Origin of the sequence: Pseudoalteromonas sp. S3178 (genome assembly GCF_005886985.1) — a bacterium.
GTDB classification, from domain to species: domain Bacteria; phylum Pseudomonadota; class Gammaproteobacteria; order Enterobacterales; family Alteromonadaceae; genus Pseudoalteromonas; species Pseudoalteromonas carrageenovora.
This window is the reverse complement of record NZ_PNCW01000024.1, coordinates 57,672-114,859: the sequence shown is the minus strand read 5'-3', so window position 1 is coordinate 114,859 and position 57,188 is coordinate 57,672. Positions and strand designations below refer to the sequence as shown.

Annotated in this window: 52 protein-coding genes and 3 pseudogenes (1 of these 55 only partly in view); 20 read left to right on the top strand and 35 right to left on the bottom strand. The window is 39.3% G+C overall.

Annotated features, from left to right (window positions below):
- Window positions 1-78 precede the first annotated feature (78 nt).
- The 4 genes from CWC11_RS06815 to CWC11_RS06800 all read right to left on the bottom strand — a co-directional run bounded on the left by CWC11_RS06815 (window position 79) and on the right by CWC11_RS06800 (window position 2,800).
- The gene (locus CWC11_RS06815; protein WP_138682095.1) at window positions 79-882 is read right to left on the bottom strand and encodes a hypothetical protein; all 804 of its coding nucleotides are present in this window, start codon (window positions 880-882) and stop codon (window positions 79-81) included.
- A 129-nt stretch (window positions 883-1,011) separates the two neighbouring features.
- Window positions 1,012-1,464 carry a hypothetical protein gene (locus CWC11_RS06810; protein ID WP_138682094.1) on the bottom strand — a complete coding sequence of 151 codons (453 nt, stop codon included), beginning with the start codon at window positions 1,462-1,464 and terminating at the stop codon, window positions 1,012-1,014.
- Window positions 1,465-1,478: 14 nt separating this feature from the next.
- Window positions 1,479-1,766 carry a hypothetical protein gene (locus CWC11_RS06805; protein ID WP_249330680.1) on the bottom strand — a complete coding sequence of 96 codons (288 nt, stop codon included), beginning with the start codon at window positions 1,764-1,766 and terminating at the stop codon, window positions 1,479-1,481.
- Between the two features lie 20 nt (window positions 1,767-1,786).
- Entirely contained in the window at window positions 1,787-2,800 is a 1,014-nt protein-coding gene (locus CWC11_RS06800) for a DUF5924 family protein (RefSeq protein ID WP_138682093.1), read from the bottom strand.
- A 442-nt stretch (window positions 2,801-3,242) separates the two neighbouring features.
- Here CWC11_RS06800 and CWC11_RS06795 point away from each other — a divergent pair, with 442 nt between their 5' ends.
- Together CWC11_RS06795 and CWC11_RS06790 are read left to right on the top strand one after the other, a co-directional pair.
- Window positions 3,243-4,217 (top strand): DUF1852 domain-containing protein, encoded by a 975-nt coding sequence (locus tag CWC11_RS06795; protein ID WP_138682092.1) that lies wholly within the window; start codon window positions 3,243-3,245, stop codon window positions 4,215-4,217.
- Between the two features lie 30 nt (window positions 4,218-4,247).
- Window positions 4,248-5,291, top strand: coding sequence for a methionine synthase (locus CWC11_RS06790; protein ID WP_138682091.1), 1,044 nt, complete (start codon window positions 4,248-4,250; stop codon window positions 5,289-5,291).
- Window positions 5,292-5,411: 120 nt separating this feature from the next.
- Here CWC11_RS06790 and CWC11_RS06785 read toward each other — a convergent pair whose 3' ends face one another.
- The 9 genes and pseudogenes from CWC11_RS06785 to CWC11_RS06745 form a co-directional block, all read right to left on the bottom strand.
- Window positions 5,412-6,215, bottom strand: coding sequence for a Stf0 family sulfotransferase (locus CWC11_RS06785; protein WP_138682090.1), 804 nt, complete (start codon window positions 6,213-6,215; stop codon window positions 5,412-5,414).
- Window positions 6,216-6,499: 284 nt separating this feature from the next.
- Entirely contained in the window at window positions 6,500-6,916 is a 417-nt protein-coding gene (locus CWC11_RS06780) for a retropepsin-like aspartic protease (protein WP_138682089.1), read from the bottom strand.
- 131 nt (window positions 6,917-7,047) lie between these two features.
- Window positions 7,048-7,278 carry an EAL domain-containing protein gene (locus CWC11_RS23595; protein ID WP_249330682.1) on the bottom strand — a complete coding sequence of 77 codons (231 nt, stop codon included), beginning with the start codon at window positions 7,276-7,278 and terminating at the stop codon, window positions 7,048-7,050.
- 47 nt (window positions 7,279-7,325) lie between these two features.
- Window positions 7,326-7,590: pseudogene (locus CWC11_RS23590) on the bottom strand (transposase); the annotation flags it as partial.
- A 118-nt stretch (window positions 7,591-7,708) separates the two neighbouring features.
- Window positions 7,709-8,866: a DUF547 domain-containing protein gene (locus CWC11_RS06765; RefSeq protein ID WP_138682088.1), complete on the bottom strand. Its 1,158-nt coding sequence runs from the start codon at window positions 8,864-8,866 to the stop codon at window positions 7,709-7,711.
- Window positions 8,867-9,378: 512 nt separating this feature from the next.
- Window positions 9,379-10,424: pseudogene (locus CWC11_RS06760) on the bottom strand (transposase).
- Between the two features lie 113 nt (window positions 10,425-10,537).
- Window positions 10,538-10,702, bottom strand: a pseudogene (locus CWC11_RS06755) (transposase); the annotation flags it as partial.
- 81 nt (window positions 10,703-10,783) lie between these two features.
- A complete protein-coding gene (locus CWC11_RS06750) occupies window positions 10,784-11,020 on the bottom strand; it encodes a DUF3144 domain-containing protein (RefSeq protein WP_138682087.1) in 237 nt (78 codons plus the stop codon).
- Between the two features lie 113 nt (window positions 11,021-11,133).
- On the bottom strand, window positions 11,134-12,330 hold the full coding sequence (locus tag CWC11_RS06745; protein WP_138682086.1) for a DUF3800 domain-containing protein: 1,197 nt from the start codon (window positions 12,328-12,330) through the stop codon (window positions 11,134-11,136).
- Between the two features lie 246 nt (window positions 12,331-12,576).
- On the opposite strand from CWC11_RS06745, the gene CWC11_RS06740 reads away from it, so the two are divergent.
- The gene (locus tag CWC11_RS06740) at window positions 12,577-13,539 is read left to right on the top strand and encodes an integron integrase (RefSeq protein ID WP_138682085.1); all 963 of its coding nucleotides are present in this window, start codon (window positions 12,577-12,579) and stop codon (window positions 13,537-13,539) included.
- Window positions 13,540-13,613: 74 nt separating this feature from the next.
- Here the strand turns inward: CWC11_RS06740 and CWC11_RS06735 are convergent, their stop codons facing one another.
- From CWC11_RS06735 to CWC11_RS06705, 7 genes are all read right to left on the bottom strand, one after another.
- Window positions 13,614-14,384 (bottom strand): SDR family oxidoreductase, encoded by a 771-nt coding sequence (locus tag CWC11_RS06735; RefSeq protein WP_138682084.1) that lies wholly within the window; start codon window positions 14,382-14,384, stop codon window positions 13,614-13,616.
- Between the two features lie 9 nt (window positions 14,385-14,393).
- The gene (gene mmsB / locus CWC11_RS06730; RefSeq protein WP_138682083.1) at window positions 14,394-15,293 is read right to left on the bottom strand and encodes a 3-hydroxyisobutyrate dehydrogenase; all 900 of its coding nucleotides are present in this window, start codon (window positions 15,291-15,293) and stop codon (window positions 14,394-14,396) included.
- A gap of 10 nt (window positions 15,294-15,303) precedes the next feature.
- Complete coding sequence (locus CWC11_RS06725; protein ID WP_138682082.1) at window positions 15,304-16,455, bottom strand: enoyl-CoA hydratase/isomerase family protein; 1,152 nt, start codon at window positions 16,453-16,455, stop codon at window positions 15,304-15,306.
- Window positions 16,455-17,240, bottom strand: coding sequence for an enoyl-CoA hydratase (locus CWC11_RS06720; RefSeq protein ID WP_138682081.1), 786 nt, complete (start codon window positions 17,238-17,240; stop codon window positions 16,455-16,457). Before CWC11_RS06720 ends, CWC11_RS06725 begins: the two co-directional genes overlap by 1 nt.
- A gap of 10 nt (window positions 17,241-17,250) precedes the next feature.
- Window positions 17,251-18,408, bottom strand: a complete 1,158-nt coding sequence (locus CWC11_RS06715) for an acyl-CoA dehydrogenase family protein (protein WP_138682080.1) — start codon at window positions 18,406-18,408, stop codon at window positions 17,251-17,253.
- A 140-nt stretch (window positions 18,409-18,548) separates the two neighbouring features.
- Window positions 18,549-20,039, bottom strand: a complete 1,491-nt coding sequence (locus CWC11_RS06710; RefSeq protein ID WP_138682079.1) for a CoA-acylating methylmalonate-semialdehyde dehydrogenase — start codon at window positions 20,037-20,039, stop codon at window positions 18,549-18,551.
- A 101-nt stretch (window positions 20,040-20,140) separates the two neighbouring features.
- Window positions 20,141-21,322, bottom strand: coding sequence for a thiolase family protein (locus CWC11_RS06705; RefSeq protein WP_138682078.1), 1,182 nt, complete (start codon window positions 21,320-21,322; stop codon window positions 20,141-20,143).
- 330 nt (window positions 21,323-21,652) lie between these two features.
- Here CWC11_RS06705 and CWC11_RS06700 point away from each other — a divergent pair, with 330 nt between their 5' ends.
- The 9 genes from CWC11_RS06700 to CWC11_RS06660 all read left to right on the top strand — a co-directional run bounded on the left by CWC11_RS06700 (window position 21,653) and on the right by CWC11_RS06660 (window position 31,253).
- A complete protein-coding gene (locus tag CWC11_RS06700) occupies window positions 21,653-22,087 on the top strand; it encodes a MerR family transcriptional regulator (protein ID WP_089347611.1) in 435 nt (144 codons plus the stop codon).
- Window positions 22,088-22,141: 54 nt separating this feature from the next.
- Window positions 22,142-23,317, top strand: a complete 1,176-nt coding sequence (locus tag CWC11_RS06695) for an isovaleryl-CoA dehydrogenase (protein WP_089347610.1) — start codon at window positions 22,142-22,144, stop codon at window positions 23,315-23,317.
- A gap of 10 nt (window positions 23,318-23,327) precedes the next feature.
- Complete coding sequence (locus tag CWC11_RS06690) at window positions 23,328-24,935, top strand: carboxyl transferase domain-containing protein (RefSeq protein ID WP_138682077.1); 1,608 nt, start codon at window positions 23,328-23,330, stop codon at window positions 24,933-24,935.
- Window positions 24,936-24,948: 13 nt separating this feature from the next.
- Window positions 24,949-25,719, top strand: coding sequence for an enoyl-CoA hydratase/isomerase family protein (locus CWC11_RS06685; RefSeq protein WP_138682076.1), 771 nt, complete (start codon window positions 24,949-24,951; stop codon window positions 25,717-25,719).
- Window positions 25,720-25,727: 8 nt separating this feature from the next.
- On the top strand, window positions 25,728-27,719 hold the full coding sequence (locus CWC11_RS06680; RefSeq protein WP_138682075.1) for an acetyl/propionyl/methylcrotonyl-CoA carboxylase subunit alpha: 1,992 nt from the start codon (window positions 25,728-25,730) through the stop codon (window positions 27,717-27,719).
- Window positions 27,719-28,621, top strand: coding sequence for a hydroxymethylglutaryl-CoA lyase (locus CWC11_RS06675; RefSeq protein WP_138682074.1), 903 nt, complete (start codon window positions 27,719-27,721; stop codon window positions 28,619-28,621). The genes CWC11_RS06680 and CWC11_RS06675 overlap by 1 nt, the downstream gene beginning before the upstream one ends.
- A gap of 45 nt (window positions 28,622-28,666) precedes the next feature.
- A complete protein-coding gene (locus CWC11_RS06670; RefSeq protein ID WP_138682073.1) occupies window positions 28,667-29,365 on the top strand; it encodes a CoA transferase subunit A in 699 nt (232 codons plus the stop codon).
- Between the two features lie 14 nt (window positions 29,366-29,379).
- Complete coding sequence (locus tag CWC11_RS06665; RefSeq protein ID WP_138682072.1) at window positions 29,380-30,036, top strand: CoA transferase subunit B; 657 nt, start codon at window positions 29,380-29,382, stop codon at window positions 30,034-30,036.
- Window positions 30,037-30,371: 335 nt separating this feature from the next.
- Entirely contained in the window at window positions 30,372-31,253 is an 882-nt protein-coding gene (locus CWC11_RS06660; RefSeq protein WP_138682071.1) for a LysR family transcriptional regulator, read from the top strand.
- A 565-nt stretch (window positions 31,254-31,818) separates the two neighbouring features.
- Here CWC11_RS06660 and CWC11_RS06655 read toward each other — a convergent pair.
- Complete coding sequence (locus CWC11_RS06655) at window positions 31,819-32,592, bottom strand: transporter substrate-binding domain-containing protein (RefSeq protein ID WP_249330679.1); 774 nt, start codon at window positions 32,590-32,592, stop codon at window positions 31,819-31,821.
- Between the two features lie 104 nt (window positions 32,593-32,696).
- Window positions 32,697-33,986, bottom strand: coding sequence for a peptide-methionine (S)-S-oxide reductase MsrA (msrA, locus tag CWC11_RS06650; protein WP_138682070.1), 1,290 nt, complete (start codon window positions 33,984-33,986; stop codon window positions 32,697-32,699).
- 188 nt (window positions 33,987-34,174) lie between these two features.
- Between msrA and pxpB the strand changes: the two genes are divergently transcribed.
- The 5 genes from pxpB (at window position 34,175) to CWC11_RS06630 (ending at window position 38,721) form a co-directional block, all read left to right on the top strand.
- Window positions 34,175-34,843, top strand: a complete 669-nt coding sequence (gene pxpB / locus CWC11_RS06645) for a 5-oxoprolinase subunit PxpB (protein WP_138682069.1) — start codon at window positions 34,175-34,177, stop codon at window positions 34,841-34,843.
- Window positions 34,836-35,768 (top strand): 5-oxoprolinase subunit C family protein, encoded by a 933-nt coding sequence (locus CWC11_RS06640; protein ID WP_138682068.1) that lies wholly within the window; start codon window positions 34,836-34,838, stop codon window positions 35,766-35,768. The genes pxpB and CWC11_RS06640 overlap by 8 nt, the downstream gene beginning before the upstream one ends.
- A gap of 204 nt (window positions 35,769-35,972) precedes the next feature.
- Complete coding sequence (locus CWC11_RS23510; RefSeq protein WP_283240991.1) at window positions 35,973-36,107, top strand: hypothetical protein; 135 nt, start codon at window positions 35,973-35,975, stop codon at window positions 36,105-36,107.
- Window positions 36,108-36,224: 117 nt separating this feature from the next.
- Window positions 36,225-37,898 (top strand): asparagine synthase B, encoded by a 1,674-nt coding sequence (asnB, locus tag CWC11_RS06635; protein ID WP_138682067.1) that lies wholly within the window; start codon window positions 36,225-36,227, stop codon window positions 37,896-37,898.
- Window positions 37,882-38,721, top strand: a complete 840-nt coding sequence (locus tag CWC11_RS06630; RefSeq protein WP_138682066.1) for a PhzF family phenazine biosynthesis protein — start codon at window positions 37,882-37,884, stop codon at window positions 38,719-38,721. The genes asnB and CWC11_RS06630 overlap by 17 nt, the downstream gene beginning before the upstream one ends.
- Window positions 38,722-38,724: 3 nt before the next feature.
- On the opposite strand, the gene egtD is transcribed toward CWC11_RS06630, so the two are convergent.
- A complete protein-coding gene (gene egtD / locus CWC11_RS06625) occupies window positions 38,725-39,699 on the bottom strand; it encodes an L-histidine N(alpha)-methyltransferase (RefSeq protein WP_138682065.1) in 975 nt (324 codons plus the stop codon).
- Window positions 39,696-40,967 carry an ergothioneine biosynthesis protein EgtB gene (egtB, locus tag CWC11_RS06620; protein ID WP_138682064.1) on the bottom strand — a complete coding sequence of 424 codons (1,272 nt, stop codon included), beginning with the start codon at window positions 40,965-40,967 and terminating at the stop codon, window positions 39,696-39,698. Before egtB ends, egtD begins: the two co-directional genes overlap by 4 nt.
- A 464-nt stretch (window positions 40,968-41,431) precedes the next feature.
- Here egtB and CWC11_RS06615 point away from each other — a divergent pair, with 464 nt between their 5' ends.
- Window positions 41,432-43,012 carry a BCCT family transporter gene (locus tag CWC11_RS06615; RefSeq protein ID WP_138682063.1) on the top strand — a complete coding sequence of 527 codons (1,581 nt, stop codon included), beginning with the start codon at window positions 41,432-41,434 and terminating at the stop codon, window positions 43,010-43,012.
- Between the two features lie 159 nt (window positions 43,013-43,171).
- On the opposite strand, the gene CWC11_RS06610 is transcribed toward CWC11_RS06615, so the two are convergent.
- The 5 genes from CWC11_RS06610 to trhO all read right to left on the bottom strand — a co-directional run bounded on the left by CWC11_RS06610 (window position 43,172) and on the right by trhO (window position 51,238).
- The gene (locus tag CWC11_RS06610; RefSeq protein ID WP_138682062.1) at window positions 43,172-43,882 is read right to left on the bottom strand and encodes a 3'-5' exonuclease; all 711 of its coding nucleotides are present in this window, start codon (window positions 43,880-43,882) and stop codon (window positions 43,172-43,174) included.
- Window positions 43,882-45,780 carry a DUF294 nucleotidyltransferase-like domain-containing protein gene (locus CWC11_RS06605; RefSeq protein WP_138682061.1) on the bottom strand — a complete coding sequence of 633 codons (1,899 nt, stop codon included), beginning with the start codon at window positions 45,778-45,780 and terminating at the stop codon, window positions 43,882-43,884. Before CWC11_RS06605 ends, CWC11_RS06610 begins: the two co-directional genes overlap by 1 nt.
- A gap of 142 nt (window positions 45,781-45,922) precedes the next feature.
- Window positions 45,923-49,003 carry an efflux RND transporter permease subunit gene (locus CWC11_RS06600; protein WP_138682060.1) on the bottom strand — a complete coding sequence of 1,027 codons (3,081 nt, stop codon included), beginning with the start codon at window positions 49,001-49,003 and terminating at the stop codon, window positions 45,923-45,925.
- Between the two features lie 2 nt (window positions 49,004-49,005).
- Entirely contained in the window at window positions 49,006-50,016 is a 1,011-nt protein-coding gene (locus tag CWC11_RS06595; RefSeq protein WP_171038402.1) for an efflux RND transporter periplasmic adaptor subunit, read from the bottom strand.
- A gap of 214 nt (window positions 50,017-50,230) precedes the next feature.
- Entirely contained in the window at window positions 50,231-51,238 is a 1,008-nt protein-coding gene (trhO, locus tag CWC11_RS06590) for an oxygen-dependent tRNA uridine(34) hydroxylase TrhO (protein ID WP_138682059.1), read from the bottom strand.
- Between the two features lie 199 nt (window positions 51,239-51,437).
- Here trhO and CWC11_RS06585 point away from each other — a divergent pair, with 199 nt between their 5' ends.
- Together CWC11_RS06585 and CWC11_RS06580 are read left to right on the top strand one after the other, a co-directional pair.
- Entirely contained in the window at window positions 51,438-52,760 is a 1,323-nt protein-coding gene (locus CWC11_RS06585) for a DEAD/DEAH box helicase (protein WP_138682058.1), read from the top strand.
- A 2-nt stretch (window positions 52,761-52,762) separates the two neighbouring features.
- Window positions 52,763-53,596 carry a CvfB family protein gene (locus CWC11_RS06580; protein WP_058549124.1) on the top strand — a complete coding sequence of 278 codons (834 nt, stop codon included), beginning with the start codon at window positions 52,763-52,765 and terminating at the stop codon, window positions 53,594-53,596.
- 22 nt (window positions 53,597-53,618) lie between these two features.
- Here the strand turns inward: CWC11_RS06580 and CWC11_RS06575 are convergent, their stop codons facing one another.
- The 6 genes from CWC11_RS06575 to rpsA all read right to left on the bottom strand — a co-directional run.
- A complete protein-coding gene (locus tag CWC11_RS06575) occupies window positions 53,619-53,993 on the bottom strand; it encodes a hypothetical protein (RefSeq protein WP_138682057.1) in 375 nt (124 codons plus the stop codon).
- 91 nt (window positions 53,994-54,084) lie between these two features.
- Complete coding sequence (gene pyrF, locus CWC11_RS06570; RefSeq protein WP_138682056.1) at window positions 54,085-54,789, bottom strand: orotidine-5'-phosphate decarboxylase; 705 nt, start codon at window positions 54,787-54,789, stop codon at window positions 54,085-54,087.
- A 46-nt stretch (window positions 54,790-54,835) separates the two neighbouring features.
- A complete protein-coding gene (lapB, locus tag CWC11_RS06565; protein WP_058549121.1) occupies window positions 54,836-55,972 on the bottom strand; it encodes a lipopolysaccharide assembly protein LapB in 1,137 nt (378 codons plus the stop codon).
- 2 nt (window positions 55,973-55,974) lie between these two features.
- Window positions 55,975-56,256 (bottom strand): lipopolysaccharide assembly protein LapA domain-containing protein, encoded by a 282-nt coding sequence (locus tag CWC11_RS06560; protein WP_138682055.1) that lies wholly within the window; start codon window positions 56,254-56,256, stop codon window positions 55,975-55,977.
- A gap of 21 nt (window positions 56,257-56,277) precedes the next feature.
- Window positions 56,278-56,565, bottom strand: coding sequence for an integration host factor subunit beta (gene ihfB / locus CWC11_RS06555; RefSeq protein ID WP_007583054.1), 288 nt, complete (start codon window positions 56,563-56,565; stop codon window positions 56,278-56,280).
- A gap of 66 nt (window positions 56,566-56,631) precedes the next feature.
- Window positions 56,632-57,188: the final stretch of a 30S ribosomal protein S1 gene (rpsA, locus tag CWC11_RS06550; protein ID WP_058549119.1), read on the bottom strand. It continues 1,111 nt past the right edge of the window; only the last 557 of its 1,668 coding nucleotides appear in the window; its start codon lies off the right edge, out of view; it ends in the stop codon at window positions 56,632-56,634.

Here is a 57,188-nt window from a genome sequence, read left to right as displayed (position 1 = left end):
CTTGTCTGAACTAATACACTTAATTTTAAAGGAAGCTTATTTATAAGCAGCACAATCGTTTTATTGTGCTGCTAACTTTCAACGATATTGATAGCTAAGACCAATACCAGCCCACAACAAATTTTTTAATGTTTGATCACCTACAAAGCGCTCAGCGTTTTTATTGATTGCCATGGTGTAACTACTATATGCGTATACTTCAAGCTGCTTAATAACTTGATACGACACATTAGCGGTAAGCTTAAAATTGTTTATACCATTATGGCCGTCACTTACATAACCTGCGTTAAACCCAACCCCCGTTTGAAGATCAATGCTGACAGCTTCATTTATCTCGTAGCCTTTACTAATTGCAAGCTCAATAAATGTACCTTGAGAATCAAACGAATAATATGCGCTGCTAGTGATCTGAATTTTATCATCGTAAAAGTACGAAAAATCTAAGCTAACCTCATTGTCATGATCATTAGAGGCATTTTCACGTGATCTTAAATGGTTATAACCAATAAACATATCAACGGTATTAAATAACTGAGTTGCGTAAATCGCATTTAAGTTAAACTCGGTATAATCGCTATCAACACCCCTTGCAAGCCACGGAATAATAGCTATTGCATTATAATTAAATTCAGATGCGATTGAGACAATGCCTTTGCCCGCTAAATTGTCACGGCCCTCACTGATATATCTACTTTCCCAAAGTGGATGCACGTGAAAATCAACACCGTCATCAATATACGCTGTACTAGCCTCATCGAGCTTAATATTTCCGCCAACACCTAATTCAGGCTCAAGTGCAGGTACGTCTTGGGTCTGCGCTTTAACTAAAAAAGATGCACAAAGCATAGCTGTAAGCAAAGTACTCAATAGCGTTTTATTCATTTATATAACACCTAAAGCGAAAAAATATACGCGTAAAAAATAGTCGCACATAGTATTGCCCATTATAAAAATGAGCAATAAAAATAAGCTATTTGTGGTTAATAATTTGAGTATAAGAGTTAGGGGAAATTAGCGTTGATACATTTGCGTTCGCCATAATTTAAGGGTGCCAAATAAATAAAATAACCCATAAATGCAGCAAATAATCGAGCTTATAATCCAAAATTTAATAGAGTTGTGGTGAATTATTTGGCTTGTAGTTAAAAAAGGAATGATTAATCCCGCAATACCGCGCACTAAATAAATAGTGGTGATTAATACCAAGGCAGTTTTTAATAGTGGCAGTTTTAAGATAACGCCTGCACCAGAGAGCGCATATAAGCCCCAAATAGCAATAATAACTGCAATAGCTAAAGTTACATAAGTTGGATAGGTACTTCCCTGCTCTGCCAGTTGAGCCATTTGTTCACCAGCACCAAAAAAGCGATACCAGTCAGGCCCGCCAAAAATACACGCTACATGTAAAAGCGAGGCTATAAAGCTCAAAGCACTCGCTGCAATCAAAAATCTATTTTGTTTCATGTGGTTTGTATAAGTTAGTGGCTCATGTAAGCAATAAAGCCAATTAACAGAACATAAAAGCTAAACCCGAGTAAACAAATTAAGTAAACATCTTTGGCTTTATTCGCCTTAAACGATACATAATCGGTAATTTCGCTTTTAAACTTACCAAAGGTAACTATTTTCAAAATAGCGCAACCTGTTGAGTAAATTAAAAAACCTAAAATAGTCTCTATCATTAACCAAATAAACACATCAAATGCCAAACTCATAACGTTCATCCATTGAACACTGTAAAAATAGCCTATCAAATATTTATTCATTTACAAATCTATTACTATAATTAAGATGTAACAATAAATTTGGTTAGACCTATTAACTGCCCTGATTCTGTTACTACCTTTACTTGCCACTTACCCGTTGCATCACTTGGGAAGTTTACTTTGTGTGTCCACGCTCTATAACCTTGCTCACGCCCGCCATTAATATTTAGGGTAATTCTATCGACTTCTTTTTTATTATGTATCCACACATGAAGTATTTTTTCGTTTAAACCCCGTGGTGCTTTAACCGCAGTCCAGCTGTATAAACCTTCACGGTGTAAGGTGTGTAAATCAAGCGTTTTAATACTACCTACAGGCTTTTTATGTTGTAAGTCGACTTCGTGCGCTAACGTAATATCGGTTAATCTAAGGGCTGCCGGTGGCACAAAGCTGCGTAACTGCCAAACGCTGGCACTAAAAGCACATAAAATTAAAACTAAAATAGGAAAACGCCACCAGCGTGCATTAGGCATTAAGTTGTTTAAACTTGGCAAGGTAACAATAACACCCGTAATTAGTGCAATTACCAAACTTTGGGTAGTCGTCAGGTTTAATAAAATGGGCAGTGTTACAAGCAATACTACAAATAATGCAAAGTTATGAAACACGCTAAATAGTGTCCGATTTCTAGCTAATTTTTTGTAATAAAGCGGGTCGATAACCGACACTACGGCACACAAAACAATAAGGGATGTAAAAATTGCTTGTGGATGATCCCACTGCGTAACCGCTAAAAAAAAGGGTAACGCAAAAAACAAGCTCTCTTGTTGCACCATTTGCAGTGCAAAACGCATTACGTTAGGCGATACCGCTACACCAAACCTCTCTTCTACTTTTTCGCGCAGCCAATTATCTATAATTAGCCAAAGCCAGCTTATCAATAACACAATAGCAATAACCTGCGAAAACGACTCCTTCCTGTCAACCATGACATAGCTTGCTACACCAGAGCAAAACGCCATCACAGCTAATAACCCAGGGCGCTTTTGCATTGCACTTATAAACTGGGTGATAAGGTTTTTTAATTTGTTCATCTATTTACTTATGCGTACACAATGTACTTTATTATTAAGAAGTTAGTAAACGAGTGTAACTAAGTGTAGATGAACAACAGATAGATAACCTGACTTTTTACACATTACATAGTTTATAAAACAGAGCCCTGAATATTACTCATACCGAACATGAAATTACCGCAACAAAACCATCTAGACATCTAAACCGCTATAAATACTAACCCTATCAGCTAACTTACATACCTGATTTCAGCCTATCTTAGGTGCGAGCGCTAAGCCATATTTTATAAATGAATCAATCTCATGTTTTATGTGAAATTATACCGTTTTTATTTAAGGCACAATTTACGTATAAATTACCCATCGAACAGCGCTTAGCTAGCCTCTACTTTATAGCTAAGCAGCAGCCACTTTTAAAAACAATGGCTTTGCCTTTAAATAAAAATTGGATACCAACATCATGAGTAAAAACTTAACCTTTAATATTAAAAGTCAGCGCCTTGATGAGCACTATACGCCATCAACAAATACTCGTATTACAACTAACTTTGCAAACTTAGCTCGTGGCGAGCACCGTCAATCTAACTTGCGCAAAGCACTTAACATGATCAATAACCGCTTTAATACGCTAGCTAATTGGGATAACCCAACGGCAGATCGTTATTCAATCGAACTCGAAATTATTTCTGTAGATATTGGCTTAGATGAAAATAGCCAAAGCTTTCCATCAATAGAAATTCTTAAAACCAACATAGTAGATAACAAAACAAACAAATGCATAGAAGGCATTGTTGGTAACAACTTTTCGTCTTACGTTCGTGACTACGACTTTAGCGTGCTACTACAGCAACACAATAAAGATAAACCACAGTTTAGTATTCCTGATAATTTTGGTGAGTTGCATGGTAAGTTGTTTCAATCGTTCGTGAACTCAAGTACATACAAGCAAAACTTTAAAAAGCCACCGGTAATATGCCTAAGTGTGTCTGATAACAAAACTTATCACCGAACAGCAAACGAGCACCCTATTTTAGGTATTGAGTACCAACCAAACGAATCTTCGCTAACAGAGCAATACTTTAAGAAAATGGGCTTACAGGTTCGCTACTTTATGCCTGCAAATAGCGCTGCGCCTTTTGCCTTGTTTTTCTTTGGGGATTTACTTAACGACTACACCAACCTTGAGCTAATAAGCACTATTAGCACCATGGAAACGTTTCAAAAAATTTATCGCCCAGAAATTTACAACGCAAATGCTACGGCTGGTAAAGCTTACAAACCTAATTTAAAAAATGCTGACCATTCACTCACACAAATTATTTACGATAGAGATGAGCGCAGTAAATTAGCTGCAGAGCAAGGTAAGTTTGCAGAAGAGCACTTTATAAAACCATACCAATCGGCGCTTGAGCAATTTACAACGGTAAACATCTAAATTTAATTAAATTATACGGTATCACTTATTATGAAAACTTTATTACCTACATCTACAGCAGGCAGTTTACCAAAGCCATTATGGCTTGCAGAGCCAGAAACTCTTTGGTCCCCTTGGAAATTAAAAGCAAATGAATTAATCCAAGGTAAACACGACGCCTTACGCTTATCATTATTCGACCAGCAGCAAGCAGGCATTGATATAGTAAGCGATGGTGAGCAAACACGTCAGCATTTTGTAACTACATTTATAGAGCACCTTAACGGTGTTGATTTTGAAAAACGTAAAACGGTAAAAATACGTGACCGTTACGATGCCAGTGTACCAAGCGTAGTGGGCCCTGTTAGCCGCCAAAAACCCGTGTTTGTAGAAGACGCTAAGTTTTTACGTTCGCAAACTAACCAACCTATTAAATGGGCGTTACCTGGCCCAATGACCATGATAGACACACTGTATGACGACCATTACAAAAGCCGCGAAAAACTAGCGTGGGAATTTGCCAAAATACTAAACCAAGAAGCCAAAGAGCTAGAAGCCGCTGGCGTTGATATTATCCAATTTGATGAGCCCGCGTTTAATGTGTTTTTTGATGAAGTAAACGATTGGGGCATTGCCTGTTTAGAGCGCGCAATTGAAGGGCTAAAATGCGAAACCGCAGTACATATTTGTTACGGCTACGGCATAAAGGCCAACACCGATTGGAAAAAAACACTCGGCAGTGAATGGCGTCAGTACGAAGAAGCTTTTCCTAAATTACAGCAATCGAATATTGATATTATCTCACTAGAGTGTCACAACTCGCATGTACCGATGGATTTACTAGAACTCATTCGCGGTAAAAAAGTAATGGTGGGTGCTATTGATGTTGCCAGCAATGAAATAGAAACACCAGAAGAGGTAGCCGCCACTTTACGCAAAGCCCTACAGTTTGTAGATGCTGATAAACTCTACCCTTGTACAAACTGCGGCATGGCTCCGCTTTCTCATAAAGTCGCAAATGGTAAGCTCAATGCACTAACTAAAGGTGCTGAAATAGTAAGAAAAGAGCTGTTAAAACAAAATAGTAATATTTAAATCAAAATTGATCCATTGTGTTTAAAGCGAGTAATAAACACAATGGATAAACTAATAACTTAGATATGTGGTTACTTTAAAAAGTATTGAATAGCCTAACTAATTAATCAAATTACAAGATTATGAAAACGTTTTCTTAATCTTTTTCTTAATCTTTTTAATTAATTTAGGTTTTTGCTCGGGAATTAACTGGCTTGATAAATTAAATTCAGAGCAAAAACGATCTGCCCACTCTTCATTTAACTTATTACTTTGTTTACTTGTAACCTGATCTTTAGGAATATCTTCGCTGTTAACGCTGATCCCCATAAAGTCAGCAATCTCAGAAATAGTATTATTTAAGTTGTTCTTAACATTATCAAAGTTCATTTCTATATATTTACAATCACTAGCTGCTAAAGCATATCGCCAAGAAGAATTGTTTTTTATAATATTTTTAAGACTTTCATCAATACTTGAATAATCATATTCAGGGTTTTCTGTCACAGGTTGCTGCCCAGAAATCCACACTCCAGTTTGACTGGCAATTGATAAAGAGACTGCTTGGTTTAATACGTTTTCCCTCGTTAATAAAACATAATATGCATCTGGAAAATATTTAACTAAATTCTCAAACCCACCAAACTGTTCAATATGTTGATAGTGGAGTTTAATTCCAAAAACCCCATTTGGTGATGTTCTTCTTTGCTGAAGTTCATCAATGACTTCAAAAAAATCATCTATCTGTAATTTTTCTTTCCATTTATTTAGGTTTGCAGGGTTTGCATATTCCAAAGGAAAACCGAACGAATTGGTATTATGTAATGCATGGCCAAGCATATGACTTCCACAACGCTCTGTAGAAGCGATAATCAAAACCTTAGATGGCTTAGAAACTCTTGGGTAATCATGCTTTTCTAAAAATTGTTCCTTATACAAGTGCATAAACATATCCTTTGTTATTTAGTAAAAATAGTAATAAAGCATTAAAAATTCTACACGTATAAATTATGCTTGTAAATATAGAAAATTTTACTAAACCAACCATGCAAGCTTAAACAATTGATATTTAAGAATATAAAAAGTTCAAAAAACACACAAACAATAGGATATTAACTTTATTTCTGTCTAAGCTCTTTAATTTAAAAGTTATACAACCTTCCACTAAGTTAAAGAATAATTGTGTACGTATTTAAAATTTAATTAATTTATATTTCATTTAAGTATAACTAGCTCTTTAAAAGCTCAAGCGTATGATTCTCAAAATCTATAACGCCTTTGTGCTGAATAAAAAAAGGCGAGCCAAGTAAACCATGTACACCCTCTTCTCCACCTGCAACTTGCACATGGTCAAGATTTAACGATACAAAGCTCGGGTTTTTATATACATCGCCAGCTAATTCAATTTCTGAAACCTCAATATTTCCCATTACATGCTCAGATGTACCTAAACCCGCCGCATTTTCATCACTTAGTGTTTCTATAATGTTTAAATCATTAAGGCAGGCTTTATCTAAAACACACGAGCCTGCGGCTGTATCTAAAATTAAGCGCAAAGGCTTGCCATTAATTTTAGCATTAACAATTTGGTGCCCTGTTTCTGACATTTCAAATTTAATGATTGCTTTTTTATTTACTTGATTCATATACATTCCTTGTTTTCTAATTAGATTTAAAATAGATGCAAATTACTAAAGTACCCACGCTGCACTAACACTAACCAACAATACAACATAACTTGTAACCTATTGTTTAATAATCATATCAGGTTGTTTATTTAAGATTTAAGTAACGCGCAAAAATCATCCCAAGATAGTGGCCGCGATAAATAGTAGCCTTGCGCCCAATCACAACCGAGTTCTTTGAGGTAAGTCATTTGTGATTCGGTTTCAACACCTTCAGCAATCACTCTAAGATCGTAAAGCTTGGCCAAACTTTGGATGATCATCACCATTTTGTTACGTGCCTCGCGCTCTGAAAAAAGATCATTTACGAATGAGCGATCTATTTTTAAGCAATGAGCTGGGTAATGTATTAATTGATTAAATGTCCATTAGCTTTTTTATCATCTACATACAGCACTAAATGGGTGTGATTACTCATTACGGCATAAGCACACACGTCAATACAAAATACCTTAGCTAATTCAAGTAACTTATCTTCAACCCTCTCTCTGCGATGCTCGTAAGATTGACCAGTAAAACTGGTCTTCGCTACATAAAAATGCACGTCACACGCAACGTGAAATACAGTGATAGTATTTTGTATCAACCAAACTTATGTGACGTTTCTTGCAATAGCCATAAGAAACTCTGCTTATTTTTCACACTAAAAAAAGCTAGCCTCTAATTGAGTAAAGTACAAAATTTAAGGTTGGTGCCTTGTTTGTTTTGTTTTTTTTCTCATCATACTGAGCTACTGTTCATACATTGTAAATTTTAGTTTTCACCTTGTAATTCTAGGTCTGTTATCGTTACGGATGTCTCACCGTAATTCTTAGCTCTTACTTTCATTAACTCCTTTAACCTGGTTATTTCTCTAGGTGAAAGTCTGAACTTTCCACCTGTGTTCGCGTCTTTAGTGACTTTATCGGTCAATGCATAATTTCTTGAAATTCCTATTGATGCTGCTGAGTTAGTAGACATGGCCCCACCAAAGACTCTTTTACTTCCAAATAGATCAGTAATTGCCCAATTATTTATAATGGGTTCAATTTTATCCGACTTATTTATTATTTCTTGGGTTGTTTCATCAGCAAATTGCAACAGATGAAGTTTGAGGTCATTGCTAAAATTAGGAAAATAATCAGCATTCCTAGCATAATAACTAGAGACCTCTAAACTATTTAGAGAATCAATGTTTGTACCTCTATTCGAATTGACAAAATCTGTTGCATTATTTTTTAATAATTTATATACATTTTTACCTGAAAAAGCTTTTTTATTGATATTTGGGCTGCCGATATAACCTTGATATAATCCATAAATTATTAAAGGTTCTTTTCTATAGTTTTTATCTAAAATCCCATACTGTATGTCACTGAGACTCAACTGAAGACTACCAATATTTACTAGCTTTTTATCCAATAGTGAGTCAGGACCAGTTAATATTTTTTCTAAATTAACTATTGGATACCGCTTAACAATTTCGTTAATTAAAGTAATATTATAAAGATTAAGCCAATAGGCCAATTGCTCTTGTTTTGAATATAAATTAAGGTTGTTTTTCTCGGGCAATGATTCTAAATATTTTTTAACATCATTGACTAAACTTTTTTGTTTAGGAGATTTTATCAACTCATATGTGAATCTGTTACTTTCATTATGGGTAGCTCTAGGGAAAACATTTCTTAACTTAGTACCTATTGGAGGTACCTCAAGTTTAGCATTTATTCTTCTAGATGGCCCCATATCAAGAACATTCGATTCTAATAATATGTTCACAGGTTCAAAGTTTATTGTTAACTTAGATTTAGGTGAATAACCGCTAAATTGAGGGTAGGCTTTATCTTCAGCGAGAAGATATTTTGGGGCACTTAAAAGCAAGAACAAACAGCTAAACTTGATCAATAAACTAACTAATTTAAATAAACTCATAAAAAATCCTTATTTTGAGTAGAATAGCTCACATTCTTCATGAGCAACATAACGAGTCTGTAGATTAACTCGTTTTTATTTATTTTTATTGATAAACAAACCATAGCTGAGTTCCTATATTCGTTCAATTGATTACTGTAATTTTACGCAGAATATAAAAAAGTGTTTGATATTGTTTTAATTGGCGTTTTGGAAGGGGTTGCGGCTGGTTGAGTAGCTTTAATTTAGGGTAAAAGGGCTTCCCCTCCTTAATGCATCGTGTTTTGCAACTTTTCTATTTTATGAACAAGGCAATACAGTTGCCACACAAAGTAACCAAACTTGACACCCATTTTAATTTAACAAACAAAACTGTGCACTAAGTTTGCCAATCACGTTCAAAATTTATCTTTTATTCTTGGGCCACTTTCATTTCATCTAATAAATAAGTTATTGGCGTTATTAAACCTGAATTACACGCATGAAAATAACTGCAAAATTTCAGTTTTAACTTTTACTGAGTGGTTTTTGATTTATGCGAGTAGCTTTTCGCAGTTGCTAATATTTGAACGCCGTTTGCGCTTTAAATTTTCACAGTAACTTATTTGTGAAGTGGGTCTGCCTACTGCACCATAAAATACGCGTGTAAATTGTGTGGTGAGTTTTAACCAGTTTTCTGGGGATATATTAAGCCTTTCTAGCAAAAGTAGGGGCATGTTATCAATATGCCCGCGTTTATCCTCTCGTATTATTCGTCCTGTTAGCTCAACGAGTTCAAGGTACGATTTAAGCTCAAATGGGAGCCCTTTAGGCATAACTTGACGTGGCATACCTGCAAATCGGAGTAACTGCTTAGGTTGTTTACCAACTGCCGCGCTTGTAATTCGATTTTGCACACTGGTATGGTCTGACTCTTCTGGTATGTTAGCCATTTTAGCTCTTATAGGGTTTAAATCTACATACGCCATACACGCTGCAAGTGCGGCTTCATCTAATAATGTTTGAGATTTGAACCTACCTTCCCACAAAGTTGTATGGAACAACTTTGAACGCCTTAAGCGGCCCGAAGGGTGAGCGCCATGGATGGCAGCGAATAAAATCGTCCTGTGCAGTTATCTTCTTTATTTGCTCTGCGCGCAATGTCTTCATTTAATAGCCGCATAAACCAGCTGATACTCGCTAGGCGTTCGCGGTATTGTATAACCGTTTGATTGAAAAAGATGAGTTCAACTTTACTTAGCTTTTCACCTTGTGCATATTTTTGCGTAAGTACGGTGCCTTTACAGAGTTTATGCCAGCGAATAACAATCGCTTTATCATTCAGCCTATTTGCTTTCTTATCATCTACATACAGTACTAAATGGGTGTGATTACTCATTACGGCATAAGCACATATATCAATACAAAATACTTTAGCTAATTCAAGCAACTTATCTTCAATCCACCCTCGTCGATGCTCGTAAGATTGACCAGTAAAACGGTCTTCCCCACATAAAAATGCACGACGAACACACCGTGAAATACAGTGATAGTATTTTGTATCAACCAAACTTACTTGACGCTTTCTTGCGATTGCCATAAGACACTCTGCTTATTTTTTGCACTAACCAAAACGTAGTCTTTTATTTTGAAAAGAGCAAAATTTAGGGTGGGTGTCTTGTTAATTTCTGGATGGATGTCTTGTTAATTTTCCTCTCTATACTCTTTTCGCCAACGACTAAGCATTAACGGATGAATATCTAGCGCCTCGGCAACGTCCTTTGACATGACATCGTCTCGTAAGCTTAGTTCGACTGCTTTGATTTTGAAATTAACGGGGTAAAACCATATCTTTCTAGGTTGGGTATATCTAGGCATTTTAGCCTCCTCAAAGTGATGAGGAGGTGTCCACTAAAACGGGTGAAGAGCAACGTCCATATTGATGCGTTTGTTATATGTTTATTTACTAGAATAATGCTCAATTGAGTTCCTAAGCATATCCTCATACATTTCAATATACTCAGCAATATTAGCTTCTAGGTTTTTTGCAGAGGATTTATCAAGAATACTCTGGGCATTGTAGCAAGCTGTTGCAAATAACATTGATGAGCTAGCTTGAGGCATTGAAGTTTCAGCTTCAATTTCAATTGCCTTTTCTAAGTACTGATCTACTACTTCTTCAAACTTTTCATCCATGCTCGAAACATTCCTTAAACATATAACGCCTCGTTAAGAGGCAAAAAATTGTTGGCTAAAATTAGCGACGAAGGAGCAAAAGCCAACTGTTTTTTGTCCTTTTAAACGACTTGTTAACTGGTTGCTACTTCAGGGTTAGGAGTGGCTTTTGCAAGATAACTTGGAATATGATTAGCAGCATTTAAACCACCGTCATGAACCGTACCTAAGTCTTTTGGATCAACATCAGGTGTTGGCCAAATTTTATTATGACCGATAAACCTATCAAGATTTAATTTATTAAGCTCAACAAATAAATATTCTTCTGTTTCACCTTTCAATAAGCCTGTAGCCCAATGCGTAAAGGAGCTTATAATGATATCAGCTATTTGTAATTGAAGGTGATCGTGAGAGCTTTCAAACTTTAATGACTTACCTTTCAACGGTAAGCCAAATTTTCGCCTATCATATCCATATTCTATTGTCTCTTGCGTCCAATCCATGAATTGTGCAAACAATAATTTTTGTTGTTCAACAGTATGGGAGTCATCATGGATCAAATGAAATCCTCTAGGGAATGACTGTGCCCATTGCACACATTGTGCGAAAAGAGCTGGTATTGAAGGGTCTAGAGTCGTTTTATCAATATTAGCTAAAGCTCCATCTATATAACCTTCAGTTTCCAGTATTTGATCAATCGAAGATTTAAAACTCTCTTGTGAAGATGACTCTTTTACTTCTGTAACTGAGGAATAAAAGACTGAAATACTTTCTGGTGTTCTTTCCTTAATCATTAGAACAAATTTACGATACATTTCTGTGACTTTAGCTTCGTCACAGAAGGATTCTAAACAATAGAAAAGCATGTTCGAAAGAGCAATATTTTGACCATTAAGATATAAGTCTTCACCACGCATATGGAGCATATGTTCTATTAACGTATCCACAATTTTTGACGTGATCATAAATCGTTTATGAAATATATTAACTTTAATATTGTCTGGGTTGATTAGTGCATGTTTCATAAGACGAATTATTCCGTCTTGTCCGGGCTTTCTTCTTTTTAACCTTTTGAAATGAATTTCATGTTCAGATTGGCTTCCCACTAAATCACTTAGTAGTTGTGCTTCCTTTTCAGTAAAACTACAACTAGCTAGAGAGAATACAGGCTGATTTTCATCTAATAGGTTTGAGCCTGTGTTTCCTGATTCATCAAGGTAAATAGTTGCAATAGTATTCATCTTAACTCTCAGTCTCTCAGCTTTTTGATTAGCAACTTTAACTTTTAAAGCTTTCTTTTTGGCTCTTTTTTGCTGACTATTTCGACTCATACCAATCCTTGTGATAACCAGTTAACAATTTTGTCTACGACATTTGTCGTTTTATAAACCGACAAATGTCCATATATTACAATGCATTTATCTTAACCATCAAATAAACGCCTGTAAACAATTAGTTAACTAAGAGTTATTTTTAGTCTGTGCGAAAATGCACCAAAATGGTGGAGATCAGTAATATTGGACAAAACAACAAGCACTGTCTATATATACAGTTACCTTTCACTAAGGATTCATATCATGAAATCACCTTTTTTAGCTATGATAGCCGAACAAATGTATCTAAAGCGTTATGCTAAAAGTACCATTAAAGCGTATTTATACTGGATAGCTTCGTTTATTCGTTTTAACTCTATGAGGCACCCAACAACGATGGGAGATAATGAGGTCGAAGTTTTTTTAAATCACTTAGTCAACCAACAAAATGTTGCTCCTAACACTCAAACACAAGCCTTAAATGCGTTGAGCTTTTTATTTAAAGAAGTGATTAAAAAGCCACTCTCATTATCATTAGGTTTTATTAAGAGCAAACGAGCAACTAAACTACCGGTAGTTTTAACGCAGCAAGAAATAAATAATTTTTTTAAAGTGTGCTCTGCAAAGCATTATTTACCCTGTGGATTACTTTATGGCAGTGGTATGCGATTAATGGAGGTACTACGTTTACGGGTACACGATATTGACTTTGACTATAACTGCATCCGAATTTGGGATGGCAAAGGAGGCAAAAATCGTGTTGTAACCCTTGCCGTAGAGCTCACACCGCAATTACGTTCTCAGATACAATTAGTTGATAGTTATCTACAATTAGATCTTAAAAACCCTTTGTATAGCGGTGCGTACATGCCGCATTTGTTACGTAAAAAATATCCAAATCATAATAAGCAGCTGGGCTGGCAATATTTATTTTCATCACATAAATTAAGTCTTGATCCCGAGAGTAAACAATTAAGGCGCCATCATATTGATGAAAAGCAATTACAACGCGCTGTTAAAAAAGCCGCTTTTGATGCAAATATAAATAAACATGTTACCCCACATACTTTGCGCCACTCATTTGCTACGCACTTGCTGCAAAGCGGCGCTGATATACGTACAGTACAAACACAACTAGGACACAGCGATGTACGTACTACGCAAATATATACCCATGTACTACAACAAGGTGCTAACGGGGTTGTTAGCCCTTTTTCAAGATTATAAACTTCCCTATTCAAAACAAAAAAGCACAGCCCACAAGCGCCATGCTTTTTAAATCAACCTTAATTCAGTTCGGTTTACAAACGAATACCGCCGTCTATTTCAACCACGCGGCCGGTGAAAAAGTCGTTTTCGATTATGTATTGTGCAGTATGGGCAATTTCGTCGCTTTCGCCTAAGCGCCCTACGGGTGTGACTGCAAGCATACGTTGTTTGGCTTCGGGTTTCATGGCGTCGGTCATGGCGGTGCTTATTACACCTGGTGCAATAGCGCCTACGCGTATACCAAAGCGGCCAAGTTCTTTAGCCCATGTGGTGGTAAGTGCCACTACGCCTGCTTTTGATGCCGCGTAGTTTGTTTGGCCTATGTTACCTGCGCGCGCTACGCTCGACATATTCACAATTACGCCGCCTTTGCCTGATTCAATCATGTGGCTTGCCGCTTCGCGCCCTGATAAAAATACGCCAGTGAGATTTACATCAATCACTGATTGAAATTGCTCAAGGGACATTTTTTTAACCACTTTGCCGTCTTTGGCTTTAATAAACATGCCGTCGCGTAAAATACCGGCGTTGTTTATAAGCACACCAATGTGGCCAAAATCGCTATTAATGGTATTAAATACGTTTTCTACTTCGCTCTCATTTGTTACGTTTGCAGCGTAGCCTTTAATAGTGCCAGATACACCTTCCAGTTGTGTTAGTTTCTCGCACGCTGTGTTTAATAACTCTTGCGCCATATCTATAAGTGCAATGTTAGCGCCCATAAGTGCAAACTTTTGCGCCATTGCAAAGCCTAAGCCTTGTGCGCCACCGGTTATTACTACCGTGTTATTTTTAATTTCCACGCCTTGCTCCTACTTAGAAAACAGTTTAAAAATGGCACTAAAATCATCACTGCCTGCACCTTGGTGCTGAAGCATAGTGTATAAGTTTTTAGCCATTGACCCCATTGGGGTTGATGAATTACTTTGCTGCGCAGCTTCCATGGCAAGGCCTAAATCTTTAGCCATTAAATTGACCATAAAGCCTGGTTTATAATCGTTACTAGCAGGTGCGGTATCCATTACACCTGGACACGGGTTGTATAGCTCAAGCGTCCAGTTACGGCCAGAACTTGCGGTCATTATGTCGCTAAGTACTTTTGCATCTAGGCCGTTATTTATGCCCATTTGTAGTGCTTCGCTGGTGCCTGCCATTAAAATACTTAACAGCATGTTGTTACATATTTTGGCAACTTGCCCTGCGCCAATATCGCCTGCATGGAATATGTTTTTACCCATATCACTGAGTATTGGCTGTGCTGTATTAAACGCGGCTTTACTACCACCAACTATAAACGTAAGCGTGCCAGCCGCTGCGCCTGCAACGCCGCCCGATACTGGTGCATCTACAAAGCTAATGCCCTGCTCGCCAAGTGCGCTACCAACCACTCGGGCCGACTCTGCATCTATTGTTGAGCAATCAATAATTAGGGTATTTTTGCTCAGCACGTTAATTAAGCCGCTGTCGTCGTTATTACCTAAGTAGAGCGATTTAACATGCTTGCTTGCTGGTAACATACTAATAAGTATATCGGCATTGGTTGCACATGCTTTTGCATTTTCAGCTGCGTGTGCACCTTTGCTTACAAGTTCATTTAAGACCGACTGGTTTAAATCGAATGCCGTAACACTGTGGCCGGCTTTAATTAAGTTAGCCGCCATTGGGCCGCCCATATTACCTAAGCCGATAAAACCAATATTGAGTTTAGTCATCGTCTTTCCTTTATGTGTGTGATGGCGTGTGTAAGCCATTTAGTGGGTGGTTTTTGCCAAAACGATTAGCAAAAAAGCTCTCTATTATTGTTTGTGGTACATCGCTCAGTGTTTTGTATTGCCAATTTGGCGCGCCGTCTTTATCTATTAATAACGCTCTTACGCCTTCTTGAAATTCACCAACTTCGCCAGCGCGTACAGACATACCCAGCTCCATTTTAAAACACGCTAATAAGCTTTGGCCTTTACTGGCTTTTAATTGTTCACTAACCAGTGCACAACTTAGTGGGCAGCCATGCTTAAGTGACTTTTGAGCACGTTGCAGCCATTTATCGTCAGTAGTTAGGCCTAAAATATAATCAACCTGTTCTTGTAGTGTATTAAATTCAGCTAATTTTTGAATGGTTGCTAAGTTAGCTTTAATATTACCTTTTGGCATACGGGCAGATTGGTTATCTAAATCGGTTAATAATTTAGTTAAACGCTCATGATTTAAGCTTGCAGTTTTGCCCCACTTAGCAGCTAAAATTTGCGCTAGCATGTCATCATATTTAGTGCTGTCGATAAAGTGATCGGCAAGCGATACAAAGCGCGCATCTTCACAATTAATAGAAGCCGACGTTAACCCTAAAAATAGCCCTACACTGTGTGGCATTTTATGTAAAAAGTAACTGCCCCCTACATCTGGGTATAAGCCTATGGTTTGCTCTGGCATGGCAATGCGCGACGTTTCGGTTACTACGCGGTGGCTAGCACCTGCCATTAGGCCTAAACCGCCCCCCATTACTATGCCGTTACCCCAAACAAGGATTGGTTTATCAAAGGTATGAATAAGGTAATCAAGTTTGTACTCAAGAGTAAAAAACTCTTCAACTAGGCTTGTGGGTTTACCTTGCGCCATTGCATGATGAAGGCTAACTACATCGCCACCAGCACAAAACGCTTTATCGCCTGCGCCTTTTAACAACACCATTGCGATTGCATCATCGTCTTGCCAAGCGCGCAGCTGCGGCTCTAGTAATTTGATCATGTCAAAATTAAGTGCGTTTAATGCTTTTGGTACGTTGAGTGTAATAACCCCAATTAAGCTGCCGTTTGCTGCAGTTGCCGTTTCAAATAGCACGGGGTCGTCTGCATTATTTAATAACGTTAAGTTACTCATTAGCCGTTTACCCAATTAGCACGACGTTTTTCTAAAAAGGCATTTACACCCTCTTGTTGATCTTGTGTATCAAATAAACCAACAAACAATTCACGCTCAAGTGGTAATACGCTTGCCATAGGTTGATGGCGCCCTTTTTGAATTAATGTTTTACATGCAGAAACAGAGCTTGGGCTTTGTTCGCTTACTTGGTTGGCAAGTTTTAACGCCGCTGCAAAACTTTCACCTTGTGGTACTACTTCTTCTACTAAGCCAATTTGCAGGGCTTTATCGGCTTTTAAGCGCTCGCCGCATAAAATCATGCGTTTTGCCCAGCCTTCACCTACAAGCCATGCTAAATTTTGTGTTCCACCAGCACACGGTAACAAACCCACTTTTGCCTCTGGCAGTGCCATTTGTGCTTGCTCTTCTGCTATGCGTATATCACAGGCAAGGGCAACTTCTAGCCCGCCGCCCATGGCATAACCATTAATGGCCGCAACCGACACCCCTGTAAAATTAGTTAGTGCTTCAAATGCTTCACCAAAAACACGCGACATATCAGCGGCAACGCCTTTATCGCCACTGGCAAATACGTTCAAATCGGCACCGGCGCTAAAAAACTTTTCGCCTTCGCCAGTAAGCACTAAGGCATAAATATTTTTGTTATTGTTTAGCTCGTTAACTTTATTTTTTAAATCTATTAGGGTGTCTTTTGTCCAGGTATTAGCTGGCGGGTTAGACATAGTTAAAATTGCAACATGGCCTTCGGTTGTTAGCTCAATACTCGGCTTTGATTGTGACATAACTTGCTCCTTATAAAACGTCGCTTGCAGATTCAGCTAAAATACGGCGCGCTATAATTACGCGCATAATTTCGTTAGTGCCTTCTAAAATTTGATGAACGCGCACATCACGTACATGGCGCTCAAGCGGGTATTCTTTTATGTAACCGTAACCACCATGAATTTGCAGTGCATCGTTACACACGGTAAAGCCAACGTCCGTCGCAAAGCGTTTAGCCATGGCGCAGTAAGTCGTTTTTTCGCAATCACCGGTATCAAGTTTAAATGCCGCAAGCCTTACCATTTGGCGCGCAGCTACAAGTTCGGTATTCATATCTGCAATTTTAAATTGCAAAGCCTGAAACGCAGCCAGTGGCTTACCAAATTGAGTGCGCTCTTTTAAGTACTCTTTTGCCGTGTTTAGCGCGGCTTGTGCTGTACCAATTGAGCACGTTGCAATATTAATGCGCCCGCCATCTAAGCCTTGCATTGCAAATTTAAAGCCTTCACCTTCTTTACCTAATAAGTTATGCGCAGGTATGCGCACATCTTCAAAACTAATTAAGCGTGTTGGTTGTGCGTTCCAACCCATTTTTTCTTCTGCTTTTCCGTACTCAACACCTTGTGCATCGGCCGGTACTACAAATGCCGAAATACCCGCTGCGCCTTCGCCACCAGTGCGAGCCATTACCACTAATACTTCGGTTTCGCCCGCACCCGATATAAACATTTTTGAGCCGTTAATAACGTACTCATCCCCCTCAAGTACGGCTTTTGTTTTTAGTGATGCCGCATCTGAGCCTGAGCCCGGCTCTGTTAAACAATAAGAGGCAAGTAGCTCGCCCATTACTAATTGCTCTACGTATGTGTCTTTAACTGCGTCGGTACCAAAACTTGCCACCATCCACGTCGCCATATTATGAATAGTTAACATGGCCGTTGTAGCAGTACAGCCCATAGCAAGCTGCTCAAATATAATGCTTGAATCTAAACGTGATAACCCAAGGCCGCCGGCTTCCTCTGGCGTGTATAAACCACAAAAACCAAGCTCGCCTGCGGCTTTAATCGTATCTTTAGGAAAAATATGCTCGCGATCCCACTTTGCTGCATGTGGGGCAAGTTCTGATTCGGCAAATTGGCGTGCAGTTCCTGCAAAGGCTTGTTGATCTTCTGATAAGTTAAAGTCCATGTTAGACCTCTTTAATTGTGTGTTGTTAGTGTGCCCTATTGGGATAGGTGTGAAGAGCGGCAAGGCTGATGTGTGTGTTCTAGTTGCTTGTCAGCGAGTTTAGCCTTTGCGCTCTTCTTTATTATTATTTTTGAGTGTGTTTATTTTAAATTAATGCTCATATTTGGACCTGAAGCGATGTCGTCTTCAAACCAGCGTGAGGTAATGGTTTTAGTTTCGGTGTAAAAACGTATGCCTTGCTTACCGTAGGTGTGCGTATCGCCGTAAAACGAGCCTTTCCAACCTGTAAACGAGAAAAACGGCAGCGGCACCGGAATGGGCACATTAATACCCACTTGCCCTACTTCTATTTCGTGTTGGAATTTACGAGCAACAGCACCGCTTGAAGTAAATAGTGATGTACCGTTACCGTATGGGCTGTCGTTAATAAGGGCAATTGCCTCTTCTAGCGTATCTACAAACATACAGGCAAGCACAGGACCAAAAATTTCTTCTTTGTATAAATCCATCTCTTTTGTCACGTCGGTAAATAGCGTTGGGCCAACCCAGTTACCTTGCTCGTAGCCTTCTACAGTAAAGTGTGAACCATCTATTAAACAAGTTGCGCCTTGCTCTTTACCGCTTGCTATAAGCGATAAAATACGCTCTTTTGCGGCTTTTGATGTTTGTGGGCCATAGGCTGCGTTTTTATCATCCCATACGCCTGGGCGTACGTTTTCAAAGCCTGCTTTTATTTCATCTACCCACTCGCTTGCTTGGCCTACAAACACAGCAACCGAAATACCCATACAGCGCTGGCCTGCAGCACCAACCGATGCGCCAACAAGGTTATTTACAACATGCGATTTACTCGCATCTGGCATTATAACCATGTGATTTTTAGCCCCCACACACGCTTGTACGCGTTTAAGGTTTTGTGTGCCTTTAGAATAAATGTACGCACCTACGCCACACGAACCTACAAACGAAATAGCACGTACTGCTTTATCTTCTAGTAGGCGGTCTACTTGTGGTTTTGTGCCGTGTACAACTTGTAATACACCTTTTGGTGCGCCGGCTTCAATAAATAGCTCTGCTAAACGCATAGGTGTAAGTGGGTCTTGCTCAGACGGTTTTAAAATAAAGGTGTTACCACACACAATAGCTAGCGGAAACATCCAAAGTGGGATCATCGCCGGAAAGTTAAACGGAGTAACACCCGCACAAACACCAAGGGGCTGCATGTAAGAGTAGGTATCTATTTTACGGGCAACGTTTTCCATTGTTTCGCCCATCATTAATGATGGTGCATTAGCTGCTTGCTCTACTACTTCAATACCACGCCAAACATCGCCTTTTGCATCTTCAAAAGTTTTACCTAGTTCATGGCAAATAATGGTTGCAAGCTCATCGTGGTGGTCTTTTAATAGCGCCGCGTATTTCATCATAATACGGGCACGCTCAGTAATGGGTACGTCTTTCCACGTTTTAAATGTTTCTGAGGCTGAGGCAATAGCGGCATCCATTTCTGAGTCGGTAGTACATGGAACTTGCGCAAGTACTTCTTGATTTGCGGGGTTAATTACATCAATAAGCTCTTTAGAAGCCGACTGAACAAATTCGCCATTTATAAGTAGTGGAACTTGGTGCATGTGTAAATCCTATTGTGAGTGTGTTCTTTTAAAATGGCACCGTTTTGTTATTAGTATGAGTACGGTGCATTTTAGTTGCTGTTAGTTAATTAACTGCTTTGTTAGTAAGCCTCTACCGCCATGGCTACGGCTTCGCCGCCACCAATACATAAAGACGCAATTCCTTTTTTAAGGCCACGGTTTTTAAGTGCATGAATCAGAGTTACTAAAATTCGCGCGCCGCTGGCACCAATTGGGTGGCCAAGTGCACACGCGCCACCATTTACATTTACTTTGCTCTCATCAAGCTTTAATTCGTTAATGGCAAGCATAGTTACCATGGCAAACGCTTCGTTAATTTCCCAAAGGTCAACATCAGTGGTTGCCCAGCCTGCTTTTTCAAGCACGCTGTTCATTGCGCCTACAGGTGCTACCGTAAATTCACTTGGTTTTTGAGAGTGCGTACTGTGCGCTACAATTTTACAAAGCGGTGTTAAGCCTTGCTCTTTTGCTTTTGATTCGCTCATTAATATAAGTGCTGCACCACCATCAGAAATTGACGATGAATTAGCCGCCGTAATGGTGCCGTCTTTTTTAAAGGCTGCGCGAAGGCTAGGAATTTTTTCTGGGCGGGCATTACCCGGCTGCTCGTCAATCGATACGGTTACATCGCCTTTACGGGTTTTGATGGTGTGCGGGGCAATTTCGTTCTCAAAGCTGCCGTTTTCAATTGCAGTATTAGCTTTACTTAACGAGCCTAGTGCAAATGCATCCATTTGCTCACGGCCAATACCATATTCATCGGCTGTGTCTTGTGCAAAACAGCCCATTGCTTTGTTATCGTAAGCATCTTCTAGGCCGTCGCTCATCATGTGATCTTTAATTTCACCGTGGCCCATACGCATACCACCACGAGCCTTAGGTATAAAGTAAGGTGCATTACTCATGCTTTCCATACCGCCGGCAATTGCACTGCTAATTGAGCCCGCTTTAATTAAGTCGTTTGCTAGCATGGCTGCTTTTAAACCAGAACCACATACTTTATTAATGGTGGTGGCACCGGTACCCAGAGCAAGGCCTGCTTTTAACATGGCTTGGCGAGCTGGCGCTTGGCCAAGACCCGCTGGCAAAACACAGCCCATAATTACTTCATCTATTGCATCATTAGCTAAACCAGTTTGTGCAAGTGCACTTGCAATGGCGGTAGCGCCAAGCTCGGTAGATTGTGCATCGGTTAATGCGCCCATAAAGCCGCCCATAGGCGTGCGCTTAGCTGCTACAATTACCACTGATTCTAAAGTCATAACTAACTCCGTTGTATTTTTATGCAAATAGTTGTTAGAATATTTGCTCTATTAATTTAGTGTTCATTTATTATTTAATACCCATACACAATACTAACGTTTACGCTAACGTCAACTAAAAAACGCTTAATTTTTAGTTTTAAAAGTGTAAGGTTTATTTTCCAGCAGTACGGTTAATCAACATAAATAAAAATAAACCACTGAATATTAATAATTAAATTTAACATTTCACGCCAACACTCCTTTATAAATAGTTTCATACCACACCGAGCTTTACCTTTACGTAAACTTCACTTATATTGGAGTTATTCGAATGAGGTAAACACAACTATGAAACCAGATAACCAAACAAACTTTGCAAGTTCAGCCAACGTACCTGGCAGTAATGAACAAACCTTTAGCATTAGCGATTTAGCTAAAGAGTTTGATATTACTACCCGCTCTATTCGTTTTTACGAAGACCAAGGCTTAGTAAGCCCAGAGCGTAACGGCCAAACCCGTATTTATTCAAAGCGCGACAAAGTTCGCTTAAAACTTATATTACGCGGTAAACGCCTAGGCTTTACGCTTGCTGAAACAGGCCGTTTGTTTGAACTGTACGACGCCGATAAATCAAGCGCTAAACAGCTGGTGACTATGCTCGACTTAATAGCTGAGAAAAAAGCCGACCTTTCTCAACAAATGGACGACATAAAAGTTGTGCTTATGGAATTAGTGACAGCGGAGCGCCGCTGCAGAGACACACTCAATAAAATAGACGAGTAGCCTATTTTAATAATAAAAACACACTGACAACACACACTCACACAGGAATGAATCATGAGCACTATTTCACTTTATAAAGAGATGAACTTTGGCCTAGGCGAAACCGCCGATATGATCCGCGACCATGTAAATAGCTTTGCAAGCCAAGAAATTGCGCCACTGGCTGAGCAAACTGATATTGATAATGCGTTTCCTAATCAGCTTTGGCCGCAAATGGGCGAAATGGGTGTACTTGGTATGACCGTTTCTGAAGACTTTGGCGGTGCAGGCTTAGGTTACTTAGAGCATGTAATTGCAATGGAAGAAATTAGCCGCGCTAGTGCATCAATTGGCTTAAGCTATGGTGCGCATTCAAACTTGTGTGTAAATCAAATTAACCGTAACGGTAATCAAGCACAAAAAGAAAAATACCTACCAAAACTCATTAGTGGCGAACATATTGGTGCCCTTGCCATGAGCGAGCCAAACGCAGGCTCTGACGTGGTATCGATGAAACTTAAAGCCGAGAAAAAAGGCGATAAGTACATTTTAAATGGTAATAAAATGTGGATCACCAATGGCCCCGACGCACACACATTTGTTATTTACGCAAAAACAGATTTAAACGCCGGCGCTAAAGGCATTACTGCTTTTATTGTTGAAAGCAGCTTTGCTGGGTTTTCTACTGCACAAAAGCTCGACAAACTCGGCATGCGTGGCTCTAACACCTGTGAACTGGTGTTTGAAAACTGCGAAGTACCCGAAGAAAACATTTTAGGTAACTTAAACGAAGGCGTTAAAGTACTTATGAGCGGCCTTGATTACGAACGCGTAGTACTTGCTGCTGGCCCGCTTGGCATTATGCAAGCATGTATGGATATAGTTGTGCCTTATATTCATGAGCGTAAACAGTTTGACACCCCTATTGGTCAATTTCAGTTAATTCAAGGCAAAGTGGCCGACATGTATACGCAAATGAACGCAGCGCGCTCATACGTTTATACTGTTGCTAAAGCCTGCGACCGCGGCGAAACCACCCGTAAAGATGCCGCAGGCGCCATTTTATATGCTGCTGAACTTGCCACCAAAATGGCGCTAGATGCCATTCAAATTTTAGGTGGTAACGGCTACATAAACGAATACGCCACAGGCCGCTTATTACGTGATGCTAAATTATACGAAATTGGCGCTGGCACATCAGAAATTCGCCGCATGCTAATTGGCCGCGAACTATTCACCGAAAGCCGTTAAGGATTAAATTATGACGATATTAAAATCGAGCGTTAATCCTCACGACCCTACTTTTGTGCAAAATCACAAAAACATGGCGGCTTTAGTTGATGATTTACAAAGCAAAGTGGCCACCATTAGCTTAGGCGGTGGTGCTGCATTAAAAGAGCGCCATGAAGGGCGTGGTAAATTATTTGTACGCGACCGCATTAGCACTTTATTAGATGAAGGCTCACCGTTTTTAGAAATTTCGCAATTTGCAGCCTTTGGTGTGTACGAACAAGAAATTGCCTGTGCAGGTGTAGTGGCAGGTATTGGCCGAGTTAAAGGCATTGAGTGCATGATCATTGCAAACGATGCCACTGTAAAAGGCGGTACGTACTTTCCGCTTACCGTTAAAAAGCATTTACGCGCACAAGACATAGCCGAGCGCTGCCACTTACCATGTATTTATTTAGTTGATTCGGGCGGTGCTAACCTGCCTGAGCAAGACGATGTATTTCCTGATAAATTGCATTTTGGACGTATCTTTTACAATCAAGCTCGTATGTCGGGTAAAGGCATTCCTCAAATTGCTGTGGTAATGGGGTTATGTACTGCTGGTGGCGCCTACGTACCTGCAATGGCCGATGAAAGCATAATTGTAAAAGAGCAAGGCACTATATTTTTAGCAGGCCCGCCGCTTGTAAAAGCAGCCACAGGTGAAGTAGTAAGCGCTGAAGAACTTGGCGGCGCCGATGTGCATTGTAAAACATCAGGCGTGGCTGATCACTTTGCTGAAAATGACGAGCATGCGCTATCTATTGCGCGTCAATGTATTGAGCGTATTAATTACACGCGCCCTACAGCCCCTCTTTTAGAGGATATTAAACCGCCACGTTACGATATAAACGAGCTTTACGGCATTGTAGGCACCGACCTCAAAAAGCCGTTTGATGTGCGTGAAGTCATTGCCCGCACAGTGGACGACTCATCATTTGATGAATTTAAACGTTACTTTGGTGAAACGCTGGTAACAGGTTTTGCCAGCATTTATGGCAACCCTGTTGGCATAGTGGCTAATAACGGCATTTTATTTAGTGAGTCGGCGCAAAAAGGCGCGCACTTTATTCAACTATGTGCACAGCGCAATATTCCTTTAGTGTTTTTACAAAATATTACCGGCTTTATGGTGGGTAAAAAATACGAAGCTGAAGGCATAGCAAAGCACGGCGCTAAAATGGTGATGGCGGTTTCGTGTGCCGATGTGCCTAAATTTACGGTGCTAATTGGTGGCTCTTACGGCGCGGGTAACTATGGTATGTGTGGCCGCGCATTTGAACCAACCATGATGTGGATGTGGCCCAATGCCCGTATTTCAGTAATGGGCGGTGAGCAAGCCGCAGGTGTAATGGCTCAAGTTAAGCAAGATGGTTTAGCACGTAAAGGCCATAGCATGAGCGAGCAAGAAGTTAGCGATTTTAAAAAGCCAATTATTGATCAATACGAAGAGCAAGGCCACCCGTATTACGCAAGCGCGCGCTTGTGGGACGACGGCATTATTGACCCTGCCGATACTCGTAACGTATTAGGCCTTGCCTTAAGTGCAGCTAAAAATGCACCTGAGCAAGACTCTAAGTTTGGCGTATTTAGAATGTAACCGGAGCGTAAAAATGTCAGTAACACTACAAATAACAAAATCTAATGTGGCTGTACTTGTTTTAAGCCGAGTTGAAAAACGTAACGCATTTAATAGTGAAGTAATACACGAGCTAATTCAGTGCATAGAGCATGCAAATACGCTCGATATTCGCGCTTTGGTTTTAAAAACTGAAGGAAAGCATTTTTCTGCAGGTGCCGATTTAGCCTGGATGAAATCAATGGCTGATAACAATTACGCCGATAACCTTGCCGACTCTATGCAGCTCGCTAAATTAATGCAGGTGTTAGCTACCTCCCCTCATCCAACCATATGTGCTGTACAAGGCGCTGCGTTTGGCGGAGCGTTAGGCTTAATTGCATGTTGCGATATTGCCCTAAGTAAAGATGACGCCCAGTTTTGCTTAAGTGAAGTAAAATTAGGACTTATACCTGCGGTAATTAGCCCCTATGTAATTAAAGCCATTGGTGAGCGCGCTGCGCGCCGCTACTTTTTAACCGCCGAGGTGTTTGATGCCCACACAGCAAAACAACTTGGTTTGGTTCATCAGGTAACCGGTAATTTAGATTGTGCACTTGATAACATGCTGCAAACATTAATCGATAACGGCCCTGTCGCTGTAAAAGCCGCTAAATCATTAATAAATGATGTAGCAAATAAGCCAATTAACGATGAACTTATTGAGCTCACGGCCGAACGTATTGCAAAAATTCGTGTATCTATTGAAGGCCAAGAAGGGCTAAGTGCCTTTTTTGATAAACGCCCTCCCGCTTGGCAACTGTAGGATTAACTATGAACACACACACTTTAAAAAAGATATTAATTGCCAACCGTGGTGAAATTGCATGCCGTGTAATGCGAAGTGCAAAACAAATGGGCCTAACGACAGTGGCTGTTTATTCTGACGCCGACAAACATGCACAACATGTAAAAATGGCTGATGAGGCCTACCACATTGGCCCAGCACCAAGTAAAGACTCATATCTAGTTGCCGACAAAATTTTGCAAGTAGCTAAAAATGCAGGCGCTGACTGTATTCACCCAGGTTATGGATTTTTATCTGAAAACAGTGAATTTGCTAAAGCCTGTGAAGCAAACAACATTGCGTTTATTGGCCCACTTGCCAGCAGCATAGAGGCTATGGGCTCTAAAACCCGCGCTAAAGAAATAATGGCCGCTGCCAATGTGCCATTAGTGCCTGGGTATTATGGTGATAATCAAGACCCTGCTTTTTTACAATCTGAGGCGGAAAAAATTGGCTACCCCGTGCTAATTAAAGCGGCCTTTGGTGGTGGCGGTAAAGGCATGCGCGTAGTTGAGCAAGCCAACGATTTTATAACTGCACTTGAGGGCGCACAGCGAGAAGCAATAGCCGGTTTTGGTAACGACTTAGTACTGCTTGAGCGCTATGTTGACCAGCCTCGCCATGTTGAAGTACAGGTGTTTGCCGATAACCACGGTAACTGTGTTTATTTAGGCGATCGGGATTGTTCCCTGCAGCGCCGTCATCAAAAAGTTATTGAAGAAGCCCCTGCTCCGGGTTTATCTGACGAGCTACGCAAAGAAATGGGTGAAGCCGCAGTACGCTGCGCTCTGGCAATAAATTACAGAGGTGCAGGTACGGTTGAGTTTTTGCTTTGCGGTGATGAGTTTTTCTTTATGGAAATGAACACGCGCCTTCAAGTAGAACACCCAGTAACCGAAATGGTAACCGGTGTAGATTTAGTTAATTGGCAAATTAATATTGCCGCTGGGCAAACACTGCCGTTAACGCAATCAGACATACAACTCCAAGGCCACAGCTTTGAAGCGCGTATTTATGCAGAAGATCCAAGTAACGACTTTATCCCCTGCTCGGGCACAATAGAAGCGTTAAGCACACCACTTAACAGTGAGTTTGTACGTATTGATACTGGTATTGCACAAGGCGATGATATAAGCCCGTTTTACGACCCTATGATTGCAAAACTGATTGTGCATGATGATAACCGAGAGCAAGCATTATCGCGTTTACGCTATGCACTTGAGCAATTTCACTTAGCGGGTTTTAGCACTAACATTGGCTTTTTACATAACTTAGCAAGCCACCCTACGTTTGCTCAAGGTGCGCCAAGTACCCACTTTATTGCTGAGCAAGGTGATGCATTGGTGAGTGTTGATAGTATCGCACTTGAAAAAGCACACATAATTGCAGCCTTTGCTTACCTTGAATCGCTTAGCGCTAAAAACAAAGCTGTTCAAAGTTCAAGCCCTTGGCAACAATTAAGTGGTTTTACGCTTAATGCACCGCAAAAAGTGGATGTTCCATTTACAGATTTACCTATAAACGCCGTTAAAACTAAAACGGGTTATGTCATTAACCATAATGAAAAACCGTTTGAGGTTACCGGTGAAATAAACCAAAACATATGCAGCGTGTTTATTAATGGCGAAAAATTTACAGCCCATGTAAGCCACGTTGATAACAGTATTAGCGTCATGTTTGCTGCGCTGCAAATCAAGCTTGCTCTAAATACTAAACATTACATTAGCAGCCACGAAAGTGACGCACTACCACTTGCGGCCCCACTTAATGGCACAGTAGTTAAGCACTTAGTTGAAGTAGGAAGCACTTTAACCAAAGGCGATGCGGTTGTTATTATTGAAGCTATGAAAATGGAATACACGCTGAACGCTCCACACGATGGTATTTTACAAAGTTATTGTTTTGCCGAGGGCGAGCTTGTAACCCATGGCGCCCTACTTGCAATTGTAGAAGATATCACGGCGCAGGAGGCATCGTAATGACGGCTTTTCCTACAAAAGTGCGTATTGTAGAAATGGGTGCCCGCGATGGTCTGCAAAACGAAAAAGCGGTGTCTAAAAAAGATAAAATCACCTTAATTAATGCACTCAGTGATGCAGGCTTAAAAGATATAGAAGCAGGTGCATTTGTATCACCTAAATGGGTGCCACAAATGGCCGACTCAGCCGACGTGATAAAAGCGCTTGATTTACCCCATGTAAATTTAAGCGCCCTGACGCCTAATTTAAAAGGTGCCCAAGCTGCACTGGATGCAGGTGTTACAGAATTTTCTATTTTTACTGCCGCAAGCGAATCATTTTGCCAAAAAAACATAAACTGCAGCATTGATAAGAGTATTGAGCGCTTTAGTGAAGTAATGGCGTTTGCAAAAGCCAATAACATACGCGTGCGTGGTTATGTAAGCTGCATTGCTGGTTGCCCATACGAAGGTGACATAGCGCCACAAAAAGTGCTTGAAGTAACACAAAAGCTACTTGCACTTGGCTGTTATGAGGTAAGCCTTGGCGATACCGTAGGAGTTGGTACCGCCAATAAAATTACCGAGGTGTTATCTTTATTATTACAACACATAGATAAAACTAAATTAGCGGTTCACTTTCATGATACTTATGGCCAAGCGCTCACAAATATTTACGCAGCACTGAGCTTAGGAATAGCAACGGTTGATGCCGCTGTTGCAGGCCTTGGCGGGTGCCCTTATGCAAAGGGTGCGTCAGGAAATGTTGCCACTGAAGATGTTGTTTACTTACTCAATGGGCTTGGCATTGAACATGGAATTGATTTACAAAGGCTAAATAACGCAGGCTGGCAAATTACGCAAGCACTTGGTAAAGCCCCTGTAAGTAAAGTGGCAATTGCACTGCACAACACACAAAAATAATAGTTTGACTCGCCAAATGGCAGTTAACACAATGAGGAGAGTCTCATGGCCGGTTTTGATAAAGTGGTTTCTAGTTACGAAGCTGCAATGGCAGGTTTAAAAGATGGCGATACCGTAATTGCTGGTGGTTTTGGTTTATGCGGTATTCCTGAGGGCTTAATTAAACACATTAAGCAAATGAAAACTAAAGAGCTAACGGTAGTTTCTAATAACTGCGGTGTAGATGACTTTGGGTTGGGTATTTTACTCAAAGACAAACAAATAAAAAAAGTTATTGCCTCATACGTTGGCGAAAACGCCCTATTCGAGCAACAACTTCTTAGCGGCGAAATTGATGTAGAGCTTACCCCACAAGGCACGCTTGCTGAAAAAATGCGTGCAGGTGGTGCAGGTATCCCGGCTTTTTATACCGCTACAGGTTACGGTACGCCAGTGGCTGAGGGCAAAGAGGTAAAAGAATTTAACGGCCGCCCTCATATTTTAGAAGAGTCTATAACGGGTGAGTTTGCCATTGTAAAAGCGTGGAAGGCCGACCGATACGGTAATTTAGTGTTTAGACACACCGCTATGAACTTTAACCCTATGGCGGCAACAGCAGGTAAAATTACCGTTGCCGAAGTAGAGGAAATTGTAGAACCCGGTGAGCTTGAGCCCAGCCAAATTCATACCCCAGGTATTTTTGTAAATCGCGTTATTAAAGGTAACTTTGAAAAACGCATTGAACGTGTAACAACACGAGATTAAGCAGGAGCACAGTTATGGCATTATCACGTGAACAAGTTGCAATGCGCGTTGCACAAGAACTACAAGACGGCTACTACGTTAATTTAGGCATAGGAATTCCGACACTCGTCGCAAACTATGTACCTGAGGGCATAGAAGTTATGTTACAGTCCGAAAATGGTCTGTTAGGCATGGGACCATACCCTACTAAGGAAGAATTAGACGCCGATATGATCAACGCGGGTAAAGAAACCGTGACAGCTGCAACAGGCGCAGCCATATTTAATAGTGCAGATAGTTTTGCCATGATACGGGGTGGTCATGTAGACTTAACCGTTCTGGGTGCATTTGAAGTTGACCAGAACGGCAACATTGCGTCGTGGATGATCCCAAAAAAGCTGATTAAAGGCATGGGTGGCGCGATGGACTTAGTCGCTGGCGCGAAAAATATTGTTGTTACTATGACCCATGCAAGTAAACATGGTGATTCTAAATTGCTAGAAAACTGCTCTTTACCGCTTACAGGCGTTAATTGCGTTAAAAAAATAGTAACAGATTTAGCCGTATTAGAAGTTAAAGACGGCGCATTTCATTTATTAGAACGTGCTCCTGGCGTATCAGTTGATGAAATAATTAGTAAAACAGCAGGTAAATTACTTGTTGACGGTGAAGTACCAGAAATGGTTTTTTAATTATGTAACTGATCACATAAATTTAAATAGCTTTACCATGTACCGACCTCATTCCCAGTGCCAATGGCGCTGAGTTACCCAAAATCCCTCGCAAGAGGGATTTTTTTTGCCTATTACTGTCTTATTCATACATCTGTAGTAAATTTATATCTATAATAGCGTTATAAATAAAATGTAAGCGCTTAGATTAATTGCACTAATTTGTAGATAGTCTGCACCTTTTTTGTGAACTAGCGTCAATTTTATTTTTAACTAATTGATATTATTATATTAAATAGTTGGTTCGATTTTTGCCTTTGATAGGCGTCTTAATAAATTAAATAATACTGGAAAACATGCAAACTCCTATACGTGGCCTCCGCTCTTTTTGCTTTGCAGCAAGAAGTTTAAGTTTTAAGCATGCAGCCAATGAGCTGTACTTAACGCCGTCTGCGGTAAGCCATCAAATAAAACAACTTGAGGAACAACTTGGAATAGAGCTATTCCAACGTAAAACACGCTCTATTAGTTTAACTACAGCAGGTAAAAACTTTTTTGATGCTATATCTCCCATTATTAGCACCCTGGAGGGCACTATTAATGAGTTTAGTCAGATGCAACAAAATACTAATTTAACAATTACGTTGCCTGAATTTTTTGCCAGCGAATTGCTTATGCCAAAGCTTAGTGAGTGGACGTCAGAGCATCCTAATATAAACTTGCAAATGGATACGCTAAAAACCCGTAAAGAGTTGACGCGTCATAGTGATTTATCGATTGTTTTGTCATCGAGTAAACCCACTGAAGGTTTAGCTACAGAGCTGTTTAATCTTGAGTACATACCTGCATGTAATGAAAAGCTTTTAAAGCAATGGAAAGACGATCATTGCCAAGCGCTTAATCAAGTACCGCTTATTCTACATAAAGCGCGCCCGTGGGCATGGCATCAGTGGGCTGAAAAAGCTGGGATTGATGACTTTTCGCCTACACAAATTATTCAGATAGACAGTATGTTTGGTGTAGCACGGGCAGCACAGCAAGGTATCGGTATTTCACTTATTCCATTACCCATTAGCCAAAGCTGGCTTGATGAACAATGGTTATATAAATTATTTGAACGACCACTTACCACTAAAGATAAATATTACTTAGTACAGCATGAAACTAACACACCCAATCCGGCACTAGATTTATTTGCAAAATGGGTTGTATCTACTTTTCGAAAAATTCAAAGTTAACTTATATAGGGCGACGAGCATCTAAAGCACGCAATACTACTTTTTAATTATTTTAAAATAGTTACTTAATCGCCGCCCTATTATCCCCCTTTGCAACCCTTTAGTTTTACTTATTAATAAACAAGCACTTAAAAACCCACTCTAGACTAAAGTCTATAACTTAATTTTTTTCACTTATTAGTTTTATTTTTATCGTTTGTCGAGTTTGTAGGTTTATTTTAAAGTTAATCCATCGCTAACAAGCAATGAAATATCTTTAGTTATTTAAAGTAATTTATTGTTTTGCACCAAATAAATGCAACCTTTTTAGAGGTGATAGCTCTAACTAGGTAATAAAAGAATCTTATATTGTGTGTGTAAGATGTTGTCAGTGTGAAAAAGCAGTTCAAGTTAGGTGGTGACTTAGTTTGAACTGTTTTTTATTCCACCAGCTCCACGCAGTAATCAAATTAGCTACTTTGTAGCAAACCTAATCTTATATTGTGTGTGTAAGATGTTGTCAGTGTGAAAAGCGGTTCATGTAAGGTGGTGACTTTATATGGGCCGTTTTTATTATCCCCCCTATTTATTCAATGATTATCTTATGCTTCAGCTTAAGTGCATTTATTTTTTGCTTATTGTTTTTTAAAAAAGCATTAAATTTTTCAACTAACTTAGGATAATTTATTGTAGATAATAAAAAGGCTTGCTCATCTACTGGTAAATGGTGCTGAAAATAAACCGGCACTGTGGTGTCAAAAAACGCTCCTAAGTTATATTCAAGTACATCATGAGATATGTATATGCAGTCTATTCGCTCTTTGTATAGTAAGTAGATCATTTCGATTACGTTGTCGGTTTCAACTACTTTTAGTGATGGCTTGGTGGTGAGTTCATTTAATCCTTGCAAAGTAAAACCGCGCACCTTAGCAAGTGATTTACAGTCTTTGAGTGTAATATTTTGTTTTAAACTTGCTATGCCTGTATGAGTAACTAAAGAGGGTTCAGAATAATTAATGGCTGTATTAAACGTCTGTTTGTAACCCACTTGCCAATTAGGGTTATCAGGATATTTAAAGTCTACGTGGTGATGCTCTATAAACTCTTTATACAATCGTGGAATAGGTAGTGAATAAAACTCTAGTTTTATACCCTGCTTATCAGCAAACATTTCTAATAAATCACGGCTAAAACCATAGTAATCAAGTTTATTTGTACCGCTACCATCGTAGTAAGGAAGGTATTCTATATTTTCTACACCGACTACGTACTTCTCAATTGGCTGGGCTACTACAAAGCTCGTAGTTATAGATCCATAAATCAGCGCTATGTAGTTAAGCAATTTAATAATGATGTTCATCCTATTTTAGATTCTTAATTTAATTTATATATCATATTCACAGTTTGTTAAAGTTTAGTTATATAAAAAATAAAGCCCGATTAAATCGGGCTTAGCTAATAATTTTAGCTTTCATCACGTGGGATAAACTCAAGCACCGTTGCATTAATACAGTAACGGTCTGTGCCTCTTGGCCCTTCGCCTGGAAATAAATGCCCTAAATGAATACCTGTGCTTTTAGATTTAAGCTCAATGCGTGTCATACCCCAGCTACTATCATCGTGTTGAGTGACACTATTTTTAACAGGATGCTTGAATGAAAGCCAACCAGTGCCTGAATTAAACCTATCCCGTGTATCAAATAGTGGCTCACCACTTAGCTTATCTACAAACGTGCCATCGGGTGTGTTTTTAAACTCTTTGTACTCTTTACAATAAGGTCTGTCTGTACGGGCATTAAAAGCAACCTTATAGGCATCACTATCGCCTAATTTAAATGCACCTAATGCTTTATAAAACTCCTCTGGGCTTGTATAACCTTGACGACTGTATACTTCTTCACCATTTTCTAAAAAAAGTATGGTAGGCGTAGCCCACGTTGCCGACTTAATTTTTAAACCTTCAAGTTGATCTGCATGACGAAACGACATAGGCACTGTGCCTTTATAATCGTTAGCCACTGCTTTTTTAAACTTTTCACAGTATGGGCAGTACTCGCGTGAATCAAGAACAACAATTTGTTTGCCGGTTAAAAGCATGGCGTTATCAACTTTTTCAGTTGGTTTTTTATTAAAAACAACACCGGTAGAATGATCTGGGCAATAACCATTTGGGTTCTTTTCGAGATAATTTTGGTGATACTCTTCGGCAGATACAAACCCTTCAAGCGGTTTAATTTGTGTGGTTATTTTGCCATAACTAGCATCTGTTAATAGTTGCTGATACTGCGACTTAACTTGGTTTGCAATTTCGGCTTGTTTATCTGAAGTAGTTAAAATAACTGAGCGATACTGAGTACCGACATCGTTACCTTGGCGATTTATTTGCGTTGGATCGTGGCTTTCAAAGTAATTTTTAAGTAAGTCCTCTGAGGAAATAATATTGCTGTTATACATAACTTGTACAACTTCAGCGTAATTATTTTTATCAAACCGGCGTGATTGATCAGTAATGTTATTATAGGTTGCTTTAAAACCGCTTCCATCAGCATAACCCGACTCAGCATTAATCACGCCATTTAGCGCTTCGTAACGTTTTTCAGCTCCCCAAAAACACCCTGAGCCTAATACTATGGTTTCAACGTGTGTTGTAGCTTCTAGATTACTGTGCTCTACTTTTTCCATAGATAATGCAAAACTGCCTGCGCTAAATATAATAGCAGCGCCCGATAAATATAATAAATGCTGGTGTTTCATAAAATACCTCTTAAACATGTGCGTGCTAAGTAAGACCCTCTTAACGCGTATTTAATTTCATCTTTGCGTTTATAAGAAATAGAGATCAGGGTAACTAATTATTTATGCCGCTTCATTCATCGCAACACTATGAACTAATTAATTTATCTGTGTTAGCGTTAGAGCATGTTGTTTTAATCGAGTTATTTATGAGTCAAATCCCTTACGTTTATGCATTAAGTAACAGCTCATTACTCTTTGATGCATCGCATTTAGAGCCAGATAACGTACTCTCCATCCAAAAGAAAATTTGGGCACTTACAGCACATTGTAAACAAAGCGGCGACTTTGCTGATGTAGTACCCGCTATGAACTCTCTTACCTTGTATTTAAAAAACGCCGATAATTTAAATAAATGGCAAAAAACACTATTAGCAATTTGGGGCGACATTAAAAGTGCGTCTTTTAAATCTCAGCATCATAAAATTAATACTGTTTATAACGGCGAAGATATAGCCTACGTTGCAAAATATAATAATTTAACCATTGAAGACGTTATTAGCATCCATAGTAAAACCCACTACCACGTTTTATTTTTAGGTTTTCAACCAGGGTTTGCTTACTTACATGGACTTGATGAACGTTTGCAGACCCCTAGGCGCAGTGAGCCCCGCACAAAGGTACCAAAAGGGTCTGTTGCCATTGGTGCTGACATAACAGCCATTTACCCAGCCGACACTCCTGGTGGTTGGCATATTATTGGACACACTAACACTTTATTATTTGATCACACTCTACAAACCCCATGCTTAATTAACCCAGGTGATACGCTTGAGTTTGTTCCGTGTAGTTTAAGCGAGGGTATTAAACATGATTAAAGTGATAAAACCGGGTGTTCAATTGAGCGTTCAAGATCTTGGTCGTACAGGTTATAGGCACTTAGGGGTAAGTAAAACAGGCAGTTTAGATCCCTACTCACAAATTATTGCTAATCGTTTAATTAATAATAACGACAACGATGCAGTGCTTGAGATCACTGTTGGTTTATGCGAATTGACGTTTTTATGTAGCACAGTAATATCGCTTCATGGTGCCGACTTACAAGCAAGCATTGATGGTGAACCAATTTACCCAGGCTGGAGTTATAACGTTAAAGCCAATCAAACTATGTGCTTTAATACAGGTCGCGCAGGCTTAAGAGCCTATTTAGCGGTTAAAGGTGGTATTAAAACATCGCTTATTATGGAGTCGCGCGCTACTGATTTAAATGCATGTTTTGGCGGGCTTAATGGCAATGCGCTTAGCGCAGGCGATATTTTACCCATAGACGAATACATTAATAATGACTTTAAACAAACAGGTGCGTTAACCCCTGCTAAACGACAAATAATTAGGGTTCACTCAAGTCCACATAGCAACACCCTTGGTCAAGAAATTACAGATACTTTTGTAAACACACGCTTTAAGGTATCCCGCAATAGTAACCGCATGGGAGTCAGGCTTGAAAACGCAGCTAGCTCCCTTACACATACTCACTCACTGCCATCAATAGGCGTTAGCCCAGGGAGCATACAATTACCCCCAAACGGTGAACCTATTGTATTACTAAATGATGCTCAAACTACGGGTGGCTATCCTCTACTTGGGACGGTAATAGAAGCTGATCTTCATCAATTCGCACAATTTAGACCGGGTGATTCAGTAAAGTTTGAATACGTTACTTTTGAAGATGCAGCTAAAGCGCAGCGCAAATTAAATGGCCATTTAGAACAGTTAAAAATTGCACTTAAAAATAAAAGGTAAACCTAAAAGAAATGGGGGCCTTATATTCGAATTAAATAATTTCGAGAATTGGCATTGGTGCTTTACATTACATAGGTATGGCACTTTAGTTAGTGGATAAAGCAGAACACTAGTAATCACTATGGCGACTAAATTTAATATTATCGTTGCTGTAATTATTAGTATTATGTAATTCAGGCAGTGCACCATAATGGGGCTCCAAGCATGAGTAAAGAAACGTTTATAAACGCACTCAAGGTCATAATAGCTCAAGCTTTAAACAACGATGGTGATGTAAAAATAACCGTAGGAACCACGCATTTACCATTTTGGTGCACCCGGCTCAGCCTTGGTGCATAAATTATTCTTAATTAATTGTAAAAGCAGTGTGACTTGAGTAATTATTTCTGATAAAACAAGGTTTCGCAGCATCGCAAAGTTGCCTTGCTGCACACATAATAGGAATGAGGAGTTACTATGTGTTCAATTTTTGGTGTATTAGATATTAAATCTAACGCCGCTCAGTTGCGTACCCAAGCAATTGAAATGTCGAAGCTGCTTAGGCACCGTGGCCCTGATTGGTCTGGTGTTTATTCATCTGAAAAAGCGATTTTAGTGCATGAGCGCTTAGCCATTGTTGGCGTATCAAGCGGCGCACAGCCTTTATACAACCCTGAAAAAACAAATATTTTAGCGGTTAATGGCGAAATTTATAACCACAAAGAACTGGCAGCAGAGCTAAATATTGATTTCGAATTTCAGACTCAGTCAGACTGTGAAGTTATTTTAGCGTTATACAAACAAAAAGGTCCTGAGTTTTTAGATGACCTAAATGGTATTTTTGCATTTTGTTTATACGATGAAGAAAACGATGCTTACCTAATTGGTCGTGATCACATTGGTATTATTCCACTTTACACTGGCCACGATGAGCACGGTAACTTTTATGTTGCCTCTGAACTTAAAGCGCTTTCACCAATATGTAAGCACATTGAAGAGTTTCCTCCGGGTCATTACCTTTATAGTAAAGATGGAGAGCTTAAGCCTTATTACAAACGTGACTGGGAAACTTTCGACGCAGTTAAAGATAACAGCGCAGAAGCTCAAGACGTTAAAAAAGCATTAGAAGCGGCAGTTAAGCGCCAGCTAATGTGTGATGTGCCTTATGGTGTGCTACTTTCTGGTGGTTTAGACTCATCTGTTATTTCGGCTATTACACAACGATTTGCAGCTAAACGTATTGAAGATAATGATGAAAGCGATGCATGGTGGCCTAAGCTTCACTCATTCTCTGTTGGTCTTGAAGGTTCACCTGATTTAGCGGCTGCACAAAAAGTGGCTGAAATGATCGGTACTGTTCACCACCCTATCATTTTTACTATTCAAGAAGGTATTGACGCACTACGTGAAGTTATTTACCACATTGAAACGTACGATGTAACCACTATTCGAGCATCAACCCCTATGTATTTAATGGCTCGTCAAATTAAAGCAATGGGTATTAAAATGGTGCTTTCGGGCGAAGGTGCAGATGAACTATTTGGTGGGTACTTGTACTTCCATAAAGCACCTAATGCACAAGAGTTTCATGAAGAGTTAAACCGTAAAGTATCAAAGCTTCATATGTTTGACTGTTTACGTGCTAATAAATCAATGGCGGCATGGGGTGTTGAAGCACGTGTACCGTTCCTTGATAAAGAATTTGTTGATGTTGCAATGCGCATTAACCCTGAAGCAAAAATGTGTAAAGATGGCAAAATTGAAAAACACATTTTACGTGCAGGCTTTGATGGCTACCTACCAGAGGAAGTGTTATGGCGTCAAAAAGAGCAGTTTTCAGATGGTGTTGGCTACAGCTGGATTGATACATTAAAAGAGTTTGTAAACGAGCAAGTAAGCGATCAAGAGCTTGCTAACGCTAAGTTTAAATACCCTATTAATACACCAGACTCTAAAGAAGCGTACTACTACCGTACAATTTTTGAAGAGCATTTCCCAGGTGATGCATCAGCTAAGTGTGTACCACATGGTAAGTCAGTGGCGTGCTCTACCCCTGAAGCACTTGCTTGGGATGCATCATTTCAAAACAATGCAGATCCTTCTGGGCGTGCTGCGGGCGTTCATAACGACGCATATGCAAGCAAAGGCTAAACGCTCTTGTTTAACGCAGCATAGGCCTTTTTGGCTTATGCTGCGCTTTATTAAACATACCTTTACAGAATCTGTTTTTTATAGCCATAAACTTAACTTATTAGGCTCAAGTGCCTTAATAGTTATTTATAAAAATGGGCTTACCTCTAAAATGATGCAGCATATAGCATCGAAGTCTAAGCACCCTGCTACCGTATTTTTAAATCTTAATGAAATATCCAAAGCCAGATGTAAGATTCGTTGGTTTAATCAAAAAAACGAAATTAAACGTTGTGGACATGGGTCGTTAGCAGCCGCTAAATGCTTAATAAGGCATTTTAATTACTGCCCTAAAGTATTTGTGTCATCCTCTGATGAGCTATTTAATATAAATATTAAAAGGCAAAAAGCACACCTCAAATTACAAGCACTTAGCATGTATAAAACAAACTATACAAAAGAGCTAACTGCTTTATTTTCTCTCCCTATTAAAGCAACATACTGTAGTGCAAATAAAAATGGTTATACAGTTTTGCTATTTGATTCAAAAGAAGATTTAGAAAACTTACAGGTTGATTTTAACGGCTTAGCTAAAGCTCATAACAATGCAGTTATTGCGCTGAGCATTTTAAGTTTTAACAACGAGAAAGCAGTGGCGCATTTTAGGTATTTTGCACCGCAATTTGGTGTAAATGAAGATACTGCCACAGGCTCTGCGGTATCGGTTATCGCGCCAATTTCATTTAGACTAACCGGTTTAAATAAAGTTAAGTTAGAGCAAAAATCAAGTAATGGCGCGTTGTTACAGTTTATATATAACAACGCTCATGTTGAAGTGTGTTAAAGCTTATTGAGGGCGTAATAAGCAAAGTGCAAAGTAGTTGTTATCATCCTGCCATGTTTGCGCTAAGTTTAAGTTAGCTTGCCCTGCAAGTTGTTTAAACGACTCAAGAGTATACTTATGTGAATTTTCAGTATGAATACTTTCACCTTTAATAAAATCTACTCGTTGGTTATTTATCACCACACTTTGGTCGCACTTACTCACCAAGTGCATTTCTATGCGGCTATGCTGTTCGTTAAAGCGCGATTCGTGACTAAAGTTATCTAAATCAAAAGTACCATTAAGCTCGTTATTAATTCTTTGTAGTAGGTTTTTATTAAATGCTGCGGTAATACCCGCTTTATCGTTATAGGCATCAAGTAATACTTGGCGCTCTTTTACTAAATCAATGCCAATTAATACATAACCATTAACACCACATAAGCGGTGAAAGTTATTCATAATTTCAATCGCTTTTACTGGTGCAAAGTTACCAAGTGTAGAACCTGGGAAATAAACTAAGTTTGTTTGGCTATCTAGGGATGTATCTTTTGTTAGCTGCTTTACCATTTGGCTATGAGTAAAGTCGCCAAGTAGCGGCGAAATAGATAACTCAGGAAATAGCGGCGATAAATGCGCTAATGAGTAATTAAGCATTTCTGATGATATTTCAAAAGGAACAAACGTTTTAACATTGCTCATATGAGCAAGCAAATACGCAACCTTTTTACCCGAGCCACAACCAGGTTCTATTATTGATAGATTATCTGGAAGCATATTTGCAATTGCTTTTGAGTAATCCTCTAAAATAGCCAGCTCTGTACGTGTAACGTAATATTCTTTTAGTGACGTTATTTGCTCAAATAATGCAGCGCCTTTGTCATCATAAAAATACTTACATGGCAGTGTTTTTTGTTGCTGTGCGAGCCCGCTGAGTACATCGGTTAAAAACTCAGTGTCGGTTATGTTGCACTGTTTTATTGCTGTTAGTTGGCTCATTGTATGTCCTTTGCTAGTCTAATTCCGCTGCACATCCACGCTTGGTGTGGGTAATAAAAGTTTCTATAGGTTTGTCGCAAATGGTTTTTTGGTGTAAGTACACACCCGCCACGTAACACCATTTGATTGTTCATAAATTTACCATTGTATTCGCCAGCTACTCCTTCAATTGGTTTAAAGCCGGGGTAAGGTAAATATCCGCTATTCGTCCACTGCCAACATGAATCGTTTAACTGCTCTATGTTTGCTTCACCTTTTGCTTGAGCTGGCATTAAGTAGTCATCAACCTTTTTATACACCTCACTATTTTGAGCTGCATACTCCCATTCAAATTCAGTTGGCAAACGCGCTTTTGCAAAATTAGCATAAGCACTGGCCTCAAAATAATTAACATGGCAAATGGGGGCGTCTAAATTTAGTGGCTGTAGCCCATAATGTGTAAATTCGTACCACTGTTCATCAATGCATTGCCAATATAACGGTTGCGTTAACTCATTTGCTTGAATGTTTGCCCAGCCATCACTCAACCAATAATCGGCGGTGGTATACCCGCCTGCATTAATAAACTCTAAATATTCGCCATTAGTAACTAATCTGTTTGCAAAGCTAAATGGATGAATGAGTACTTGGTGCTTTGGCTGCTCGTTATCGTATGCAAATTCGGCTTCTGCATTAGTACCGATATTTATAATTGCTTGGTCAAACTCTATAAACTCAATAGCTTTAACGTTAGCTTGTATGTCTGTTTGGTGCTGTGATTCAGTAAGGTACTTTGGATATAAAGGATTGACAGAAAAATTATATTTTATGTCCATGAGCATTAGTTCTTGATGTTGCTGCTCATGATTTAAGCCCAGTTCAATAATGTTTTTAATATGATCATCAAGTGAGGTGTTTAGTAACTCAGTTACATGCTTATCCACGTAGGCTCTGTAAGCTATTACTTCTTCAAGCATTGGCCTTGATAAACTTGCGCGGTTTGCACGCTTAAATTGCTCTCCTATGCCGTTATAGTAAGAGTTAAATAACATTTTAAAATGTGGATTAAATACACCGTACTGCTCATGATAAACACTTAATAAAAACGTTTCAAAAAACCATGTTGTATGTGCCAAATGCCATTTAATGGGGCTTGCATCTGCCATCGCTTGTAGCTGGCAGTCTTCAGCACTGAGAAAAGCAGTAATATTTAAACTTTCGCTTCTTATATTTATAAAGCGGTTAACCAACTCATTGTTGTGGGAGGTGCTTGCAGCGCGCTGACTCATAATAGTATTAATCCTTTGCCTATTTACTTAAAATATAGCCTAGACCTTGAGTAGTGTTAAATCATATTCATATTACAACTTGATTAAAGTAAAACATCAGCCTATAAAATAATAACAACTCTCATTAGTAAGTATTAAACAATAAAAAATAATATGATCTTTTTTTATTTTATTAAGTACCATAATGCTTTTAATACCAAACTAATTTTTAACGCTCACTGAACTTATCAATTTTTGATTAAACATTACTAAATCATAATTTTGGCTATATAAACAGCGTTTTAAATACAAATTCATTTACATTTAATATTTAACTCATACACTAGTAGCTGTATGATCACTCTTCAAATTAGTTAGTCTTCAAATAATTACAGTATTACTTTTTACTTAATATTTAAAGGCTAATGTAATTCGATATAACGCCGATTTATTTTGGCTTGTTAGGACAACAATAGAGGTATTGCATGAAGGAAAATCATGACAAATATAGTATCGACAATACGGATTACACCGTAGGTCAGGATAATGTACAAAAATGGGGCTTTGATATACACAACCCTGTTTTTGGTATTAGTGCAGGCCTGATTGTCATTTTTTTAATCGCCATTTTGGTTACTGAGCCTCAAACGGCTAAAGCCGCACTTGACGGTGTTAAGCTCGATATTATTAATAATTTTGATGCTTTATTTATGTGGGCAGCAAACTTTTTTGTATTATTTTGCTTAGCATTAATTGTATCTCCTTACGGTAACATTCGCTTAGGTGGAGATGATGCTAAACCATCACATTCTCGTATCTCTTGGCTAGCCATGTTATTTGCTGCTGGTATGGGTATTGGCCTTATGTTTTGGGGCGTAGCAGAACCTGTAGCCTATTTTACTGGCTGGTATGAAACACCACTTAACGTAACAGCAAATACACCTGAGGCTGCAAAACTTGCCATGGGTGCAACTATGTTCCATTGGGGATTACACCCATGGGCAATTTACGCAGTTGTTGCGCTCTCTTTGGCATTCTTTACCTACAATAAAGGGCTACCCCTTTCAATTCGTTCTATTTTTTACCCAATATTGGGCGACAAAGCTTGGGGCTGGCCTGGTCATATAATTGATATTTTAGCCGTGCTTGCGACTTTGTTTGGCCTTGCTACATCGTTAGGTTTAGGTGCTCAACAAGCATCTGCTGGTATTAACCATGTATTTGGAACAGATGGCGGTGTTGGCTCTCAAATATTAGTTATAGTGGGGGTAACACTACTGGCTATTATTTCAGTTGTGCGCGGTATTGATGGCGGCGTAAAACTTTTAAGTAACATTAACATGTTAATTGCTTTTGCATTATTAGTGTTTGTTTGCTTAGTGGGTTTTGCTGTTGCTATGGGTAATGTACCTAATACTATTATGGGTTATGTTGAAAATATAATTCCTCTTAGTAATCCTCATGGTCGTGAAGACGAAACATGGATGCATGGCTGGACTGTATTTTATTGGGCTTGGTGGATTTCGTGGTCACCGTTTGTAGGTATGTTTATAGCACGCGTATCACGTGGTCGAACTATTCGTGAGTTCTTAATTGCGGTATTACTAATCCCTACGCTAGTTACTATTTTATGGATGTCGATTTACGGCGGTATTGCAATTGATCAAGTTGTTCAAGGTGTTGGTAGCTTAGGCACAAACGGTTTAACCGATGTACCGTTAGCCATGTTCCAAATGCTTGATGAACTACCTATGGCTAATATTTTATCGTTTATTGCTATTGTGTTAGTGCTAGTATTTTTTATTACTTCGTCTGACTCAGGCTCGCTTGTAATAGACTCTATTACAGCAGGCGGTAAAATTGATGCACCCGTGCCACAGCGTATCTTTTGGGCATCGGTAGAAGGCGCTATTGCAGCAGCTTTACTTTGGATTGGTGGTACAGAGGCTATTCAAGCGCTTCAAGCAGGTGCGGTATCAACTGGCTTACCATTCACCATTGTATTATTACTTATGTGTGTAAGCTTATTATTAGGTTTACGTACTGAGCCACGCTCAGCTAAGTAAATAAGTAATATATTTTAAACACTAAAACGCCGCATTATTGCGGCGTTTTTTATGTTTACAGTTAAGCCCTAATGGCTCTTGTGAACAATGTAATCACATTATGTAGACTCTTCACTTCAGGGCATAAAGACCTACTAATACCATCACTCAAAGCTGCTGTTAGCTTAAAATCTCACTCAGTGGTGTATCGCTTCTGTAATGATATTGAATTTGCGCCATTAACAGCTCTGCCGTTGCTAATGCGTCAATTAACGCATTGTGATTATGATAAGCAGGCAGTGAATAGCGTTTTCGACAATCATTTAACCTTACTGAGCCTAACTTACTTTTAAATAACCGCCCTAGTAACCCTTGTCGTGCATGTAGTGCTTTGCGCTCTATTTCCATTGTATCTACTAATGCAAACTCAATACCTTCGCTTATACGAGCTAGTAAAGCATTATTTAAAAAGTGACGTTCAATGGCTGCATAATGCACAACAACAATTTTACCACTTAACGCATTTAATAAAGGCCCTAAAATAGAGGCTAAGTCCGGGGCTTCATCTACTTCTGAGTGGGTAATACCATGAATAACTATGGATTCTTCACTTAAGCTCTTTCGAGGTTGTACGACCCAGTGTTTACTTTGCTTGCAAAACACCCGCTCTAAACTAAACGGCACTAAACCAACACTCACAATATCGTCCACTTCGCTATTTAGACCAGTCGTCTCAAAATCTAAAGCCACAAAAGGAACATCTTTTAGAGGAGTTTTAATATCACTGAACGCATGAGTATAAAAATGCCTTAAAAAAATATTTTTAGTTTTAGAGGCATTTTGCTTATATTTTTTTTCCCAATTAGCTTTGTTATACGAGCGGTTACTCATCAGTGTTTTACACCTACATTTGCAGAGTAACTAAATTTTAAATAGCTTTGTGCTTTTTCAAGTATTGCAAACGCCTCTTTTAAATTACGCTGTTCAAACGGTGACAATAAATGCGGGTCTAGGTCATTATCTGGCTCTTCACCTTGCTCTATTTGCCAAGCCTGATGACGTATCCGCATCATGGCGATGTATTCCAGTGAATCTCGTAAATCTTGTGCCTTACCTTCTGGAAGTAACTTGGCCTCTATAATATCCTCTAAGCGCTCAAACGAGTTTTGCTTACGAGAGCCAATGGCTAAAGCATGTACTCTTATTACATCTGACAGAGGTGCTGTGCCTCTACGCTTTAGGTTCATTGAGCGCTTGTGTTGGCCATTATGCTCAAGCACAAAGCCTTTAAAGAACCCCAGAGGGGGTGTTCTATTACGTGCATTTGCCGCCATATTTGCTAAAAACACCCTATTAGTTTTACTTTGCTTAGCAATAAATTTTTTAAGCTCTTCCGCCCACTTTGTTTTTCCCCAAACACCATCTAAATCAAAAAATATAGAGCTATTTAATAATGCTTGCGGCTTAGGTTGTTCAATCCACTGTGCAAATTGATCAAACCACTGCGAGCGTGTTTTACGCCATTTTTTAAATGACGCCATAATTTCGCCATCACAATAGGTATAGCCACATTGCGCTAGGCCATCACAGACAAAATCAGAAATATTTTGAAAGTAATCGTTGTGCTTATCGTCATCGTAACTGTCATCTAAAATAAGCGCGTTATCTTGATCGGTTACAATTAGCTGCTCATCGCGTGCCATGGAGCCAAGGGCTATAAAACAATACGGTACAGGTGGCGGGCCAAACTTTTCTTCAGCTAAGACCAATAAACGTTGCTTAAATGTGCGCCCTATTACAGCCATTGCAGTGCCGACCATATGCGAATTTGCATCTTCGTTTACCATACGTACAAAAACATTGGGTAATTGGCGCGCATAGTGAGCTAAATCTTCGATTGTTTGTTGCGCTAATATTCCACGGACTAACAATAAGCTACTTTGTGACTCATAGCGTAAAATATCAGAAAGAGAAATAACCCCAATTGGGCGGCGTTTTTGAACTACAGGTAAATGGTGTAAGTTGTCGCGAAGCATAGCTAGTACCGCTTCAAACACGTACGCGTTTGCATCTAACAATACCAAATTAGTTGACATAATTTGCTCAGCTTTTACGTTAAGCGCTAAGCCCTGTGCAACCACTTTAGTTCTGAGATCTCTGTCGGTAATAATGCCTGCAATTTGGCCGTCATCTTCTTCAGGGTCATCACTAATTGGCTTATTAGCATCGGTAACTAAAACTGACGATACTGCTTCTTCAGTCATAATTTTAGCTACATCTTGTACTGTGGTTTGCGTATCAACAGTTACAACATCACGATGAATCAAAGATTTTACTTTTGCAGTGGTTAAGTCATTCCCGTCTGCTTGCTCAACAATTGCTTGGCGAAGGCGTACATTGCCATCTTCTTCAAAGTAATCTGCAAACGAATCAAATTCATCACAATAGCGATTAAATATGTCAACGTTAATACAATAAACAAGCGTATCTTCTAGTGCTTTAGCAGGAAAACGCACTTTGCGATTCATTAGCAGACCCATTTGACCAAATATTCCGCCAACTTCTAAACGATTATAGAGTTCGTTGTTACGACGGTATATTTCGACAGAGCCACTTCTAATAACAAATAAATCTGCTATGTCTTGGCCAAGTGTTAAAATGTCGGTTTGTGATCGGTAATAAGCTACTTCAACTTGTTGAGCAAGCTCGTTTAGAGCCTTAGTTGGTAAATCATCAAATGGTGGGTGCTGCGCTAAAAACTGCGCTATTTCAACTTGTTCAGCTTGCATTGGGGATTCCTTGTGAGCACACAATAAGGCATGTATATGCTTAAGTGGCTATCTTAACAAACAAATATAGCCAAGCAAGATTTAACTAATAGCCACTACTCTTTAAAATTAAAAGTGTAGTGGCTATAACTATAATTGCACTTTAAGTTAGCTTTTCAAGTTCTTGTTCAAGCTCTTTAGATTCATCGCCTCGAGGGGTTGTAAAGCGTGCTAAGCCTAAGTAAATAACAGGCGTAAGGTAAAGCGTAAATAATACAGCCAGTGCGAGGCCGCCAAAGACTACCCAACCGATGGCATTACGTGCTTCAGCGCCTGCCCCTGTAGACATAATTAGTGGTAGTGCGCCTAACAAGGTTGATATAAGAGTCATGGTAATTGGTCTTAAACGTACTAATGCGGCTTTTTCTACTGCATTTCTTACTGATAACCCTTGGTCGCGTAATTGATCGGCAAACTCAACCAGTAAAATGGCGTTTTTAGCAATTAAACCTATCAGCATAACTAAGCCGATTTGAGAATATATGTTTAACGATGTTCCCGTTAAATAAAGCGCTAAAATTGCAGAAGTAATCCCAAATGGTACGGTTATCATAACTACAATCGCGCTGTTTACATTTTCAAACTGAGCAGCCAACACTAAAAATACAATTAAAAAAGCCAGTACATAAGTTACAAGTACTTCGCTAGATGTTTCCTCATAAGTCAGTGCTTCACCTTTAAACGCAAGTGCAATACCTGGCGCTAGCGATTGCTCAGACACTAACTTAATTTGCTCAACCAACGATGCAATAGTTAATCCTTCTGGCAATTCCATACTGAGCTCTATAGAGCGGCGCTGCGCATGTCGCTCTAGTTCAGCTGCTACGCCTTCTTCAGAGATATAAGCCACACTACTCAAAGGCACTAAGCTGTTATTACCTGCCCTTATGTATAAATTAGCCAAATCGCTCGGATCGTTTATTGTTTGATTTTGCGCTTGCAACATTATAGGAACGGATTGATCCCCTATGTTTAAATCTTCAATATCGTCGCCGTTAATGGCCGCTCTTAGTGTAATAGCAATGTCGCTGAGCGCAACGCCAAGCTCTTGTGCGCGTCGTCTGTCTATATTTACTCTAAGCTGTGGTTGTGAAGGCTGATAAGAAATACGCACAGGTGCAACTTCGGGTACTGCTTTTTCAAGTGCCGCAGAGAACTGCTGAGCGGCTTTGAATATTTGCAGGTAATCTTGCCCTAGTAATGCAATCTCCACACCACCGCCTTGGCCACGTAAATTTAAACTATTGGCACCACCTGGAAATGCTGGAGCACCAGGGATGTTGCCCAGAGGCTCACGAATTTTGTTGATTATTTCTTGTTGGCTAAAATGCCTTTCATCCCAGTGTTTTAGTGGCACAGTAATAAATACGATATTTGGATCCCACTGGCCAACTACGGTGTAAATTGATTCTATTTCGCCACTATCAATAAAGGGTAATAAAATATCTTCCATTTTTATGGCTTGTCTATCCATAAAATTAAGCCCTACACCATCAGGTCCGCGTGCAAATATACGTATTTTTCCGCGATCTTCACTTGGCAATAATTCACTGTCTAAACTCGTATATAAAGCGCCAGAGCCACCTGCAACTAATAAACAAGCAATAAACGTAAGCCATGCATGATCAAGCACCTTATGAATTGATTTTGTATAAATACCACCAAGCCAGTGGCCTAGTTTTGCAAATGGATGGAAACCACCCTGCTTTAACTTTAATTTAGAGGTAAGTGCAGGCACTAAAGATAGCGCAACAAAACTTGATATAATCACAGCACCTGCAAGTACACCACCAAACTCTCTAAATAATCTCCCTGCAGTTGAAGGTAAAAATGCGATAGGAATAAATACAGCAGCCAACACGGCTGTAGTTGCGACTACTGCAAAAAACACTTCCCGTGTGCCTATTACCGCAGCTGCACGCCTACCTAGCCCTAAGCCTCGTTGTCGCTGAATGTTTTCGCTTACTACAATGGCGTCATCAACAATTAAACCAGTAGCAAGTACAAGGGCGAGTAACGTTAAAATATTAATCGAAAATCCAAGTGCCCATATAAGTGCAAGCGAGCCAATTAAGGCCACGGGAATTGCAAATGCAGGTACGAGTGTAGCGCGCCAAGAGCCTATGAAAACCCACAGTGTAATCACTACTAATAGTACAGTAAGCAATAAAGAGTAAATTACCTCATCAACTGAGCTTCGTATAAACTGTGCATCATCAGAAGTAAGGGTGAACTCCATTTCAGGAAAACGTGTTTGCATACTGTTGATGAGCTTTAGCACTTCGTCAGATATTTCAATTGTATTTGATTGTGCTTGGCGAATTATTTCCATACCTATAACAGGTTTACCATTAAGCCTTACCATAGAGCGCGGATCGGCAGGCCCAAAGTAAACAGCTGCAATATCGCTAATACGGGTATCGCCTTGAATTATTATGTCGCCCACTTGCTCAGGGGTTATCGACGTAGCATCAGCTCGCACGATAATTTGCTGATCGTTTGCCTTTAAACTCCCTGCTGGTACATCAAATGGCGCTTGGCTAAGTACTTGTGCTACATCTGGAATAGTTAAATTAAAGCTACTTAATTTAAGCGGGTCGATTCGTACTCTTAACACACGCTCTCTATCACCGTTTAAACGTACATCAGCAACCCCTGGAATGGTTAAAAATTGTGGGGCTAAGTCAACATCAACTCGCTCGGTAAGTGCTTCAAGCGATAAACTATCACTGGAGACCGTTAATGAGACAACGGCTTCTGCATCATTATCGGCTTTTATAATTGATACTCGCTCAACTTCTTCAGGGAGATCGCGTTGAACGCGCGCTACCGATTCTCGCGTTTCATTTGCGGCATCGTCTAAATTAATACCTGGTCTAAACTCAACAACAATCCGCGAGTTTCCTTCTTCACTTTGCGCTCGTATGGATTTAACACCACTTACGCGAGCTACCGCACCTTCTAATTTGCTGGTTACTTCTGTGTCAACCGTTTCTGGGGAGCCACCGGGAAATGGAGCGGAAACAGTAATACGCGGCCTATCTACATCAGGAAGCTCTCTAACCTCAACCCCTGCAATAGCTGCAATGCCGGCAATAATAATAAGTAAGTTAAGTACAACAATAAGTACTGGGCGGCGAATCGCCATTGATGGTAAGTCTTGAATCATAGGTTGCTGTTTCATACCTACTCCTGCGTATCTGCTGTATTGAAGCTTAGCGCTTGCTGAGCACGCAAGCGCTGTACGCCTTCAATAACTAAAATATCATCTTTATTTAAAGGCCCAGATACTAATAAACGCCCTGAAAGACGCTGCTCTATTTTTACATCAACGCGTGTGGCTTTGTTATCAACACTTGTCCACACATACGGCCCCGTTGCTCCCCACAGTAATGCAGCTTCTGGTATTGCGGCATAATTATCACCTAACACTTCAATATGAACTCTAAAACTCATACCCGGTAAAAACTGCTGGTTGGCGTTGTTTAGCTTTGCTTTTACACGCAGGGTACGTGTTTGAGGGTCGATTCTTGAATCTAAGTAGGCAATTTCAGCCTTAATTGGCTTTTCTGACTGCCACGGAAATACCGTTATATTGCTCTTATTACGAAGCATAGATATAGCTGACTCTGGCGCATTAAAATTAATGTACAAATCACTGGTATCATCAATACTCGCTATAGCTGTTAGCTCAGAGATTCTATCGCCAACTTCTACATCAGTAAGGCCCATAATACCGTTTAAAGGTGCAATAACTTTTCTATCCTCAAGCTCTGTTTGTGCTTGAGTTAAAGTAACTTTTGCAAGTTCAACAACCGTTTTAGCATCATCTACATCACTTTTCGGCACAGCTCCTTTGGCTTGGCTTTGCTGTAATCGCTCTAGTATTCGTTGCGTATCAGCAAGTTTAATTTTAGCTTCATCAAGTGCGGCTTTTTGTCTACGTGAATCGAGTTCGAGTAAGGTCTGGCCTTTTTTAACTTTATCGCCGGGTTTAAAGTATACAGCGGTCACCCTATCACCCACCGCTGGGTATAACATAACGGAATGAATAGCCTCAGTATTACCAACAGCCTGAACTTGTTGCTTAGCACGCTCAAATGTTAATTTTTGTACCACTACATTTGCACTTATTGCTGGTAAAGTTACAAATATTAAAGCACTTAACATGCTGATTAATAAAATTCGCGATTTCAAAGTAACACCCTAATTAATTATTATTTACACTACCGTACGAAGTTTAACAGCTGTTTGATCAATAAGTAGGTTAGAACGATAAATTGGCAGAACAATGAGATGAAATAGCGTTTGTAATACCAATTTAAGCATAATCTAAACCAGTGTACTTATTTGGTAGCTAAAACAAAAAAGCCCAGCAAAAGCTGGGCTAATAAATCGTATTATATAAATATTATTTACCGCGCTGAGCATCCTTTTGCGCTTTTTTAGCTTCTTTACGTTGCTGTAAAACAGCTTGGGCTTCATTGCCAATGTGGCCTTCGCCACGCGATTGAGCAAGCTCAATTTGCTTTTGACGTTCAGCAAAACGAGCGCGTTGCTCATCAGTCACATCATCAATACAATGATGACACGATACACCTTCCATATACTCTGGTTTTTGCTTTTCTTCTTCAGTGATTGGCATGCGACACGCATGGCATTGATCGTATGAGCCTTTTTGTAAATCATGATTTACCGCTACACGGTTATCAAATACAAAACACTCGCCTTCCCACATGGTTTCTTCTTTTGGTACTTCTTCTAGGTATTTTAAAATACCACCTTCTAAGTGATAAACCTCGTCAAAACCTTGCTCTTTCATGTAGGCAGTTGATTTTTCGCAGCGAATACCACCGGTACAAAACATAGCCACTTTTTTGTGTTTTTCGGGGTCTAAATTTTCTTTAGCCCACTGCGGGAACTCACGGAAAGTTTTAGTGTTAGGGTCGACTGCATTTTGAAAAGTTCCGATTTCTATTTCGTAATCGTTACGTGTATCAATAAGAATAACTTCAGGGTCAGATATAAGTGCGTTCCATTCATTAGGCTTAACATAGCTACCTACCACTTTAAGTGGGTCAACACCTTCAACACCCATGGTAACAATTTCGTTTTTAAGCTTTACTTTTGTACGGTAAAACGGGCATTCGTCATCGTATGACTCTTTAGTAACTATATTTTTAAGGTTATCTTGGGTGTCTAACCACGCGAGTAAGTTATCTATACCTTCGCGTTTTGCCGATACAGTACCGTTAATACCTTCAGCTGCAAGTAATAAAGTACCACGTACTTCGTTTGTTTCCATTACTTCTAAAAGCGGTTTACGCAGCGCTTCAAAATTGGGTAAGCCTACAAACTTATACATTGCACATACTACAAAGTGCTCGTTTGTTACATTATCTTTATGAACAGCAGTCATTTTTGTTTCCTATTTTGCTTTGATAGCCTTAAGTGGCGTTTACCGAATCGTAAATCCGGCGCATATGGGGCGCGTATTTTACGCTTTTTATAATTAATTGCAAAAAATAGCGCTATAGATTGGTTTTTACTGTCGGCATAACCCCTGTGTAAGCTATAATGCGGCCATTAATTTAAGTTGCACATTGGAGAACACGACTTTGCACTTTACTGATCTTGGGATTGATACTCGCCTTGAAACACAATTAGCACATCAAGGGATCACCCAGCCCACAGATATTCAAGCACATGCAGTGCCTACCGCACTTGCAGGGCATGACATTTTTGCTCAGTCTAAAACTGGGTCGGGCAAAACATTAGCGTTTTTGTTACCTGCTGTTCAGCGAGTGATAAAACAAAAAGCGCTCAGTAAACGCGACCCTCGTGTACTTATCGTTGCACCTACCCGTGAGCTTGCAACGCAAGTATTTACTCAATTGCGCTTATTAATTGCCGGCACAAATATCAAAGCTGTAAAAATATTAGGCGGTGAGAACTTTAACGATCAAATTAAAGCGCTTCGTAACGACCCGCACTTTGTTGTTGCAACACCTGGGCGTTTGGCCGATCACATCACAAAACGCTCATTACAATTAAGTGGTTTAGAGCTATTAATTTTTGATGAAGCCGACCGTATATTAGATTTAGGCTTTACTGAACAGCTTAAAATGATTAATGAGCAAGCAAACCACCGTTTGCGTCAAACATTATTGTTTTCGGCAACACTTGATCATGCGCAAGTAGATGCTCTTTCGCGTAACTTATTAAAAAAACCAAAACAGATTACGCTTAGCGCAGCAAACGAGCAGCACAGTGATATTAAACAAACGCTTTATCTAGCCGATCACCTTGATCACAAAGAAGCGTTACTTGAACACTTTTTAAAGCAAGACGATGTTGGCCAATGTATTATTTTTACAGCAACCCGTGCCGATACCAGTCGTTTAAGTGAAGCTTTAAATGAAAAAGGGTTTAAATCAGTCGCGCTCGCTGGCGATTTAACACAAAGTAAGCGCCTTGAGATCATGGACTCGTTCAGCCGTGAAAACTTTAAAATACTAATTACCACTGATGTTGCTTCACGCGGCTTAGATTTATTAAGTGTAACGCACGTAATTAACTTTGATTTACCAAAACATGCTGAAGAATATGTACACCGTATAGGCCGCACAGGCCGCGCTGGTTTTAAAGGTAACGCGTTATCACTTGTGGGCCCTAAAGACTGGGCTAGCTATTTAGCAATAAAATCGTTTTTGAACGATGAGCTTGTATTTGCAAGTGTTGAAGGTTTAAAAGCAAAATTTAAAGGTATTAAAGAGAAAAAACCTGCTGCGACTGTAAAAACTAAAAAAGTAACGCAGGTTAAAAAACCACACGTTAAACGCAAAGCAAAACCTAAAAAACCAGTGGCACCAATTAAAGCCCCTATGAATATCGATGGCGATTCACCAATGCGCCGCAAAAAAAAGCCTGAGCAGGAATAATTATGAGTTACCTAGGAACAACACAAACCCTATTTGTAAAAGAAGTAAGTAACGAAGGTGCTTACCTTGACGGCCATGACTTAGGTGAAGTGTTTTTACCAAAACAAGAAATTAAACATGAGCTTGAAGCCGGTGATAGCATTAGTGTATTTATATATTTAGATAATGCTAACTTACCTACTGCCACCGTTAAAAAACCACATGCTCAAGTTGGTGAGTATGCCCTGCTTCGCGTTAAAGAAATAAATAGTATTGGTGCATTTATAGATTGGGGGCTTGATAAAGACGTACTAGTTCCATTTAACGAACAAAAGCCACGAATGCAAGAAGGCCATTCATACTTAGTTCGTTTGTATCTTGATAATGCAAGCCAACGTATATGTGCATCGAATAACTTTAACCGCTTTTTATCAAAAGATGAGCCTGAATATTCACACCTTCAAGAAGTTGATTTGATTGTTGCTGGTAAAACAGACATTGGTTACAAAGTGTTAATTGAAGAATCTCACTTTGGTGTTGTGTTTTATAACATGGTATTCAAAAATTTATTTGTTGGGCAAAAACTTAAAGGGTTTGTTCAAAAGGTACGTGAAGATGGTAAAATTGACGTTGTACTTGAAAAGCCTGGCATGGGTAAAGTAAGTGATCTTAGTGAAAAGATTTTAGAGAAGCTCAAACAAGAAGGTGGAATACTTGCCATTGGTGATAAGTCAGATCCTGAGCTTATAAAAAAGGTTTTCTCAACGAGTAAAGCTAACTATAAAAAAGCAATTGGTGGATTATTTAAACAAGAGCTAATAGAGATTGAAGCGAAATCCATTCGCTTAAAATCTTAATATAAAATATGTCCGCTGAGTTCTAACCTAAAATATATTTATAAGGCAATGTACATTGTGTGTATTGCCTTGAATAATCTAACACTTCAACTTCACTTTCTAAATTAAGTGGCGCTAAACGAAATACTTTCTTTTCACACTCTAACTTTTTGTTTTCATGCTGCGATAAGCACTCATTTACCGTAATATGTTGTGTATTTAGAGTCGCCTCATTTTTGTAACATAAGTGGTGTGCGTAGTCTTCCATTGTTTTTTTAAAATCAAACATATTAACAGGATACACAGAAATTATATCTGTAACTGTACTGACACCATCATATGCTTTACTTGAAAGTACATACTTATTAACCGAAAAACCAGCAACTATAATTAATATAGAACCTAAAAATAACTTCAAAATAAACCCCTACAACATTTTGATTTTATTAATGTAACACAAAATATATATAAGGTAAGGGTTTAGCACTAAATAACTGGTTTTTGTTAAGCTAGCTTATTGAGCTGTTAACATCTTCCAATACTTTTACTGGATTGTCAGCTTTAGTAATCGGCCTACCAATAACTAAATAATCACTTCCGGCATCTACTGCTTGTTTAGGCGTCATAATACGTTTTTGATCGCCAGCATCACTTCCCTCAGGCCTTATACCAGGAGTAACTAATTTAAAATTATTACCTAGTTCAGCTTTTAAAATTTTAGCTTCTTGAGCAGAACAAACAACACCATCAAGTCCTGCCTCTTTTGCTAACTTAGCTAGATGCATAACTTGTTGCTGTGCTGACTTTTCTACGCCTAAGCGTTTTAGCTCAACTTCATCCATACTTGTTAATACAGTTACAGCAATTAAAAGTGGTGCTTTATCGCCAAATTTTTCGAGTGCTTGTTTAGCTTTACTCATCATTTCAAAACCGCCAGATGCATGTACGTTCACCATCCACACGCCCATATTTGCTGCTGCAGTAACTGCTTTAGCTACCGTATTAGGGATATCATGAAATTTTAAATCTAAAAATACATCAAAGCCTAAATCAATTAACTCTTTAACAAATGCAGGCCCAAAGTAAGTAAACATCTCTTTGCCCACTTTTAGTCGGCAAGTATCAGGTGAAAGTTGCTTTACAAAACTAAGGGCGGCTTCTTGAGAATCATAATCTAGGGCAATAAGAATTTTTTTTGAATGTTCGAAAGACATAGCTATCCTAATGAATGGCAGTAAAGTTATAAATAGTTAGGGGTTATTAAAATCCGTCTAAGCCTCTACTTGGCACAATGGTTTCCCAATGTTTGCAAGATGGGCAATTCCAGTAAATTGTGTGACTGGTAAATCCACAGTGCTGACATTGGAAATCAGGTTTTGTGGCTATATACGAAGTAACAAGCTTATCAATTTCATTGAGTACTTCTTTTGTATTTTTATTTTGATTACCCATAAGCTGCAATAAAAAACTAAAACCGCGAATAGTCGGTTGGCGCTTTAAACTGTCAGTTAAAAAATCAAATGCTTGCTTGGTATGCCCCTGCTCTAATAAAGCTTGGCAATGTTTTATTTTTATTAGCACGCCACCTTTATCTAAAAGGTCATTTAATAAATCATGAAACTGATGAGTTAAATTTAATTGTTTATAGCTATGCGCTAGCTCATCAATAAATAACGGGGCAAACAACGTAAACTGACAAACAAGTTCACGCCAGTAATAAATAGCTTTAACGTAATCCTCGCTTGTATAAGCAGTTAAACCTAGTTCGTAAAGGGGCCTAATTGCTTTGTAATTTAAGCTTATCGCTTTACGCATTAATTGTGGATTATTATTACTCAATGCTAATTCACAATAAAAGTTAGCAATGGCTTTAAAATGCTGCTCTTTAGAAAATAGCTCGCTATGGGCTTCAAACATATTGATGCCTTTTTCCCACTCTCGGGTTTGCGAATAAAGAGTAATAATAGGGTCAAGCGCTTCAGGCTCACCTGCTTTAACAAGCCAAACCAAATGCTCTTCTGCACTATCAAGTAAACCTGCCATAATATAATCTTCGGCAAGTTCTAAACGCGTAGTTGCAGATTCTTTTTCGCTTAAGCTAGGATGCTTTAAAAGAAGTTCATGAATTTTAATAGCGCGGTCTAGTTCACCTCGACGGCGAAACATAGTAGCTAATGTAGAATAATGTTCAACAGAATCAGCGGCTACTTCGAGCAAGTTGATTAAATGCTCTAAACCCTGATCTTCTTCTCTATCAAGTAAAAACTTTAAGCCTTTACTATATTCAGATGTGATCTGTCTGTTAAGTTGATGAGCTTGGTTTTTAGCACTATTTTTACCCATTATCCAGCCGTAACCAGCAGCTACAGGCAGTAGTAAAAACAAAAGCTCAATCATAATTAGGCGTCTTTATTAGCGGGAAGCTTGTTTTTATCTTTTTCAGGCGCTAATTGTTTTTTTAAACGGTAATTTTGCCACTTTAACTTAGAAAATATTTTAAAGCTTATAAAGCAGCCAATTACAACACCTATTAAAAAGCAGATACTTATTATTACAGCTAAAGGTAATGTATTACTGGCAATAATATAATTAATTTGTACTAATTGTGGGTTTTGAGATCCCAATACAAATGCGCAAATAAGAAAAAACGCAACCAGAATAATTTTTAATACCTTAAACAAGTAACTACTCCAATGAGTTAACTAGGCAATACTCTCGTTTACGCGGTCGCGCAATTCTTTGCCAGGTTTAAAATGAGGTACATGCTTTCCTTCAAGCTCAACTGTATCGCCAGTCTTAGGGTTACGACCTGTGCGAGGAGCGCGGAAATGCAAAGAGAAACTACCAAAACCTCTGATCTCAATACGATCCGAAGTAGATAATGAGCCGGCCATTTGTTCAAGAATTTCTTTTACTGCATTTTCAACATCTTTCACTGGAACGTGTGCGTGTTGTTCCGCAAGTGTTTCTATCAATTCTGACTTAGTCATAGCGTTTCCTTAAAAAGAGATATAGGAAGGGCAATAATGCCCTTCCAACTAAAAACTAATTATATATTAGTCTTTTTGTGCATTTGCGAAAGCAGCTGCCATTGCGTTTTCAAACACTGGCTCTTCTTTCTTAAGCTTCTCAAGTACTTCTTTCTCTTCTGCTTCGAAAAGAGCTTTAACTGATAAGCTTAAAGTGCGGTTCTTACGATCAACACCAACGTATTTAACTTCAATCTCGTCGCCTACAGAAACAACAGTAGTTGCATCTTCAACGCGCTCTTGAGCGATATCAGCTACACGGATGTAACCTTCAACGCCTTCGATAAGTTCAACAGTTGCGCCTTTCGCATCAACTTCAGTCACTTTACCTTTAACAATAGCACCTTTTTTGTTTGCATCAAGGTAGTTATTGAATGGGTCAGCTTCGATTTGCTTAACACCTAGAGAGATACGTTCACGCTCTGGGTCAACTTGCAATACGATAGCAGTGATTTCGTCGCCTTTCTTGAATTCACGTACAGCTTCTTCGCCAGGTGTATTCCAAGAAATGTCTGAAAGGTGTACAAGACCATCAATACCACCGTCAAGACCGATAAAGATACCGAAGTCAGTGATTGATTTGA

Excerpts from the sequence above, each read along its gene's own strand:
- CWC11_RS06790 (WP_138682091.1), top strand. The coding sequence starts at position 4,248 with ATGAAAACTTTATTACCTACATCTACAGCAGGCAGTTTACCAAAGCCA.
- pxpB (WP_138682069.1), top strand. The coding sequence starts at position 34,175 with ATGAGTCAAATCCCTTACGTTTATGCATTAAGTAACAGCTCATTACTC.
- CWC11_RS06600 (WP_138682060.1), bottom strand. The coding sequence starts at position 49,003 with ATGAAACAGCAACCTATGATTCAAGACTTACCATCAATGGCGATTCGC.
- egtD (WP_138682065.1), bottom strand. The coding sequence starts at position 39,699 with ATGAGCCAACTAACAGCAATAAAACAGTGCAACATAACCGACACTGAG.
- CWC11_RS06675 (WP_138682074.1), top strand. The coding sequence starts at position 27,719 with ATGACGGCTTTTCCTACAAAAGTGCGTATTGTAGAAATGGGTGCCCGC.
- CWC11_RS06705 (WP_138682078.1), bottom strand. The coding sequence starts at position 21,322 with ATGACTTTAGAATCAGTGGTAATTGTAGCAGCTAAGCGCACGCCTATG.
- CWC11_RS06630 (WP_138682066.1), top strand. The coding sequence starts at position 37,882 with ATGCAAGCAAAGGCTAAACGCTCTTGTTTAACGCAGCATAGGCCTTTT.
- CWC11_RS06720 (WP_138682081.1), bottom strand. The coding sequence starts at position 17,240 with ATGTCACAATCAAAGCCGAGTATTGAGCTAACAACCGAAGGCCATGTT.
- CWC11_RS06765 (WP_138682088.1), bottom strand. The coding sequence starts at position 8,866 with ATGAGTTTATTTAAATTAGTTAGTTTATTGATCAAGTTTAGCTGTTTG.
- CWC11_RS06795 (WP_138682092.1), top strand. The coding sequence starts at position 3,243 with ATGAGTAAAAACTTAACCTTTAATATTAAAAGTCAGCGCCTTGATGAG.
- CWC11_RS06685 (WP_138682076.1), top strand. The coding sequence starts at position 24,949 with ATGTCAGTAACACTACAAATAACAAAATCTAATGTGGCTGTACTTGTT.
- CWC11_RS06640 (WP_138682068.1), top strand. The coding sequence starts at position 34,836 with ATGATTAAAGTGATAAAACCGGGTGTTCAATTGAGCGTTCAAGATCTT.
- CWC11_RS06680 (WP_138682075.1), top strand. The coding sequence starts at position 25,728 with ATGAACACACACACTTTAAAAAAGATATTAATTGCCAACCGTGGTGAA.
- CWC11_RS06695 (WP_089347610.1), top strand. The coding sequence starts at position 22,142 with ATGAGCACTATTTCACTTTATAAAGAGATGAACTTTGGCCTAGGCGAA.
- CWC11_RS06800 (WP_138682093.1), bottom strand. The coding sequence starts at position 2,800 with ATGAACAAATTAAAAAACCTTATCACCCAGTTTATAAGTGCAATGCAA.
- CWC11_RS06745 (WP_138682086.1), bottom strand. The coding sequence starts at position 12,330 with ATGAGTCGAAATAGTCAGCAAAAAAGAGCCAAAAAGAAAGCTTTAAAA.
- trhO (WP_138682059.1), bottom strand. The coding sequence starts at position 51,238 with ATGACTGCTGTTCATAAAGATAATGTAACAAACGAGCACTTTGTAGTA.
- pyrF (WP_138682056.1), bottom strand. The coding sequence starts at position 54,789 with ATGTCTTTCGAACATTCAAAAAAAATTCTTATTGCCCTAGATTATGAT.
- CWC11_RS06610 (WP_138682062.1), bottom strand. The coding sequence starts at position 43,882 with ATGAGTAACCGCTCGTATAACAAAGCTAATTGGGAAAAAAAATATAAG.
- CWC11_RS06750 (WP_138682087.1), bottom strand. The coding sequence starts at position 11,020 with ATGGATGAAAAGTTTGAAGAAGTAGTAGATCAGTACTTAGAAAAGGCA.
- CWC11_RS23510 (WP_283240991.1), top strand. The coding sequence starts at position 35,973 with ATGAGTAAAGAAACGTTTATAAACGCACTCAAGGTCATAATAGCTCAA.
- CWC11_RS06655 (WP_249330679.1), bottom strand. The coding sequence starts at position 32,592 with ATGAACATCATTATTAAATTGCTTAACTACATAGCGCTGATTTATGGA.
- CWC11_RS06740 (WP_138682085.1), top strand. The coding sequence starts at position 12,577 with ATGAAATCACCTTTTTTAGCTATGATAGCCGAACAAATGTATCTAAAG.
- CWC11_RS06700 (WP_089347611.1), top strand. The coding sequence starts at position 21,653 with ATGAAACCAGATAACCAAACAAACTTTGCAAGTTCAGCCAACGTACCT.
- CWC11_RS06780 (WP_138682089.1), bottom strand. The coding sequence starts at position 6,916 with ATGAATCAAGTAAATAAAAAAGCAATCATTAAATTTGAAATGTCAGAA.
- CWC11_RS06810 (WP_138682094.1), bottom strand. The coding sequence starts at position 1,464 with ATGAAACAAAATAGATTTTTGATTGCAGCGAGTGCTTTGAGCTTTATA.
- CWC11_RS06615 (WP_138682063.1), top strand. The coding sequence starts at position 41,432 with ATGAAGGAAAATCATGACAAATATAGTATCGACAATACGGATTACACC.
- CWC11_RS06805 (WP_249330680.1), bottom strand. The coding sequence starts at position 1,766 with ATGAATAAATATTTGATAGGCTATTTTTACAGTGTTCAATGGATGAAC.
- CWC11_RS06670 (WP_138682073.1), top strand. The coding sequence starts at position 28,667 with ATGGCCGGTTTTGATAAAGTGGTTTCTAGTTACGAAGCTGCAATGGCA.
- msrA (WP_138682070.1), bottom strand. The coding sequence starts at position 33,986 with ATGAAACACCAGCATTTATTATATTTATCGGGCGCTGCTATTATATTT.
- CWC11_RS06815 (WP_138682095.1), bottom strand. The coding sequence starts at position 882 with ATGAATAAAACGCTATTGAGTACTTTGCTTACAGCTATGCTTTGTGCA.
- asnB (WP_138682067.1), top strand. The coding sequence starts at position 36,225 with ATGTGTTCAATTTTTGGTGTATTAGATATTAAATCTAACGCCGCTCAG.
- ihfB (WP_007583054.1), bottom strand. The coding sequence starts at position 56,565 with ATGACTAAGTCAGAATTGATAGAAACACTTGCGGAACAACACGCACAC.
- CWC11_RS06715 (WP_138682080.1), bottom strand. The coding sequence starts at position 18,408 with ATGGACTTTAACTTATCAGAAGATCAACAAGCCTTTGCAGGAACTGCA.
- CWC11_RS06660 (WP_138682071.1), top strand. The coding sequence starts at position 30,372 with ATGCAAACTCCTATACGTGGCCTCCGCTCTTTTTGCTTTGCAGCAAGA.
- CWC11_RS06785 (WP_138682090.1), bottom strand. The coding sequence starts at position 6,215 with ATGCACTTGTATAAGGAACAATTTTTAGAAAAGCATGATTACCCAAGA.
- lapB (WP_058549121.1), bottom strand. The coding sequence starts at position 55,972 with ATGATTGAGCTTTTGTTTTTACTACTGCCTGTAGCTGCTGGTTACGGC.
- CWC11_RS06605 (WP_138682061.1), bottom strand. The coding sequence starts at position 45,780 with ATGCAAGCTGAACAAGTTGAAATAGCGCAGTTTTTAGCGCAGCACCCA.
- CWC11_RS06690 (WP_138682077.1), top strand. The coding sequence starts at position 23,328 with ATGACGATATTAAAATCGAGCGTTAATCCTCACGACCCTACTTTTGTG.
- egtB (WP_138682064.1), bottom strand. The coding sequence starts at position 40,967 with ATGAGTCAGCGCGCTGCAAGCACCTCCCACAACAATGAGTTGGTTAAC.
- CWC11_RS06710 (WP_138682079.1), bottom strand. The coding sequence starts at position 20,039 with ATGCACCAAGTTCCACTACTTATAAATGGCGAATTTGTTCAGTCGGCT.
- CWC11_RS06725 (WP_138682082.1), bottom strand. The coding sequence starts at position 16,455 with ATGAGTAACTTAACGTTATTAAATAATGCAGACGACCCCGTGCTATTT.
- CWC11_RS06580 (WP_058549124.1), top strand. The coding sequence starts at position 52,763 with ATGAGTTACCTAGGAACAACACAAACCCTATTTGTAAAAGAAGTAAGT.
- CWC11_RS06665 (WP_138682072.1), top strand. The coding sequence starts at position 29,380 with ATGGCATTATCACGTGAACAAGTTGCAATGCGCGTTGCACAAGAACTA.
- mmsB (WP_138682083.1), bottom strand. The coding sequence starts at position 15,293 with ATGACTAAACTCAATATTGGTTTTATCGGCTTAGGTAATATGGGCGGC.